Below are 46,925 nucleotides of genomic sequence, written 5' to 3' on the forward strand. Positions count from 1 at the left end.
CAAGGGCGCCGAGGGCGGCCACTCCATCAACAACTCGCTGGCCACCCTGCGCGCCCTGCACACCCTCGGGGTGCGCTACATGACGCTCACGCACAACGAGAACAACGACTGGGCGGACTCGGCGACCGACGCGCCCCGGCACGGCGGACTCACCGGCTTCGGCCGTGAGGTCGTCCGCGAGATGAACCGCGTCGGCATGATGGTGGACCTCTCGCACGTGGCCCCCACGACCATGCGGGACGCGTTCGACACCAGTGGCGCGCCGGTGATCTTCTCGCACTCCTCGTCGCGCGCGGTCTGCGACCACCCGCGCAACATCCCGGACGACGTCCTGGAGCGGCTGCCCGGCAACGGCGGTGTGGCGATGGTGACCTTCGTGCCGAAGTTCATCCTGCCCGCGGCCGTCGAGTGGACCGCCCGCGCCGACGAGAACATGCGGGCGCACGGGCTGCACCCGCTGACCACGACGCCGGAGGCGATGGAGGTGCACCGCGCCTTCGAGGCGGCGAACCCGCGCCCGGTCGCGACCGTGGCCACCGTCGCCGACCACCTCGACCGGATGCGGGAGATCGCGGGCGTCGACCACATCGGCATCGGCGGCGACTTCGACGGCACCGCGTTCACCCCCGACGGCCTCGACGACGTCTCCGGGTACCCGAACCTGATCGCGGAGCTCCTCGTCCGCGGCTGGTCGAAGGCCGACCTGGCCAAGCTGACCTGGTCCAACGCGGTGCGAGTGCTGCGGGACGTGGAGGCGGTGGCGCGCGAGCAGCAGGCGCTGCGCGGTGCGTCGATCGCGACGATCGCCCCCCGGGAGCTGTGACCGCCGCCGGGTGCACGGGATGTGACGACACGTCAGCAGGGGCTCCGCCGTCGGCGGGGCCCCTGTCGGCGTCCGCCGCCCGGTCCGGGTGCCCGCTCCGCGCCCGGTCCGGGTGCCCGCTGGCCCGTCGCCCGGACGGCCTAGCCCGGCGCGCCGCCGCCGGGGGCCGGTGGCACGGTGGCGGTACTGCCTCAGTAGTACGGAGTTGAGTCACCCATGGCAGATCTGCTGGACGATCCCACCACCACGACGTTCACCGTCGCCCACGCCGCGGCGGCGGGCGACACCGATCCCCCCGAACATCCCCGGCCCCTCGACGAGTCGACCCGAGCCCGCGCCCTGCTGGCGGCGCAGCCGGTCGTCGAGGGGCACACGGACCCGCCCCGCACCCTCGATCCCGACCCGGAGGACCTGCCGCCGCCGCGGGCCGCCGAGGCGGGCGCGCAGCTCTGGTCGCTGCGCGTGGAAGCCGACGAAGGAGTCCTCGGCACCCTGCGCCGCATCGACGCGGTCCGTGCCGTGGTCGCGGCCTGTCCCGAGGACCTGCGGCTCGCGCACACCACCGCCGAGATGGCCGACGCCCGCAACCGCGGGCGGGTGGCCGTGGTCCTCGGCCCGGTGAGCTGGGCGGCGGTCGGCGGTTCGGCGGCCACCCTCCGGGCGTACCACGCGCTCGGGGTCAGGACGGTCGAGCTCACCCGGTACGACCGGTTCGCCCGCGAGGCGGTCCGCGAGATGAACCGGCTGGGCCTCACCGTCGACCTCGCGGGCGCCGACCCGGACACCGTCCGGCAGACCCTCGCGGTGAGCCGGGCCCCGGTCCTGCTCGGCCGCGCGGAGCCGGACTCCGTGCCGGACGACGTGCTGCGGCTGCTCGGCGAGAAGGCCGGGGTGTGCCTGGTGCGGGTCGGCACCGACCCGGCCGCCACGGCCGACGCGCTGGACCGGGCGCACGCCCTCGCGGGCCCGCGCTCGATCGGCCTCTCGCACCCCGCGGACCCGGCCACCGGCTATGTCCCGCTCGTGGCGGAGCTGCTGCGCCGCGGCTGGCAGGCGCAGGACCTGGTCGGCCTGGCGCACGGCAACGTCACCCGGGTGCTGCGGGAGACGGAGTTCCGGGCGAGAGCGACGCGCCTGAGAGCCGGGTAGCCGGGTAGCCGGCTCACGAAACGGGCCAGGGCCCGTGCCCGTACTTTCGTACGAGCACGGGCCCTGGCCCGGTTCCGGTTCTGGCCCGATTCCGGTCCGGTCCGTCAGGCGCGCGGGCGGCCCATCGCCCGGTACGTCCAGCCGGCCTGCCGCCAGCGGGCCGGGTCGAGCGCGTTGCGGCCGTCCAGGATGACCGGGGCGGAGACGACCCCGGCCAGCTCGGCCGGGTCGAGCGCGTCCCGGAACTCGCGCCACTCGGTCAGGTGCAGCACCACGTCGGCACCGCGCACCGCGTCGAGCGCGGTCGGCGCGTAGCCGAGGGTCGGGAAGAGACGGCGGGCGTTGTCCATGCCCTTGGGGTCGTAGACGGTGACCTGGCCGCCCTGGAGGTGGATCTGGCCCGCCACGTTCAGCGCGGGGGAGTCCCGGACGTCGTCCGAGTCGGGCTTGAAGGTCGCGCCGAGCACGGCGACCCGCTTGCCGAGGAATCCGCCGCCCAGCGCCTCGCGGGCCATCTCGACCATGGAGGCGCGGCGCCGCATGTTGATCGAGTCGATCTCGCGCAGGAAGGTCAGCGCCTGGTCGGCGCCCAGCTCACCGGCGCGCGCCATGAAGGCCCGGATGTCCTTCGGCAGACAGCCGCCGCCGAAGCCGATCCCGGCCCGCAGGAACTTGGCGCCGATCCGGTCGTCGTGCCCGATCGCCTCGGCGAGCTTGGCCACGTCACCGCCGGCCGCCTCGCAGACCTCCGCCATCGCGTTGATGAAGGAGATCTTGGTGGCCAGGAAGGAGTTCGCGGAGGTCTTCACCAGCTCGGCGGTCGGGAAGTCGGTCACCACGAACGGCGACCCCTCCGCCGTCGGCACCGCGTACACCTCGCGCAGCAGCTTCTCGGCCCGCTCACCGCGCCCGTCCCCGGCGACACCGACGACGATCCGGTCCGGGTGCAGGGTGTCCTTCACGGCGAAGCCCTCGCGCAGGAACTCCGGGTTCCAGGCCAGGTCGACGCCCTCCGGCAGCACCCCGGCGAGCCGCTCGGCCGAGCCGACCGGCACGGTCGACTTGCCGACGACCAGGGCCCCGTCCCGTACGACGGCGGCGAGCGAACCGAAGGCGGCGTCGACGTAGCTCATGTCGCAGGCGTACTCGCCGTGCTTCTGCGGAGTGTTCACACACACGAAGTGCACATCACCGAAGGCGCCGACCTCCTCCCAGGAGGAGGTGAACCGCAGCCGCCCACTGGACCCCTCGATCCCCACCACATGCCGGGCCAGCAGCTCCTCAAGACCCGGCTCGTACATCGGGACCCGCCCGGCGGACAGCAGCGCGATCTTCTCGGGCACGACGTCGAGCCCGAGCACCTCGAACCCGAGCTCCGCCATGGCCGCGGCGTGGGTGGCTCCGAGGTAGCCGGTGCCGATCACGGTGATCTTCAGGGCCATGCGGTCTCCAGTGAGGAGTCGAGGTCGGGCGAGTGCCTGCCCGAGCATAGTCGGGCCCCGTCAAGGGCCTGGTCCGCGCCCGATACGGGCCGTGGGAACCATCGCCGGTATACAGATGATGTCCACAGGGCTGCTGGCAACGAAACGATTCAGATGTAACGTGGTGCGGCCGGTGAGACTCATGTGCTTTCTGTGAAGAGAGCAGACCGGCGGGGACGACAGACCACACATCGCGCGGGGGACGTGCGGGTGACCGCCCGGCCGCAGCGCCGGTGCCCGCCCGCACACCGTCTCGGACCGCCTGCCTCGGCCGACGGTGAGCGCGGCCGAGCGAGTTAGCAGAGGCATCAGCACGTGACCCACGTACACCGCACCACCGACACCGTCGCGCTGCCCGGATCCTGGGCCGCCACCCCGCTGACCGTCGTCATGCCGACCTACAACGAGGCGGGCAACATCGCGGGCATGGCCGAGTCGCTCCTCGGCCTCGAGATACCCGGGCTGCGCCTGCTCGTGGTCGACGACTCCTCCCCGGACGGCACCGGCCGGATCGCCGAGGAACTCGCGAAGACCCGCCTCGCCGCCGACGGCACCCCCCGGATGACGGTGCTGCACCGCACCTCCAAGGACGGCCTCGGCCGCGCCTACGCGGCGGGCATGAGCCGCGCCGTCGAGGACGGCGCCCACTACGTGCTGCAGATGGACGCGGACGGCTCGCACCCCGCCGACAAGATCGCCGAGATGCTCGGCGTCGCCCTGTCCACCGGCGCAGGTCTCGTCGTCGGCAGCCGCTATGTGCCCGGCGGCACCCTCTCCGACGCGTGGGGCGCCCACCGCAAGCTGCTCTCGCGCTGGGCCAACGCCTACGCGAGCACCATCCTCGGCACCCGGGTCCGTGACATCACCGGCGGATTCAACCTCTGGAGCGCGGACGCCCTGCGCGCCATCGACCTGGCCTCCGTCGGCAGCGCGGGCTACAGCTTCCAGGTCGAGATGAAGTACGCCGCCCTGCGCCGCGGCTTCCCCGTCATGGAGGTCCCGATCCACTTCGAGGACCGCACCGTCGGCGAGTCGAAGATGAACCTCGCCGTCCAGCTCGAGTCCATCGCCATGCCGTGGAAGCTCCGCGCGCGCTCCTCCGGCCGTCGCTGACCACGCCGGAGCCGCACCCAGATGTCTCGCGCACTCGACGACATACCCGTCGCCGCCGCCCGCTCCGGCCGGGGCCGCCGCGCCCGCCGCGCTCCGCGCCGCGGTCCGCTCGTCGCCGCCCCGCTGACCACCGCCCTCAACGGGGCGGTGCTGCTGGTCACCGGCGCGTTCGTCTTCATGATCGTCCGGCTGCCCTGGCTCGGTGACCTCGGCGTGCACGCCGCGACGATCGAGCGGCTCCGGCACGACCTCACCGATCCCGGCAACCCGATGGTCGACTCCCCGACGCAGAGTCCGTACTACTCGCCGTGGACCGTCTTCCTCGCCCTGCTCGCCAAGGTCACCGGCCTCGGCACCTTCGACGTCCTGCGGGTCGCCGCGGCGATCGGCTTCGTCCTGCTGCTCAGCGGCGTGTGGCACTTCGTCCGCACCCTCACCCCGAACCCCGGCGCACCCCCGCTGGCCGTGCTCTGCCTGCTCTTCCTGTGGGGCCGCGAGCTGATGGTGTGGAGCGGCTTCCTCGGCTTCACCTCGCTCTCCCTGAACATCTCGTACCCGAGCACCTTCGCCACGGGCCTCGGCTTCCACTTCCTCGCCCTCCTCGCGAAGGCCCTGCACCGGCCCACCCAGGGATGGACGCGCCACATCGCGCTGGGCCTGATGTGGGCGGTCATGACGCTCAGCCACCAGTTCTCCGGCGTCGTCTTCACCTTCGGCGCGCTCGGGGTCCTCGCCTCCGTGCGGACCCGGCCGTCCGGCGCCCTCTGGCTGCGTCTCGGCGCCGGACTGGCCACCGGTCTGCTGGTGCTCGCCGTCTGGCCGTACTACTCGTTCTTCGGCCTCTTCGGCGTGGGCGGCCTCGAGTCCATCCACCGCGACCTGTACAGCCGTTCGCTGCTGCGCTTCACGCTGCTCCCGGTCGGTGTCCTCGCCCTGGCGCTGCGGCTGCGGCGCAACCGGCGCGACCCGCTGGTGATCTGGTTCCTGCTCGGGCTGCTGACGGTCGGCGCGGGCGCGCTCCTCGACAAGTGGTCCCTCGGCCGGGCCGAACCCGCCATGGTCATCCCCGCCCAGCTCGCCGCCGCCATCTGCGCGGTGGAAGGCGGCAAACGGCTGTTCCGGGCCGTGTTCAGCACCGTGCTCGCGGTCGCCCTCGTCGTCGGCTGCTGGGCACAGAAGGACGCGCTCGGCTTCGTACTGCGCGAGGACGCCCTGCCCGACACGGTCACCGAGGGGGCCGTGAACGCCAGGACGTCGTACGAGTGGGTCACCCCGTACACCTCGTACGGCGATGTGTTCATGACCGGCGAGTGGACGGCGCAGAAGGTCCCCGCCTACGGCGGCTACACCGTCATCCCGGGCTACCCGGACTTCTTCCTGCCCGACGAGCGGCAGCGCCGGGCCGACACCGAGCGCTACTTCGCCCGCACCACCCCACGTGAGGAACGCCTGGCGATCCTGCGCAAGTACCACGTCACGTGGGTGCTGCAATGGCGCGACGAAGGCGGCCTGTCCGGCAAGGACCCGGCCCTGCGCTTCGTGAAGAAGGGCCCCAACGCGCAGTTCCTCTACCGCGTCGTCGGCTGACCGGGGGCCGGCCCGGGCACGGCCCCCGGTCCCGGTGCGTCAGCCCTGGACCTTCTGGCCCTCCGGGACCTGGTAGCAGCCCGAGGTGAGGAAGAAGTTCAGGTTCGGCTTCTTGTCCTTGGCGAAGTAGGCGATCTTGACGCCGACCTTCTTCTCGTCGTTGTCCGCGACCAGCGTGAGGTTCTGGTTCTTGCTGGCGTCGGGTCCGAACTCGACGACCTTCCAGCCGTGCTTCGGCATCTCCTCCTTGAGCCGCTCGAGCACCCCTTCGAGCTGCTCGGGCTTCGCGGGCTCGAAGGTCCAGGGGTGGATGACCGTGAAGAACTTCTCCGGGTCCTTGCCCCCGCACCCGGCGACCGCACCGGCCCGGGTCGTGCTGGAGGTGCCCTTCAGGCCGACCAGGTCGTAGAGCTCGCTGGAGACCTTCTCCGCCGCGTCGGCGGCTTCGTTCGTGCTGGCGGTCCCCGCGGACTTGGGGGTGTCGTCGGAGTCCTTGCTCATGCTGCATCCCGTGAGGGTCGAAAGGGCGAGGGACAGGAGGAGCGCGGACGCGCCCACCTTGATCTTCATCTAGCGCACTCCTGGCGTGGGGTTCGGCGGCGGCTTCAGGGGGGCGTCGTCACCCTTGCCCGCGACGACCAGGCCCTGGTTGCGAAGGCTCTCGGTGCCTTCCTTCCAGTAGTCGCTGTGGCCTTCGGTGTCCGTCGTCAGCTGGTTGGCGCCGAAGCGCTCGTCGCTCGGGATCGTGAACGGGCCGTCCCAGTCGGTGCCGCCGTGGCCGAAGCGGCCGATGTCCGGGACGAAGTCCCCGTCGGCCTCCTGATTCCACACGTGCCCCTTGGGGACGTCCATCTGCTCCGCCTTCGGCACCTGCACACCCGGGCTGCCCGCGAGGATCACGTCGTCCGCGTTCAGGGTGCCCTGGCGGGCCGCCGAGCCGATCAGGGTGGTGCCGTACGAGTGGCCGATCGCCGTCCGGTGCGGATCGGTGTCCACCGTACGCGAGGCGTCCAGGCCGTTCAGGAACTGGTTGTAGGCCGGGGCGCCGTCGTTGGCGTAGTGGCTGAAGGGCGAGTCCTTCACGATGTCCTGCGGGGCGTCGTAGCCGAGCCAGGTGATCGTGGAGACCGAGCCGTTCTTCTGGCCGTCCGCCACCCGCCAGACGTTCTCCATGCGGGAGATGTCCCCGCTGATCCCGCTCAGGTTCGACGTCGTCCCCGGCACGTACACCGCCTGGTGGTCCGCCGTGTCCGGGTTGCCGTTCGCGACGATCGCCCGGCCGTTGCCCTCCGCCCTGAAGCCGAGCAGATACGCCTCCGGCAGCCCGCGCTCGCCGGTCCTGTCGAAGCGCGCCTGGATGGCGTCCATGCCCTTCAGGCCCTTCTCCAGCTCCCGGTAGCGGTCGCCGTACTGCCGGTTCCACGCCATCCACTCGTCGGTGTGCACCTTCGCCGGGTACATGCCGGCCGTGATCCACGTCCACTCGTTGGCGGGCGGCTTCGGCATGCCGTTCAGCTCGGTCCGGTACGAGCCGGTCTTCTCCGCCAGCACCACCCGGTTCGCCTCGTCCCGCACCGGCGACGGCAGGCCGTCGAGCGCGCCGACGGCCTCCGGGCGCATCGCCAGCCACGCCTCCTGCTGCTCGGGCGTGAGGTTCTTCCACCAGTTGGCGTTGTCCTGCGGGCTGCCGTTCTTCGGCGGCTGCGGGGTCGAGTTCAGGTACGTCTCGCCCGCCTCCCGCACCCCACCGGTGTCCGACTGCGCGTCCGCCCAGTCCCGGTCCGACACCTTCAGGTCGTCGTCCGCCTTCAACGCCCGCAGCTTCGGCGCCCACTTGGCGTCGGCGTCCGCACCCTCCTTCAGGGCGTCCGCGATCCGGTTCGCGTACCCGACGGCCTTGCCGTAGTTCGGGTTCGGATGGATGTTGATGGCCTGCCGCTCGATGTTGTCCGACAGCTCGGTGCCCCCGGCGCTGCCGGTCACCGTGCCGCCGTCGGCGGGCTTCTCGGCCCCCGGCTTCGCACCCGCAGGGAACGACACCGAGCCGTCCTGGTTCACCTTGCAGCCGTCGCCCTCGGCGTCCGCGATCGCCGCGACCAGGTGCTGCCGGGCCGCCCCCATGTCGAAGGCGAAACCATTCAGCGCCGTGCTCACCAGATCGCACTCGGTCTGCGCGTAGTGGAAGTTCTTGGCCAGCTCCTTGAGCTCGTCGAGCGCCGCCTTCGCCGCCACGCCCTCCAGCTCGGCGCGGATCCCCGCGGAGATCCGCTGCTCCACCGCGGCCATGGACGTGTCGGCCATGTCGCCGACGGCCCGGTAGCCGTCCGCGGCCTCCTCGTACTCGGCCTGCTTGAAGTTCTTCAGAGTCGCGAGATCCATGGCCGCCGTCACTTCCCGCCGACGGCGTCGGTGTCCGCGTACTTCTTCGTGTGCGCGTCGATCTCCGCGCGCAGCGCCTCGTCCGACTTCGCCAGATCGTTGCCGGACTGCTTGAGCATCCCGCCCAGCCCCGTGCAGCGCGCGCTCACGTCACCCACGTACTTCTTCCAGGAGTCGTACAGCTCCTTGGCCGCCGCCCCGCTCTGCAGCCCCGCGGCGTCGAGCCCGGCCTGCGCCGAATCGAGCTTCCCGAGCGCCGTGGTGATGCCCTCCTTCAGACCGCTGACGTCGTCGCCGGCCTTCACCCAGGCCCGCTTGTCCGTCTTCAGGTCCTCCGAATAGCCACCGCCCGAGTCCGGCGCCGCCACCTGGTTCAGGCGCATCGACGACTCCTGGCGCGCCGCCGCCTCGCTCTTCAGCTGCTCCCATTCGTCCCACGGCATCCGTGAAACCTCCCCGTTCTCCCCGTTCTCCCCGTGAGCCGTCATGATGTCCGGCGCGGCGACGCGAATGCAAACGTCCGGCGCCCCCAATCGGGCGCCGGACGGACGGAGATGAGCGGGTACGCCGAGGATGCGGCGAGGGTACGGCGAGGGGGGTACGGGTCAGCGGTTCGCGGTGACCGTGACCGGCTCGTCGTTCTGGATCTCCTTGACCAGCTGCTTCACCTTCGGCATGTCCCACCGGAGCGAGTTCTGCGGGGCGGTGCCGCTGATCGGCATGTTCATCGACTTGCCGTCGCCGCCGCTGATGCCCTTCATCGCGAAGAACATCTTGCCCAGGTCGTAGAGCGACATGTCCTTGTCCACGATCAGCGTGTCCAGGCCCGCGCCGAGCGTCGGGTAGAGCGCGAACGGGTTGAGGATCGTGCCCGGCGTCGCCGCCTGGCTGGCCAGCGCCGACAGGAACTTCTGCTGGTTCTTGGTGCGCTGCAGGTCGGACTCGGCGAACGCGTAGCGGGTGCGCACGAACGCGAGCGCCTGCTCGCCGTTCAGGGTCTGGGTGCCGGCCTGGAAGTCGGCGCCGGACTTCTTGTCCTTGAAGCCCTTCTCGATGTTCAGCTCGACCCCGCCGAGCGCGTCGACGATGTTCGCGAATCCGGCGAAGCCGATCTCCGCGTAGTGGTCGATGCGCAGACCGGTGTTGAACTCCACGGTACGGACGAGGAGTTCGGGGCCGTCCAGGGCGTAGGCCGCGTTCAGCTTGGAGCCGCCGCGCGGGCCGTACTTCTTGCCGGACTCCGAACCCACGAAGGACGGGATCGACACCCAGGAGTCACGCGGCAGCGAGACCATCGTGTTCCCGCTGGAGCAGGCCGCGAGGATCATCATCGAGTCGGTCCGCTTGCCCTCGGCGGAACCCGTGTGCAGCTTCTTCTTCTCCTCGGCGGACATGCCCTCACGGCTGTCGGAGCCGACGATCAGGTAGGTCGTGCAGTCGCCCTCGGCGGGCCGCTCGATCACCTTGGAGAGATCGACCTCGTTGCGCATCTGGGAGCTGGCCCAGGCGTAGGTGCCGACGCTCCAGCCGACCAGGACGACCGCGAGCACGATCGAACCGATCTTGATCCGGCGTCTCCAGTCGGGCGCCGGACGCCCTCCGGCCGGCCGCGGCGCGTACTGCGGCGGTACGGTGCCCCCGCTCCGGCCGCCGCCCCCGTGCCCGCCCTGCGGGCCGCCGTAGACCTGGCCGTCGCTGTAACCGGAGTCGTAGCCGCTGCCCTGGGCCTGCGTGAAGTTCGGGTTGTAGCCCTGGCCCTGGTCGTACCCCTGGTCGTACCCCTGGCCCTGGCCCTGCCCGTACCGGCCCTGCCCCTGGTCGTAGCCCTGGCCGCCGTACTGGCCCTGGCTCTGCCCCTGGCCGTACCGCGGCTGCCGCCCGCCGCCCTGCTGGTAGGGCTGCTGCGGCTGCTGCGGGGGGACCTGCGGGCGCTGCACGTGGCGCATCCGGCGAGGTCCCTCGGGCTGGGCGTCGGGCCAGTCATTCATACGGACCAGTCTGCCGTCCGGCGCGACCGCGCCGACAGGCCGGGTGGGGAATCGGGGCGGCGCTGTTGCGAAGCTGATGCAAACCGGACCGCGTCGCGACCGCCCGCGAGGCCGGGCATAAGGTAGAGGGCATGACAGATCAGGGCGACATCCCGGGCAAGCCGATCGCGGCCTCCCGCACCACGCTCAGCCACATCATGACCAGCCACGACACCAACCTCCTGGGCACCGTGCACGGCGGCGTGATCATGAAGCTGGTGGACGACGCGGCCGGTGCGGTCGCCGGACGGCACTCGGGCGGGCCCGCTGTCACCGCGTCCATGGACGAGATGGCGTTCCTCGAACCCGTCAGGGTCGGCGACCTCGTCCATGTGAAGGCCCAGGTCAACTGGACCGGCCGGTCCTCCATGGAGGTCGGCGTACGGGTCCTGGCCGAGCGCTGGAACGAGTCCACGCCCGCCACCCAGGTCGGCTCCGCCTACCTCGTCTTCGCCGCCGTCGACGGCGACGGCAGGCCCCGCCCCGTCCCGCCGGTCATACCCGAGACCGAGCAGGACAAGCGGCGCAACCAGGAGGCCCAGATCCGCCGCACCCACCGGCTCGCCCGCCGCCGCGCCATCAAGGAACTGCGCGAGCAGCGCGCCGCCGACGGTTACGAGGACTGACCCGGGCCCCGCCCGGCCTGGGCCGCCTCACCGGCTCACGGACACACCACCTGGTCCCCCCGCAGCGCCTCGAACTGCCCGGTCTGCCGTTCCCGCTCCCGTACCGGCGTCACCGCCCGGTAGTCCCCGCCCACCGTCACCCGCAAGGTGCCGCCCTGCCCCGGTGCCTGCCGCAGCTCCGCGCCCGGCAGGGCCGCCGCCAGGGACTTCGCCGAGCGGTCCCAGCGCGGGTCGTACGTGATCAGGGTGCGGGCGTGCTCCTTGCCGCCGGCCGCCGTGCGCGGCTGCTGGGTGGTGGCGAAGCCGGTCGCGCGCAGCGCCGCGTCGACCCGGCCGCCGAGCCCGTCCGTGCGGGTCCCGTTGTAGACCTGCACCCGGACCGTCTTCGGCGCCACGTCCACGTCCACCGGCTGCGGCCCCTTCGCCCGCGCGGTCCGCTCCGGCGACAGCGGGCGGTCGTCGCGCAGCGACTGGAACAGCTTCTGCGCCTTCGGCGCGTCCCACTTCACCGTCGAGCCGATCCCCTTCACCGGGAAGCTCATGTCGCCGATCGGCACCGACACGAACTCCGACGACGCGGGCGTGAAGCCGTGCATCGCCTTCGCCAGCGCCAGCATCTGGTCGGTGCCGAAGCCCTGGTCGGCCCGGACCGAGCTCAGCATCGTCGAGGCCACCTCCCGGAACCGCACCGGGTTGAGCAGCACCCCGCCCTCCGAGAGCCGGTCGATCAGCGCCGCCAGGAACTTCTGCTGGCGCTGCATCCGGCCGATGTCGGCGGCCCCGTCGACATGGCGGGAGCGCACGTACTGGAGCGCCTGCCCGCCGTCCAGATCGTGCGGCCCGGCGGGCAGGTCGAGCCCGGTGTACGAGTCCTTCAGGGGCTTCGCGGTGCAGATCCGCACCCCGCCGACCGCGTCCACCGTCTTCATGAAGCTGGTGAAGTCGACCTCCAGATAGTGGTCGATCTTCACCCCGGTCATCGACTCGACGGTCCGCACGGTCAGCGACGGCCCGCCCTCCGCGTAGGCGGCGTTCAGCTTCACCGGGTGGGCGTGGTGGTGCCGCCCGGTGGTGAGGTCGGTGTGCTCGGGCATCTCGGCGTACGAGTCGCGCGGCAGCGACACCACACTGGCCCGCTCCCGGTCCTCCGACACGTGCACCAGCATCACCGTGTCGGTGCAGTGGCAGGGCGCGCCGCCGAGCCGGTACTTGCGGCGCTCCTCCTGGCTGATCCGGTCCCGGCCGTCGGTGCCGACGACCAGGAGGTTCATGCCGTGCCCGGCCTGCGGGCGGTTCTTCATGTCCTTGAACGGGTCGATCCGGTCGATCCCGGTGTCCAGGCTGGTCACGACCGCGTGCCCGACACCCCCCGCGGCGAGCACCACCACGGACAGCGAGGTCGCCATCCGCATCCCCCACCGCGGCCGTCTGGGGCGGCGTCGCCTGCGGGCCGGTACGGGGCGGGCGGCGGGCCGGGGAGGACGGGGCGTGCGGGGCGGCGTGGGCACCGGGGGACACCTCCGCTGGTACGACAGGGGGACCGTGAGCACGGTAGGCCCATACGATCAGCGCCACCCCGAGGCGACCCGGCGGCACGCGCCCGGTTCCCCCGTCCGGGGTAACGTGGGCGGATCATGAACCCCCGTCCCGCCGTCTCCGTGATCATGCCGGTCCTCAATGAGGAAAGGTATCTGCGCACGTCCGTCCGCCACATCCTGGAGCAGGAGTACGACGGCGAGATGGAGGTCGTCATCGCGCTCGGCCCCTCCACCGACCGCACCGACGAGATCGCCGCCGAGCTGGTCCGCGAGACGGCGGCCGACCCGCGCGCCCGGGTCCGCACCGTGCCCAACCCGACGGGCCGCACCCCGGCCGCCCTGAACGCGGCGATCGCGGCCTCCCATCACCCGATCGTGGTGCGCGTCGACGGCCACGGGATGCTGTCGCCGGACTACATCGCCACCGCCGTCCGGCTCCTTGCCGAGACCGGCGCGCAGAACGTCGGCGGCGTCATGCACGCCGAGGGCGAGAACGCCTGGGAGGAGGCCGTCGCCGCCGCGATGACCTCCCGGATCGGCGTCGGCGGCGCGGCCTTCCACACCGGCGGCACCGCGGGCCCGGCCGACACCGTCTACCTCGGGGTGTTCCGGCGCGAGGCGCTGGAGCGGCAGGGCGGCTACAACGTCGAGTTCGTCCGCGCCCAGGACTGGGAGCTGAACTTCCGGATCCGTGCGGCGGGCGGCCTGATCTGGTTCTCGCCGGAGCTGCGGGTCCGGTACCGGCCGCGGCCCTCGGTGCGCGCGCTGGCGAAGCAGTACAAGGACTACGGCCGCTGGCGGCACGTGGTGGCCCGCTACCACCGGGGCTCGATCAACCTCCGCTACCTCGCCCCGCCGGCCGCCGTCTGCGCGCTCGCCGCGGGCCTGGTGGTGGGCGTGACGCTCACCCCGCTGGGCCTCGTGGTCCCGGCCGGCTATCTCGCGGCGATCGTCGCGGGCTCGGTCCCGGCGGGCAAGGGGCTGCCCCTGAAGGCACGGGTCAGGATCCCGGTCGCCCTCGCGACCATGCACCTCTGCTGGGGCTTCGGCTTCCTCACCAGCCCGCGCGCGCTCGCCCGCCAGGTGATCGCGAGCAGGCGCCCGGCGGTGCGCGGCGCCGACGAACCGGTCTGACCCGGGGCTCACGGAACGCAGGCCCGGGGCCCAGGGAATCCAGGCACGAGGCCCACGGGACCCATGGATGAGGGCCGGACCCCTTTCCGGGGTCCGGCCCTCATCCATTCATCCGTCGCCGACCGCGCAGGTCGGTTCAGGTCGGCTCAGCTCGGCTCAGTTCAGCTCTTGCCGTTCCAGGCGTACACCGAGTACACGTCCATGCAGGACGTCTTGTCGTCGGCGCCCTCCGGCAGGTCACCGGCCGCCACCTGCGGCTTCTTGTAGGTCTCGCCCTCGCGCCAGTCGGCGCCCACGACCAGGGTGAGTGCCTCCGCCTTGGCGTCCGCGTGCACGGCCGAGTCCGGCAGCCCGAGCGCGTGCGCCACGGACAGGGCGTTGGCCTTGCCCTGGTCGCCCGCGTCCTTCGGGTAGAGCACCGCGGTGTCCTTGCGCGGCTGCGCCTGCTGGGAGTGGTCGGCGCGGGTGAAGCCCTTGCCGCGCAGCTCCTTGGACAGCGTCCCGGCCCGGCCGGGGACGGCCGCCTGCTGGTCGCTGCCGGTGCCGTTGACCACGGTGACCGCGAGGGACCCGGGCGACTCGGCGGTGGCGGCGGGCTTCGCGGACGCGGTCGGCTTGGGCTTCGGCTTGGCCTCGCCGCCGTTCTTGTCGAGCGCCACGTCGTCGCGGAGCATCGACCACATCTTGTCGGCGGCCGACGGGACCAGCTGCAGCCACGCCTTCGGGTTGCCCGGGTACTCGGTGGTCGGCACGGTCGCCGTGGTCAGCCGGTCCAGCTTCACGTTCTTCATCTGCATCGACAGGTCGAAGAGCTTCTTCACCGACTTGATCTCGTCCGAGACGAACAGCGCCGAGGTGGCGGTCTCCGCCAAGCCCGTCAGACGGCCGGTGTCGCTCCAGGCGTCCTGCTCCTGGAGCTTCTTCATCATGCCGTTCATGTACATGTGCTGGGCCTTGGCACGGTTCTGGTCGCTGCCGAACGCGTGCCGGGTGCGCAGCCACTGCAGCGCCTGCTCGCCCTTGACCTCGGTGGTGCCCTTCGGCAGCTTCAGACCGGAGCCGCCGTGCTGGCTGGCGGTGGAGCGGTCCCACACACCGGTCTTGACGCAGACCGGGACGCCGCCGATCTCGTCGGCCATCGCCACCACACCGGCGAAGTCGATCATCATCCAGTGGTCGATGTAGACGCCGGTCAGCTTCTCCCAGGTGGTGAGGGTGCAGCCGGGGCCGCCGCGGCTCAGCGACTCGTTGATCGGCCGGTCGGTGGTGGCCGGGTAGGTCTTGCCGTCCGTGTCGGTGCACTTCGGGATCGGTACGACGGTGTCGCGGGGCACCGAGATGATCGAGGCGTTCTTCCGGTCCGCCGAGACGTGGAACAGCATCTGCACATCGGCGAGCGGCTTGCGGTCGCGCTCGTTCTTGCCGCCGCCGAGGGCGACGTTCTTGGCGTCGGCCCGGCTGTCGGAGCCGATCATCAGGATGTTGATCGGGGTGTCGCCGAGCGCGTTGGGCGTCGCCTTCTTCACCCCGCTGTCGCCGCCGGCGCGGCTGCCGCCGCGCAGGTTGTTGTTGAGGTGCTGGTAGTACAGGTATCCGGCGCCGGCCGTGCCGAGTATCAGCACCGACAGCGCGATGGACACCCAGCGCAGTATTCGGCGCTTGCCGGACCCGGCGGGCTTGCGGGCCCGGCGCCGTGGTCCGCCGCGCCGGTGACCGCTGCCGCCGCCCGCGCCCGCACCGGAGGTGCGCGGCGCGGCGTCGCCGCCGTCGTGGCCCTCGGGTGCGGTGGCCCCGGCGGCCGGACCGGCCTCGGCGCCGCCGTCGGCACGCCTGCTCCGGGGCACGCCGGTGCGCGGCCCCGCGTCCTGCGCGGCACCCGCGTCCGGTCCGGCCGCCGGGGCCGCCCCCTCCTCGTACAGGGTCTCGTCCCAGCCGAAGTCGCGGGCGTGCGGGTCGCGTTTCCGCGGCCCCTCCCGTCGCACGCTGCTCTGTCCCACCCCAGGTCTCCTCGTTCGCTCAGCCGCGCGTCAAGTCCGGTCGGTGCCGGGTCACTTGGCGCACACCTGCTTGTCTGCCGTCTGCGCACCTTCCGGGGCCTTCGCCGGACCGGTGAGGGGCACCCCCGCCCCCTTGTAGTCGGCGCCGAGCACGAGCGTCATCGGCTCGCGTTCGGCGGCGTCCTGCGTGCCCGGCTTGAGAGCCGTGGCGGGCAGGCCCATCAGGTCCGCGAGCTTGCGGGCCTGGTCGGCCTGGTTCGGTGCGTACGTGAGTGTGGTCTTCGCCGCCTTCTGCGGGGCGTTGCTCTTGTTCGTCGACCGGGTCACGCCGTGCTCGTTCTGCAGCCAGTTGATGGTGGACTGCGCCGCGCCCTGCAGGCCGCTGCCGTTGAAGACGTCGACCCGCACCTCGCGGGCGGTGGAGCGGGCGCCCACCAGGAGCTTGGCCTGGGCCTGCGCCTGGGCGTTCTTGGCGTCCTGCTCCTTCTTCTTCACCTCGGTCAGCGACGTGTCGGACTGCATCATCGAGAACAGCCGGGGCGCCTTCTCCGGGTCGGGGACGACCGTGATGGGGCGCGGTTCCGACGGGTTGTCGATGACCGGCATCGTGGTGAAGGTGATGTTCTTGGTGTCGATCTTCGCCAGCTCGCCCGCCAGGGACTGGAGCTTGGTGATGCTTCCTATCCCGGTGTCGACGGTGAGCGCCTTGGTGGCGACGTCCGCCAGGCCGTACAGCTTGGTCGGCGAGGTCAGCGTGTCGTCCGACTTCATCTGCCGGATCATCGAGCTGAGGAACTGCTGCTGGACCTTGATCCGGTCCAGGTCGCTCTCGTTGCCGAAGCTGTGCCGGGTGCGGACGAAGGCGAGTGCCTGCTCGCCCTGGATGGTGGACTCGCCGATCGGCAGCTTGAGGTGCGACTTGGGGTCGTCCACCGGCTTGGCCAGGCAGACCTTCACGCCGCCGACGGCCGTCGTCATCTCCTTCACGGCGTTGAAGTCCGCCATCATGAAGTGGTCGACGGTGAGCCCGGTGAGCTCCTTGACCGTCCGCATGGTGCAGCCGGGGTCGCGGTCGGACTGGCCGAGGCTCACGTTGAAGCGCACGTCCGTCTGACCGGGGATCTTCTTGACGCCGCCGCCGGGCTGCTTGGTCTCGCACTCGGGGATGTCGGTGACCAGGTCGCGGGGGATGGACATCGCCGTGGCGTTCGTCCGGTCCTTGGCGACGTGGAAGAGGATCGTGGTGTCGGCGTGGCCGGGGCTGTTCTTGTCGCCGTAGCCGCCGTTGCCCTCGCCGGTCCGCTTGTCGGTGCCGATCAGCAGGATGTTGAAGGCGGCGTCCTTCTTGAAGCCGCCGGTGCTGCCGCCCGCCACGTCGATGGTGTTGATGTTGTTGTCGAAGTGCTTGTAGAGCGCGTAGACGCCCACGGCGCCGCCGACGAGCACGAACGCCATGGTGCCGCCGGTCCACATCAGGACCTTCTTCTTGCGCGACTTCTCCGGGCGGCGCTTGCGGCGGCTCGTGCCGGGCCGCTGGTCGCCGGTCTCGGGCGCGCGGCGACGGCGCTGGCCGGGGACGGGCGGCGCGGTCTCGGTGAGCCGGCCCTCGGGGCCGCGCGGGGCGTACGGGCCGGGTGCCTCGCCGGCATCCCGGGCATCACGCATACCCCGTGCGTCTCGTGCGTCCCGTGCGTCACGCGGATCGCGGGAATCGCGCGGGTCGCGGGCATCACGGGAGTCGCGGGGAGCGGGTGCTCCGGGGCGCGCCGGACGGCCGCCGGGCGCGGCGGGGTGCGTGCGCGGGTGGGACGGGGCGGCGGCGCCGCCCTGCGGCGACTGCCCAGCGGAGCGGTCCAGTCGCAGCTCGTAGTGGCCCGTCTGCGGGTTGAGCACCCACTGGTCGGCGGGGTCGATCTCGTCCGCCCGTCCACGGCTGTGCGCGTCCACGGTTACTTGAGTCCTCCGTCGGTGCCACGCGAGGCGCCTCCCCCACGGGCGCTCGGTCGTTCGGTCCATCGAGTGCGCGACCACGCGGTCTGGTGCACCGGATCGCGTCACACTATCCGCCCAGTTCAGCGTGGGGCGACGTCCGTGACAAATTCCACGCCCCTTACAACCGGGCAATTTGCCCAAACCTCATCCAGTGGCGCCTGTCCCTTGGCTCCGGCTTTACGAACCGGGTCACATCGGTCACCCGCCCTTCGCCCACCCTTCACCTGCCCCGCTCACCGACAGGCCCCCTCGGCGGCGTTGCGTCCAGCGAAGGACGGCGTGGCGGACCCGCTCGGTTCCGGCCCGTTGCGGTCGGGTTCGCCGCTGCCGCCCGGGTGGATGGTGACCGGCTGGTCGGCGCGGAGCCGCGCGAACAGCTGGTCGGCGGCGGGTTGCACCAGTTCGTCCCGGTTCGCGTTGTACGAGTACGGTCGCCGCGGCACCGTCAGGAACTGCACCTTGTCGGTCGGGACCGCCCGCATCGACCGGGCCAGGTCGTACAGGTCGCGGAGCGAGTCGAGACCGGGGTCGGTGGTGATCGACTTCGTGGCCGCGTCCAGGACCGGATAGAGCTTCGTCGGGTTGAGCAGCACCCCGTCGCTCTGCACCTTGTTGACGAGCGCGCCGAGGAACTGCTGCTGCCGGTCCATCCGCTCGGTGTCGCTGCCGTTCCCGATCGACTTGCGGGCCCGTACGAAACCGAGCGCCTGCTCGCCGTGGAGGATCTGGCGGCCCGCCGGGAGCTTGAGATGGGCGGCCTTGTCGTCGATCGGCTCCTTGAGGCAGATCTCCACCCCGTCCACGGCGTCGACCATCTTCTTGAAGCCGCGGAAGTCGATGACCATGTGGTGGTCGACCCGGATCTTGGTCAGTTTCTCCACGGTCCGGATGGTGCAGGCGGTGCCGCCGAACTCGAACGCCCAGTTGAACTGCGCGAACTGCTCGGCGGTGCGGGACTTGTCGGCCTTGGCGCAGCTCGGGATGGTCACCATCAGGTCGCGCGGGATGGAGACCGCGGTCGCGCTGCGCCCGTTGGCCGCGATGTGCAGCAGGATCGTGGTGTCGGACCGCTGGGTGCCCTCGTCCTGTCCGTACTTGCCGTTCCCGGCGCCGGCCCGGGTGTCCGAGCCGATCAGCAGGATGTTGCGGGCCGCGTTCACGGCGGGGGAGGGGCGCTCGCTCTCGTACTTGCGCAGCTCGGCCTCGGCGGTGGTGTCGGTGGTGATGTTGCCGTCCAGCTTCCGGTAGACCCACCACCCGGCCCCGGCCGCGATCAGCACGACGACGGCCGCGGCCAGCGCCGCCCACCGCAGCCAGTGCCGCCGCTTCCGGCCGGTCCCCGTCCCGGTGCCGGTGCCGGACCCGGTTCCCTCGGCGCCGGAGTCGGTCCCGGTGTCGGCCCCAGTGCCGGACCCGGTTCCCTCGGTCCCGGAGTCGGCGCCGGACGCGGGATCGGACTCGGGGGGCGGCGTCTGGGCGCTGTCCGTCACGTGGGATCCGTCCTCGCTGGCGTCGATGGCTTCGCTGGCGTCTGCGGGCGCCGGGGGCCGTCGCCGAAGTAGACGGCCGATCCCGGCGCTTGGTTGTGCGGAAGGCATCGGATACCCCCCGGCCGATCATGACCCGACCGGGCGGCGGGGACGCGGGTACGCGGCGCGTCGATGGGCCGTACGGGTGGCCGGGGCGCGCGGGGGAGGGCGGGGGAGGGCGGAGACGGGGTGCGGGGGCGTGCGGACCCGCCCGGGCCCGGGTGCGTGCCCGGGCCCGGTGAGGTCGGAGGGGAAGGGGCCGGTGGGCCGGTTGGCCCGAAGGCCAGCGGGGTCAGCGGGCCAACGGGGTCAGCGGGGTCAGCGGGCCAGCGGGGTCAGTGGGGTCAGCGGGGTCAGTCGGTCAGGGAGACCGTCACCCGCTCGCTCTCGACCCGCTTCGCCAGCCCGTCCTCACCCAGCTGGTCCAGATTCCGGCACAGCACCACGGACCCGCCGGTGGCCAGCGGCGCGTAGAGCCCGGCGGCGAGCCCGGACCAGCTGTCGTACGGACGTCCCGAGAGCAGCCGCCCGCCGGGCGCGAGGCCCAGCGCGTCCGCGTCCGCACGGGCGCGCTCGACGAGCTGGGTGCCCGTCAGTTCCGTACCGTCGACGACGAGGGCGGGCGCGTCGGGATCGACCGGTACGAACGGGGCGAAGCGGTCGCCCTGGCTCGGCACCTCCACCGCGTAGTCCGCGTACCCGGCGGGCGGCGCGGGGAAGCGGCGGCCCAGCGGGGCGAGGGAGAGCGCGATCCGGTCTCCCGGGCAGGCGAGGCCCGCCGCCAGGCCCTCGGGCCCGGCCACCACGTAGTCGGCGTCGGCCGGGTCGCCGCCCAGCTCGACGGTCACCCCGACGGAGGAGCAGGCGAGCAGCCACACCGCGGTCTGCCAGTGCGCGGGAAGCAGCAGCGCGAGCCGGTCGCCCGGGGCGGCGGACAGTTCGCCCTGGAGCAGATTGGCGGTCTTGGCCACCCAATTGGCGAAGGTGGCCACCGACAATTCCACGCGTTCACCGGTGGCGTCGTCGTAGAAAGTGACCAAGGGGCGGGCCGGGTCCGCGGCGAGCGCGGATCGCAGCAGGTCGGCGGGGGTGCGGTCGCTGGCGTTCACGCGGGCAAGGGTACGCGGGGCGCCGCGCGCGGTCCGCCGTACCGGTGATGCCGTCCACCGGTCGGCCCGACGGTCCGTCAGTTTCCGGGCCCGTTCCCGCCGCGCGGAACACCGGCGGGGTGCGGACGATCACCGTATGCGTGCCTCACTCGCTTCCTCGATCGCCGTCACGTGCGCGGCGGCACTCGCCCTGCCGCTCACCTTCGCGCCCCCGGTCGGAGCCGCGGCGGACCCGGCGCGTGGCGCCCAGGGCGTCCGCGCCGCCGAGGTGGCCGGCTCGACCCAGTCGCTGCCGCTCGAACCCCTGACCGCCGCGGCCCCGCCACGGGGCCGCGCGCCCGACCGCCGCGCGGCGGAGCCGTCCGGGGATCCGTCGGGCGAGCAGGGGCTCGGCCGACGGACCGTCAGACCCTTCTCGCTGGTCGGCGTGGTCTGGGACGACGTGCGCACCGCGCTGCACGGCACGGTCCAGGTCCGTACCCGGGCGCGGACGGACGGCGTCTGGTCGCCGTGGCAGGACGTGGAGACCCACAACGACGAGCACGGCGCCGATCCGGCCACCGCGGAGGGCCACGGCGGCGCACTGCGGGGCGCGACGGCGCCGCTGTGGGTGGGGGACTCGGACGGTGTGGAGGTACGGGTACGGCCCGAGGCCCCGCCCGAGGAGACCGCGCCGGACGCGTCCGCCCCGCGCGGGCACGGCAGCGCGGTGCCGGGGCGCCGCACTCCGGCCGGGCTCCCGCAGGACCTCCCGGAGGACCTCTCGCAGGACCTTCCGGAGGAGCTTCCGAAGGGGCTGCGCCTGGAGCTGGTTGACCCGGGCACCGCGCCCGGTGAGTCCCCGGACGGTGAGGGAGAAGAGGAGGGAGCGGCGGAGGAAGCGGCGGAGGCGGCCGCGGCGAGCGTGAACGCGCAGCTCGCGCCGCCCGGCGCGACGGCCATCCCGGCGCTGACCCAGGCGCAGACGATCGCGGAGGCGGGCGTCGAGACGGGCGTCGAGGCGGGTGTCGAATCGGACGGTGGTGCGACGGCGGCGGGTCCGGTGACGCGGGTGGCCGCCGCGGCGAAGCCGTACATCGGGGCCCGTCCGAAGATCATCACCCGCAAGGGCTGGGGCGCGGACGAGCGGATGCGGGAGAAGGGCTTCGTCTACACGAAGACGATCAAGGCGGTGTTCGTGCACCACAGCGCGACCGGCAACCGCTACACCTGCCGGCAGGCGCCCGCGGTGCTGCGCGGCATCTACCGCTACCACGTGAAGAGCAGCGGGTGGCGGGACTTCGGCTACAACTTCGCCGTCGACAAGTGCGGAAACATCTACGAGGGCCGGGCGGGCGGGGTGGCCAAGCCGGTGCTCGGCGCGCACACCCTGGGCTTCAACCAGAACAGCATGGGGGTCGCGGTCCTCGGGACGTACGGCGGTTCCGCCCCGCCCGCGGCGGCGGTGACGGCGATCGCACGGCTGAGTGCGTGGAAGCTGGGGCTGCACGGGGTGAATCCGAAGGCGAAGACGTATCTCACATCCGGTGGCGGAAACCGATACAAAAAAGGCAGATCGGTCAGGTTCCATGTCATCGCGGGCCACCGCGACGGTTTCGCGACGGAGTGCCCGGGCGGGCGCCTGTACGGGAAGCTCGGCACCGCGCGGTCGGCGTCGGCGAAGTACCAGGGCAGGCGCTGACGGGGTGCCGGGCCGGGTGGCCGGTCGCGCGGCCCGGTGGGCGGCCGGGTGGAGCGGACTCAACCTCTGCATAAACTGACCGGTCATATCGTACGGACGGCCGAAAGCGGCGCCCCGGACGATGAGACCGGACCCGAACAGGAAGCAGAGACGACAGGTGACCGAAGCGATTCTTCTGGTCGGGGGCAAAGGCACCCGGCTGCGTCCCCTGACGGTCAACACGCCCAAGCCGATGGTCCCGGCGGCGGGGGTCCCCTTCCTGACGCACCAGCTGGCCCGGGCCAGGGCGGCCGGGGTGGACCACATCGTGCTGGCCACCTCGTACCTGGCGGAGGTCTTCGAGCCGTACTTCGGCGACGGCTCGGCGCTCGGTCTGAGCATCGAGTACGTGACGGAGGAGGAGCCGCTGGGCACCGGCGGCGCCATCCGCAACGCCGCCTCCCACCTGAGCGCGGACCCGGACGCCCCGGTCCTGATCTTCAACGGCGACATCCTCACCGGCCTGGACATCCGGGCGCTGCTCGCCACCCACGAGTCCTCCGGCGCGGACGTCTCGCTGCACCTGACCCGGGTCGAGGACCCGCGGGCGTTCGGCCTGGTGCCGACCGACGCGACCGGGCGGGTCACGGCCTTCCTGGAGAAGCCGCAGACGCCGGAGGAGATCGTCACCGACCAGATCAACGCGGGCGCGTACGTCTTCCGGCGCTCGGTGATCGACACGATCCCGGCCGGGCGGCCGGTGTCCGTGGAGCGCGAGACCTTCCCCGGCCTGCTGGCCTCGGGCGCGCACCTGCAGGGCATGGTCGACTCCACCTACTGGCTCGACCTCGGCACCCCGCAGGCGTTCGTCCGCGGCTCCGCCGACCTGGTCCTCGGCCGCGCCCCGTCCCCGGCCGTCCCGGGCCGCTGCGGCGACCGCCTGGTCCTCGACGGCGCCCAGGTAGCCCCCGACGCGAAGCTCACCGGCGGCACGGTGGTCGGCGCGGGCGCGGTGGTGGGCCCCGGCGCCCGCGTGAACGGCTCCACGATCCACGCCGACGCGGTGGTGGAGGCGGGCGCCGTCATCACCGACTCCCTGATCGGCGCGGGCGCCCACATCGGCGCGCGCACGGTCCTGACGGACGCGGTCATCGGCGACGGAGCCCACATCGGAGCGGACAACGAACTCCGCGCGGGCGTCCGCGTCTGGTGCGACACCCACCTCCCCGCCTCGGCGATCCGCTTCTCCAGCGACCAGTAGGGCCCCGCGGCGTCACCCCGCCGCGCCCCGTCGTCCTCTCGCGGGCTGCGCCCGCGCCGGGTGGCCGGGGCTGGGCCTCGTCGCCGTCCCGTGGTGGGCTGGGCCCGCGCCTCGTCGTCCCGTGGTGGGCATTCGTCCCGCTGGGGCGGGACGGGTGGGCACACGGGACGGCGCCCTTTGCGGGCGCCTGCGCTCCCTGTTCCTGCGGCACCCTGACGGACCCGTCACGGAACAGGGCGGTACGCCACAGGGCCCTGGCCCAAGCCCCAAGCTCCCGCTCCCGCTCCCGCCCCCGCTCCCGCGCCCGCCAGGGCAACGCGCCCACCCCGCTACGCTCGAACCATGGCCGGCCGCTTCACCCCCCGCACCCGCACCCCCAACCCCACCACCCGCACCACCGTGCGCGGCGGCGACGTCCACGTACCCCAGGCCCGCACCCTCGCCCCCACCCCCGCCGCAGGCACGGGCACAGGCACAGGCACAGGCACAGGCACGGACATCGACCTCGGCCTCACCCTCGGCCCCCTCCGCCGAGGCCCCGCCGACCCCACCTTCCGGGCCACGCCCGACGGCTCGGTCTGGCGGGCCAGCCGGACGCCCGCGGGGCCGGGGACGCTCCGGGTGCGGGCCCGCCGCGGGGAGGGCGGGGTCGACGCCGAGGCGTGGGGGCCGGGGGCCGACTGGCTGCTCGACCGGCTCCCGGCACTGCTCGGCGCGGACGACGACCCCACCGCCTTCGTCCCCCGCCACAAACTCCTCGCGCTCACCCACCGCGCCCGCCCCGGCCTCCGCCTCACCCGCACCGGCCTGGTCCTGGAGTCGCTGATCCCGACCGTCCTGGAGCAGAAGGTCACCACGACCGAGGCGTACGCGTCGTGGCGCAGGCTCGTCCGGACGTACGGCGAACCCGCGCCCGGGCCGGTCCCTGAGGGCCTGTACGTGATGCCGGAGGCCCGTACCTGGGCCACCATCCCGTCCTGGGAGTGGCACCGGGCGAACGTCGACGGCAAGCGCTCCGCGGCGATCGTGCGCGCCGCGCGGGTCGCCCCGCGCATGGAGGAGGCCGCGGACATGACCCCGGCGGCGGCCCGCGAACGGCTGGAACTGATCCCGGGCATCGGCCCGTGGACCTCGGCGGAGACGGTCCAGCGCAGCAACGGCGCGCCGGACGAGGTCACCACCGGGGACCTCCACCTGCCGGGCATCGTCGGCTGGGCGCTCGCGGGCGACCGTACGGCCGACGACGCGGCGATGCTGGAACTGCTCGCGCCCTACGAGGGGCAGCGCCACCGGGCGGCCCGGCTGATCCTCCTCAGCGGCCGGGTGCCACCCCGCCGCGCACCCCGGATGACCCCGGGCGACATCACGGGCCTGTAGCCCCGAGCCACACCGAGGACCTCAGCCCCGAAGGCGGCTCCTCACCGCACCGCCACGAACCCGTCGACCCCCCGCTCCGCCCGCTCCTTCGGCGCCCCCGCCGCCCGCCCCACCGCGACCGCGCCCATCGGGTCCCAGTCGGCCGGCAGGTCGAGCACCTCGCGCACCACGTCACGGCAGAACATCGTCGAGGACACCCACGCCGAGCCCAGCCGCTCACCCGCGAGCGCCACCAGCAGGTTCTGCACACCGGCGCCCGCCGCGACCACGAACATCTCGCGCTCGGCGGCGTCCCTGCGCGGGTCGCCGTAGTGGTGGGCGCCGTCCATGACCAGGCACGGGACGATCAGGTACGGCGCGTTGCGCAGCACGTCGCCGCGCCGCACCCGCTTGGCGATCGACTCCTCCGACCGGCCGTCGGCCCGCAGGTCCGCGATCCACGCGTCCCGCATCGCGTCGAGCAGCCGCACGCGCGCGTCCGGGGACTCCAGGAGCACGAACCGCCACGGCGTCGTGTGGTGCGGGGCGGGCGCCGTGACGGCGGCGGCGACGGCACGCCGTACCGCCCCGGGATCGACCGGGTCGTCGGTGAACTCCCGTACGGTGCGCCGCAGCTTCACCGCTTCGCGCACCGCCTCCGAGGTGCCGAGCCGGAACATGTCGTCGGCCGGGTTCCGCACAAGGGCCGCCGCGCCGGGCTCCCACGCGTGGCCCACCAGGTGCGCGAGGCCGCGCACGACCGCCACCGGCATGCCGGTGGCCTTGCCCTTCACCAGGTCACCGGCGGCGGCGAGTTCGTCGGCGGTGGCGACGATCGTCACGTTGAGGTCGTTGCCGTGGGAGTCGGTGCCGCCCCGCAGGTCGTCGAGGACGCGCACGCCCGCCGCGCCGATGGCCACGTCGGTGAGGCCGGAACGCCACGGCCGCCCGAAGGTGTCGGTGATGACGACGCCGACGTCCACGCCGAGCGCCTCGCGCAGCCCGACGCGGATCCTGCGGGCCGACTCGTCGGGGTCGACGGGCAGCAACAGCACGGTCCCGGCGGGAGTGTTGGAGGCGTCGACCCCGGCGGCGGCCATCACGAGGCCCTGCCGGTTCTCGACGATGCGGAGGGTGCCGCGGCGCGCCACCACCCGTACCGTCTCGGCGTCGATGGCCGCCTCACGGTCGTCGGCGGCGACGATCCGGCCCTCGGCCTTGCTCACGATCTTGGAGGTGACGAGGAGGACGTCGCCGTCCCGGAGTCCCGGGTGGGCGGCGGCGATGAGCTTCGCCAGATCGTCCCCGGCCGCGACCTCGGGCAGCCCGGGCACGGCCCACACCTCGTACCGCGCCTCCGCGACCGCCGCGGCGGTGGACCAGTCGTCCCCGCCCCGGAACCCGCCCCCGGGCTCGGAACCGGCCCCAGCCCCGTCGCCCGCCCCGCCCCCGGACTCCGCCCGCCCCGTCACGCGCCCGCCCCGCCCTCGGAGGTGTCGGCGTCGGTGTCCGCCGCCCGGACCTCCTCGGCCAGCGTCAGCGCCTCCCGGGCCATCGCCGCCGTGGTGTCCAGGTCCGTCATCATCAGCGGCACCGCGCGGCAGCGGATGCCCGCCGTCTCGACGTCGGCGACCGTGCCCGCGTCGACGGTGTCGACCAGCCAGCCGTCGAGCAGCCCGGCGCCGTAGTGCGCGGCGACCGCGGCCGCCGTCGCCTCGACGCCGACCGCCGCCAGGACCTTGTCGGCCATGCCGCGGACCGGCGCGTCGCCGACGATGGGGGAGAGGCCGACGACCGGCGCGGCCGCCGAGGCGACGGCCTCGCGGATGCCGGGCACGGCCAGGATGGTGCCGACCGACACGACCGGGTTGGACGGCGGGAAGAGGATGAGGTCGGCCTCGGCGATGGCCTCCAGGACGCCGGGCGCGGGCTTCGCCTGCTCGGCGCCGACCGGCACGACGGCCTTGGCGTCCACGGCGGCGCGCAGCTTCACCCAGTACTCCTGGAAGTGCACCGCGCGCTGCTCGCCGTCGTCGGTCTCGATCGCCACATGCGTCTCGATCCGGTCGTCGGACATCGGCAGCAGCCGTACGCCCGGCCGCCACCGGGCGCACAGCGCCTCGGTGACGGCGCTCAGCGGATAACCGGCGCCCAGCATCTGGGTGCGGACGATGTGCGTCGCGAAGTCGCGGTCGCCGAGCCCGAACCACTCGGGCCCGACCCCGTACGCCGCGAGTTCCTCCTTGACGGTGAAGGACTCGTCCTCACGGCCCCAGCCCTGCTCCTCGTTGATGCCACCGCCGAGGGTGTACATCACGGTGTCGAGGTCGGGGCAGACCTTGAGCCCGAACAGATGGATGTCGTCACCGGTGTTGCCGATGACCGTGATCTCCGCGTCCGGAGCCGCCCGCTTGAGGCCGCGAAGGAAACGGGCACCACCGATGCCACCGGCCAGAACCACAATGCGCATGCGGTGCAGTGTGTCAGGAGGGTACGACTCCACGGACGCCCGGGGCGGCGGTCGCCGCCGACAGCCAGGCGCCGCGCACCGACTCGTGCATCGGCATCTCCGTCAGGCCCGGGTAGTAGATGTGCAGGCTGACCGCGGGCTCCAGGGAGTCGTTGACGACCTCGTGCACGTGCCCGGGGGCGAACACCCGCTGCGAGCCCGGGGCGAGGGTGCGCACACCCCGGTCCGTACGCTCCGTCAGCTCGCCCGCGAGCACGGTGAGGACACCGGACGACGGGCCGTGGTCGTGGCGTCCGCTGCCCTGGCCGGGGAGCCAGGAGAGCAGCCACACCTCGTAGCCGGGGCCGGTGCGCAGCCGGTGGTACCAGCGGGTGGTGGCGTCGTACGCGATGTGTCGGGTCCAGCCGTCGCGGTCGGCGGCGATCTCGCGGGCGAGACCGGCGAACTCGGCGACGGTGGCGGGGTGCTCGCGGGCGGGCTGGAGGAGGTGCGGGACCTCAAGGATGTCGCCGGCGATCTGAAGGTCGCTGTCCATGTTCATGGGATGCGGTGGTTCCTCGGCTGAGTGCGGGGTGTCGCTGAACGGGGAGGGGTGCCGCTGGGAGGGGCGGCGGAGCCTCGGCCGTGGGCGGGGCCGGGCGGTGGGGAGCCGGAGCGCGAAGAAGAAGGCGCGTCTCAACAGCTGGGACAGCAACAGCAACAGCGGTCCTGGACAGCGCGGCGGAACCCACGGGCGTGGGTCGCGGTGAGCGCTGAGATCGCTGGCATGTCACCAAAGTGGCGGGAGAGACACCCGACTGTCAACCCAATGCCCGATTTGGGGGCAATGTTTCACCTCATCCGGTTACAGTGCGCGGAGAAAGGTTTGTGCAGCGCGTGACCAGGAGACATGGCGCAACATCCGGGGCCGCGCGTGCGGTGCGGCTTCGGACGGCCCCGGACGACCCCGGAGGGTTCCGGGCGGCTCCGTGGCCGGGCTTCGCGATCGGGCTCCGTGACCGGACTGTGATCCGGATCGCTTCCTCGGCCGGACCGCAACAAGATCCATCTCCGGAACGTCCTCCTCTGTGAGGCGAGCCAGGCCGGTGGCATGTGTCAGGGTTTTTGGTGATTTGAACACTTTCCGCATAGGCTTGGTTCCGCAGAGTGAATACGGGGCCCAATAGCAGATCTCGGCTTGACTCGCACAAAGCACGAACTTGTAATTTCACTCGTGTCGTTCGGCCGGGAATCGGCGGCGGCAGCATCGCGGGGACGCAAAAAAGACGGACGAGGGGCGCACATGACCGAGTTGTTCCAGGAACTGCTGGTCGAGGACGCGGAAGAGGAACTCGGCTGGCAGGAGCGCGCACTGTGCGCCCAGACCGACCCCGAGTCGTTCTTCCCGGAGAAGGGCGGCTCGACGCGCGAGGCCAAGAAGGTCTGCCTCGCCTGCGAAGTGCGCTCCGAATGCCTCGAGTACGCGCTGCAGAACGATGAACGCTTCGGCATCTGGGGCGGTCTGTCGGAGCGCGAACGCCGCCGCCTCAAGAAGGCCGCCGTCTGACGCTCGGCCCACCCGGGCCGGGCGGCCCCCCGGGCCGGGCTCCTGGGCCGGGCCCCCAGGCCCGACCTCCTGGTCAGGCCCCGGGCCGTTCTCCACAACCCCACACGAACAACCCCACACGAACGGGTACGCGCCGCCGCACCCGTGCCCGGCCCACGAACGGTCCGCACCCTGTGCTTGTCCACAGGCGGCGGACCGTCGCCGTGCCAGCCGTTAGTGTGGGCCTCCGTCCGAGACGCCTCCACGCCCCTCGCGGGCGACCCCCGGCCGGAGGGGCCGCAGCTCGATGTCCTCAACTCCTGAGTTTCCCAGGCACGTCGTCACCGCCGTGCTCGTCGCCCACGACGGCGCCCGCTGGCTGCCCGACGCCCTCGCCGGGCTGCTCGCCCAGGAGCGTCCCGTCCAGAACGTCATCGCCGCCGACACCGGCAGCGCCGACGACTCCGCCCGGCTGCTCGCCGACTCCCTCGGCCCCGACCGGGTCCTCCACCTCGCCCGCCGCACCGGCTTCGGCACCGCCGTCGAGGAGGCCGCGCGCACCGCGCCGGTCCTCGGCCCGGAGGAACTCCCGTACCTGAAGCGGCCCAGCGGCTGGGACCCGGTCACCCGCACCTGGCAGGACGACGCCTACGACCTGCCCGAACTCCCGCACGGGGAGCCCGTGCAGTGGCTCTGGCTGCTCCACGACGACTGCGCGCCCGACCCCGGCGCGCTCACCGAACTGCTGCGCGTCGCCGACTCCGACGAGGACGCCGCCGTCGTCGGCCCCAAGCTGCGCGGCTGGTACGACCGCAAGCAGCTGCTCGAAGCGGGCGTCTCCATCGCCCGCAGCGGCCGCCGCTGGACCGGCCTCGACCGCCGTGAGCAGGACCAGGGCCAGCACGACCAGGTCCGCTCCGTGCTCTCCGTGTCCAGCGCCGGCATGCTCGTCCGCCGCGACGTCTTCGAGGAGCTCGGCGGCTTCGACCGCCGACTGCCCCTGATGCGCGACGACGTCGACCTGTGCTGGCGCGCCCACGCCGCGGGACACCGGGTGCTCGTCGCCCCCGACGCCGTCCTGCGGCACGCCGAGGCCGCCGCCCGCGAACGCCGTACGGTCGACTGCGCGGGCCGCTCCGCCGCCAACCCGCACCGCGTCGACAAGGCCGGCGCCGTCTACACGCTGCTCGCCAACAGCCGCGGCCGCGCCCTGCCGTACATCCTCGTCCGGCTCGTCCTCGGCACCCTGCTGCGCGCCCTCGGCTACCTCGTCGGCAAGGCGCCGGGACAGGCCGTCGACGAGATCATGGGCCTGCTCGCCACCCTGCTGCGGCCCGAGAAGATCCTCGCCGCCCGCAAGCGGCGCGGACGCGGCACCGTCCCCGCGAGCGAACTGCGCCCGCTCTTCCCGCCGCCCGGCGCCACCGTCCGCGCCGCCGCCGAACAGCTCACCTCCCAGCTCGGCGGCGCCGACGCCGACAACGGCGGCTCCCGGCACGGCGTCGCCGAGTCGGGCCCCGGCGGCGACGACGCCGACTACCTGGAGATCGAGCAGTTCGCCCGGCTCAAGAAGATCGCCCGCAAACCCGGGCCGGTCCTCTTCGCGCTGCTCCTCGTCGTCTCCCTGGTCGCCTGCCGCAACCTGCTCGCCGGCGGCTCGCTCGCCGGCGGCGCCCTGCTGCCCGCGCCCGACACCGTCTCGGGGCTCTGGTCGCGGTACGCCGACAGCTGGCACGCCCTCGGCACCGGCGGCACCCAGACCGCCCCGCCCTACCTGGCCGTGCTCGCCGCGCTCTCCGCGCTGTTCCTCGGCTCGACCTCGTTCGCGCTGACCCTGCTGCTGGTCTGCTCGGTCCCGCTCGCCGGGTTCACCGCCTACTTCGCCTCCCGCGGCATCGTCGAATCCCGGCTGCTGCGCGCCTGGGCCGCCATCGCGTACGCCTTCCTGCCCGCCGTCACCGGCGCCCTCGCCACCGGCCGGGTCGGCACCGCCGTCCTCGCCGTGCTGCTGCCGCTGATCGCCCGCGCCGCCGTCGCCGCCCACGGCCTCGGCCGCGCCGAGCGCGGCAGCTGGCGCGCCACCTGGGCGTACACCTTCCTGCTCACCACCACGATGGCGTTCACCCCGGTCGTCTGGCCGCTCGCGGTCCTGCTCGGCCTCGGCGTGCTCGCCTTCCGGCGCGCCGACATCACCGCCTACGGACTGCGCTTCCTCGCCGCCGTCGGCACCCCGCTGCTCGTCCTCGCGCCCTGGTCGCTCACCCTCCTGACCAGCCCGTCCGCCTTCCTCCACGAGGCCGGACTCGACCTGCGCACGGGCACCGCGTCCGCCCTCGACCTGCTCGGCGCCAGCCCCGGCGGCCCCGGCACCGTCGGCGGCCTGTTCCTCATCGGCCTGGTGCTCGCCGCGCTCGGCGCGCTGCTGCGCGAGGAGCGCGCCCTCGCGGTCCGCGCCGCCTGGGCCGCCGCCCTCGCCGGACTCCTGCTCGCCGTCCTCGGCAACGGCGCGGGCGGCACCGGCTGGGCCGGCCCCGCCACCCTCGTCCACGGCGCCGCGCTGCTCGCCGCGGGCATGATCGGCGCCGAGGGCGGCCGCACCCGGGTCGCCGCGCACGGCTTCGGCTGGCGCCAGCCCGTCGCCGCGCTCATCGCCCTCGCCTGCGCGATCGGCCCGCTGGCCGCCGCGGCCGGCTGGATGCTCGGCGGCGCCGACGGCCCGCTGACCCGCCGCGACCCGGTCCAGGTGCCCGCGTTCGTCGCCGAGGAGAGCGGCACCCGCGACCAGGCCCGCACCCTCGTGCTCGGCGGCAGCTCGGCCGGCGAGGTCGCCTACACCCTGGTCCGCGGCTCCGGCGCCCGCCTCGGCGACGCCGAACTCACCGCGTCCGGCGGCAGCGACCCCCGGCTCGACGAGGTCGTCGCCCACCTGGTCGCGGGCTCCGGCGCCGACCAGACCCAGGAGCTCAGCGGCTTCGCCATCCGGTACGTGCTGGTCCGCGACGGCGCCCCGCGCGCCATGGGCCGCGTCCTCGACGCCACCCCCGGCCTCTCCCGGCTCAGCCAGCTCGACGGCAGCGCCCTGTGGCGGGTCGACCGCGAGGTCGCCCGCGTCATGATCGTCCCGAAGAACCCGGGCAGCGCCGCCTCCGGTACGGGGTCGGGCACCGCCTCCGGTACGGGGGCGGGCGCGGCGCCCGGCGCGGCCGACGGCACCCAGCCGGTCACCGTCGCCGCCGGACCCGTCGAGGCCCACACCGACATCCCGGCCGGACCCGCGGGCCGCGTGCTGCGGATCGCCGACCGCGCCGACGGCGGCTGGACCGCCACCCTCGGCGGCAAGGAGCTCACGCCCACCACCGTCGACGGCTGGGCCCAGGGCTTCGCCCTGCCCGCCGAAGGCGGCCGCCTCGACCTCACCTACCAGGAGCCGTTCACCCACAAGGTGTGGATCTGGGCCCAGGTCTTCCTCGCCGTCGTGCTGCTCGTCCTCGCCCTGCCCGGCCGCCGCCGCGACATCGACGACGACCTGCCCGACGAGGAGCTGGCCATCCCCGCCCAGGCCACCGCCGAGGGCGACGGCCGCCGCGCCCGCCGCCTGCGCGCCGCCGCCGAGGCGGAAGCGGAGACGGAGGCGGCCGAGGCAGCGGCGCCCGCGCCGCTGCCCGTGCCCGAGCAGCAGCAGCCAGAGTGGGACGACGCCCAGTACGCCGCCGCCCCGCAGCAGGCACAGCAGTCGCAGCAGCCGCAGCAGGCCCACGAGGCGGCCCAGCAGGGCTACTACCAGGACCCGCAGGGGTACCCGGAGACCTACCAGGACCCGTACGGGCAGCAGCAGCCGTACGACTACGACCCCTACGGGCAGCAGCCGCAGGCCGGGCAGCCGCAGACCTACGACCCGTACGCGCAGCCGCAGCAGGCCGCCCCGCAGGGCTACGACCAGAGCGGCTACGACCAGGCGGGCGGCCGGACCGGGTACGGCCAGGAGCAGTACGACCCGAACCCGTACGGCCAGAGCCAGTACGACCAGAACCAGTACGGGGAGCAGCCGTACGGGCAGCAGTACGCGGACCCGTACGGGGGCCAGTACGACGCCACCGCTCCGTACGACCCGAACAACCCGAACAACCCGGACGACCCGACCGGTTCAGGCGACCCGAACAACCCGGGCAACCCGAACCACCCGCACGACCCCTACGGATACGGGCAGCGGCAGCGTCCGGACGGGAGCAGCAACCAGTGAAGCTCAAGCGGACCACCCTCTCCCTGATCGCCGTCGCCACCGTCCTGGCCGCGGTCACCGGCGTCGCCGCGGTCACCGCCCCCGACGGCACCGCCGGTCCGGCCGCAGCCGCCCCGGCCCGGCTGCCCGTCGAGCGCTCCAGCCTGCTCTGCCCCGCGCCGAGCACCTCGGAGGTCGCGGAGACCGCGTACACCTCGTACACCCCCGACGGTTCGAGGACCGGGACCAAGGCCGGGACCGGGACCGGTGCCCGTACCGACGAGCAGAGCACCGCCAAGGCCGAGCTGCGGCCCGCGGGCACGGCCGCCACCCCCGGCGACACCCCGGCGAAGAAGCCCAAGCAGGCCAAGGCCCCCGCCACCGTCACCAAGCCCGGCACCCCGGTCGGCGCCGAGGCCGACGGGCCGTCCGTGCCCGCCCTGGTCGGCTCGGCGAACGGCGTGCTGGCCCCCGGCTGGACCGTCCAGCAGACCACCGTCGTCTCGGCGGGCGGCGCCCGCGGCCTGCTCGGCGTCAGCTGCACCCCGCCGGACACCGACTTCTGGTTCCCCGGCGCGTCCACCGCCAAGCACCGGCAGGACTACGTCCACCTCACCAACCCCGACGACACCGCCGCCGTCGCCGACATCGAGCTGTACGGCCCCGCCGGGGCACTCAAGTCGCAGCTCACCGAGGGCATCCCGGTCCCCGCGCACTCCAGCGTCCCGGTGCTGCTCTCCACCCTGACCAGCGAGGCCGCCCAGCAGGACCTGGCGGTCCATGTGTCCACCCGCAGCGGCCGGGTCGGCGCGGTCGTCGGCACCGCCGACGAACAGGCCGGCAGCGACTGGCTCCCGGCCTCCGCCGACCCGTCGGCGAACGTCGTGCTCCCCGGCATCCCCGCCGACGCCACCTCGGTCCGGCTCGTCGCGTACGCCCCGGGCGACGCCGACGCCGACCTCAAGGTCCAGCTCGTCACCCCGACCGGCGCGATCGTGCCGGCCGGGGCGGGCTCGGTGCACGTCAAGTCCGGCATGACGACCGCGGTCGACCTGCCCGACCTGACCCGCGGCGAGCCGGGCTCGCTGCGGCTGACCCCGTCCGACCCGAAGAAGCCGACGCCGGTCGTCGCCGCGCTGCGGGTGGTCCGGGGCAAGGGCGAGAAGCAGGAGGTCGCGTTCATCCCGGCGGCCCCCGCGATCGAGGGCCGCGCGACGGTCGCCGACAACCGCGCCAAGGGCACCGTCCTCGCCCTGACCGCCCCGGCGGGCGGCGCCGAGGTCCGGGTCACCGCCTCGGCGGGCACCCAGGGCGGCACCCCCGTCACCAAGACGGTCACCCTGAAGCCGGGCACCACGACCTCGATCCCGGCACCCGCCCCCGAGGGCCTCAAGGGCAGCTACGCGCTGACCGTCGAGCACGTCTCGGGCGGCCCGGTGCACGCGGCCCGGATGCTGGAGGTGCCGGACGACGGCATCCCGATGTTCACGATCCAGACGTTCGCGGACGACCGGGGCACGGTGCAGGTGCCGAAGGCGAAGCAGGACCTGCGGGTGCTGGACTAGGGCGGGCTTGGACCGGCCAGCGGCCGGGCCTGGACTGGGCTCAGCTCCGGTTCAGGCCCGGCCGAGGCCCGGCTGAGCTGCGGTTCAGGTCCGGGTCCAGGTCCGGGTCCGGGTTCAGGTCCGGGTTCGGGCCCGGCTCACTCCTGGCCGTACCGGGGGTCGACCGAATCGGGCGAGAGCCCGAGGAGCTCCGCCACCTGCTCGACGACCACCTCGTGGATGAGCAGCGCGCGCTCGTCACGGCTCTTGGTGCGGATCTCGACCGGGCGGCGGTAGACGACGACCCGGGCGGGCTCGTTCTTCTCCGCGGGGGTCGAGCCGCCGAGCGGCACCGTCTCGCCGGACACGGCGGGCGGCACCTCCATCACCATGAACTCGACGTCGGCCAGCTGCGGCCAGCGCCGCTCCAGGCGCTCCACCGAGTCCAGGACCAGATCGCGGAAGGTGTCCGCGCGGCTGGCGGACAGCGGGACCTGCGGCGGGGCCACCGGCCCCCGCATGCCGCGGCCGTGCCGGTCACGGCGGCGCACCCGTGGCGCCGGGCCCGCCATGCGGTCCGTGCCACCGACCCGGCCGCCGACCGTGCTGCCGTCCGTACCGCCGGGCCGACCGCTGTCCGTACCGCGGTCCGCGCCGCCGTCCGTACCGCCGTCCGTGCTGTGCGTGCTCTCCGTCACTGACGCAGCGTAACTCTCCCCGGTGTTCCCGTACCGGTCCTGCGGACCCCCGACCGTGGCGTGGGGCCGCCACCACTGTCGGAACCCGACCGTTCCGGCCGCTGGGCGGGCCGGTTCCGAGCCCACTCCGGATCGGCCATCTGGCCGTGACCGACCGGATCGCGTCGCATCCCTGTCCGGATCGCGCCCCGCCCGCTCCCGCCCGCCGCACCGCTCCCGCAGGTCGGAACGGGCGATCGGAAACGGTCCGTGGCGGACGTCACACCGCGACACGGTGGAGTGACCTGGGGGAGAGTCGTCGCGGCCCGCTCAAGAGTGCGGTACCGTCCAACGTCGTGAGCCCTGTACGTCGCTGTTCGCGCACCGCGTGCGGCCGCCCTGCCGTCGCGACACTGACGTACGTCTATGCCGACTCGACCGCGGTCCTCGGCCCGCTCGCCACCTACGCCGAGCCCCACTGCTACGACCTGTGCGCCGAGCACAGCGAGCGCCTCACCGCCCCGCGCGGGTGGGAGGTCGTGCGGCTCACCGACGGATCCGCCCCCTCCCGGCCCAGCGGCGACGACCTCGAAGCCCTCGCCAACGCGGTCCGCGAGGCGGCCCGCCCGCAGGAGCGCGCGGCCGAGGCGGGCGGCGGCAAACCCGGTGCGGGCGGCCGCGGCGGCGACCCCATGGAGGTCGGCCGACGCGGACACCTCAGGGTGCTCCGTTCCCCCGAAAACTGATCAAGGTCCCCTCCCGGGTAGTTTGGGCGTTCCGTACGCGCGCCGCATCGCGCGTCCGGTGTGCGGTTGCCGAGACTTCAGGAGGTTGATCCGTGGCTGCTGATCTGTCGCAGATCGTTAAGGCGTACGACGTGCGTGGCGTGGTGCCGGATCAGTGGGACGAGTCGCTGGCCGAGTTGTTCGGCGCGGCGTTCGTCGAGGTCGTGGCGGCCGACGCCATCGTCATCGGGCACGACATGCGCCCCTCGTCGCCGGGCCTGGCCGCCGCCTTCGCGCGCGGCGCCGCCCGCCTCGGCGCGGACGTCACCCTGATCGGGCTCTGCTCGACGGACCAGCTGTACTACGCGTCCGGCGCGCTGAACCTGCCGGGCGCGATGTTCACCGCCTCGCACAACCCGGCCCAGTACAACGGCATCAAGATGTGCCGCGCGGGCGCCGCCCCGGTCGGCCAGGACACCGGCCTCTCGCAGATCCGCGAGCTGGCCGAGCGCTGGCTGGACGAGGGCGCGCCGGAGCCGGCCGCGGGCACCGTCCCGGGCAGCGTGAGCGAGCGCGAGACCCTCGGCGACTACGCCGCCCACCTGCGTGGTCTCGTCGACCTGACGTCGATCCGGCCGCTGAAGGTCGTGGTGGACGCGGGCAACGGCATGGGCGGGCACACCGTCCCGACCGTGTTCGACGGGCTGCCGCTCGACGTCGTCCCGATGTACTTCGAGCTCGACGGCACCTTCCCGAACCACGAGGCCAACCCGCTCGACCCGAAGAACATCGTCGACCTCCAGGCGCGGGTCCGCGCCGAGGGCGCCGACCTCGGCATCGCGTTCGACGGCGACGCCGACCGCTGCTTCGTCGTCGACGAGAACGGCGACCCGGTCGCCCCGTCGGCGATCACGGCGCTGGTCGCGGCGCGCGAGCTGGCGAAGAACGGCGGCGCGGGCACGATCATCCACAACCTGATCACCTCGTGGTCGGTCCCGGAGGTCGTGCGCGAGCACGGCGGTACGCCGGTACGGACCCGGGTGGGCCACTCCTTCATCAAGGAGGAGATGGCGCGGACGGGCGCGATCTTCGGCGGCGAGCACTCGGCGCACTACTACTTCAAGGACTTCTGGAACGCGGACACCGGCATGCTGGCCGCGCTCCACGTCCTCGCCGCCCTCGGCGGCCAGGACGGCCCGCTGTCGGCCCTGGTCTCCTCGTACGACCGCTACGCCTCCTCCGGCGAGATCAACTCGACGGTCGCCGACCAGACCGCCCGCCTGGCGGCCGTCCGCGCGGCCTTCACCGACCGCGAGGGCGTCACCCTCGACACCCTCGACGGCCTCACCGCCACCGCCGCCGACTGGTGGTTCAACGTCCGCGCCTCCAACACGGAGCCCCTCCTCCGCCTGAACGTCGAGGCCCGCGACGAGGCCACGATGTCGAAGATCCGCGACGAGGCCCTGAGCCTGATCCGCGGCTAGCGGCTTACTGCGGGGCGCGAGCCCCGAGACTTTCCAGGGCTCCGCCTCCGATGGGGGCGGGGCCCTGTGTGCTGCTCGGGCGGGGGCGGGCCTCGTCAACCTGTTGCGGGCTGTTGCGGGTTGCGCGCCCTTCGCGGGCTGCGCCCGGCCCGGTGGGGCCCGCGCCTCGTCGTCCCTTTGCGGCCCGCGCCCGCGCCTGGCGGCTGGGGCCGCGCCTCGTCGTCCCGTGGTGATCTGCGCCCGCGCCGCGTGCCCGCGCCCGCGTGGCCGGGCCCGCGCCCCGTCGTCCCTTTGCGGGCTGCGCCCGCGCCGGGTGGCCGGGGCTGGGCCTCGTCGTCTTCCCGTGGTGGGCTGCGCCCGTGCCGCGTGCCCGTTCCGCGTGCCCGCGCCCGCGTGGCTGGGGCCGCGCCTCGTCGTCCCTTTGCGGGCTGCGCCCGCGCCTGGCGGCTGGGGCCGGGCCTCGTCGCCGTCCCGTGGTGGGCTGGGCCCGCGCCTCGTCGTCCCGTGGTGGGCATTCGTCCCGCTGGGGCGGGACGGGTGGGCACACGGGACGGCGCCCTTTGCGGGCGCCTCCGCTCCCTGTTCCTGCGGCACCCTGACGGACCCGTCACGGAACAGGGCGGTACGCCACAGGGCCCGGCCCAAGCCGCCCGCGCCGCCAGAGCGCGAACGCCCGGCCCGGCCCGGCCACGGCCACGGCCACGGCCACGGCCACGGCCACGGCCAAGCCCCCAAGCTCCCGCACCCGCTCCCACGCACGCCAGGGCAACCCCACCCCGCCCCCTCCCCGTCACCCCACCTCCCCCCACCCACCCCCTCCCCGCAACCCCCACCCCGCACCGTGTCCCCCGGCGCCCCGCACGTCGCACCGCTTCCTCGGACGCGCCGGGCACCGCCCCAGCGGTAGGCTGACGAGGCCCGAGACAGCCGTACGCGTACGACCGAACGTCCGAAGGGACCCGCCACATGCCGCTCGAAGCCGGCCTCCTGGAGATCCTGGCCTGCCCGGCCTGCCACGCCCCGCTGAACGACCGCACGGCGGAGGAGAACCCGGAGCTCGTCTGCACCTCCGCGGACTGCGGCCTCGCGTACCCGGTGCGCGACGGCATCCCGGTCCTGCTGGTCGACGAGGCCCGCCGCCCCGCGTAACGGGCCCGAGGCCGGAGCCGTACCCAGGGAAGCGGGCACGGCGGCGCGGGACCGGCCCCCGAGGCAGCCACCGGCCCAAGGCCCAAGGCCAAGGCCCAAGGCCCAAGGCCGAGGCCCAAGCCAAGGCCGAAGCCCAGGGGCATCCCCGGCCGTAGGCCCGCCCCACCCCCCACACACAGAGTCCACGCCAGCGCCCCGCACCCACCCCGGGGATGCCCCCGCCGGCCACCCCCGCCGGCCCGCTCCGACGACCGGAGGCCCGCCACATGCTCGACGAGACCCTCCTCGACGCACCGGACGCCCTCGCCCTCGCCGACCGCCGAGGTCTCCTCCGCGGCGCGGCGGAAGCGGGCGCGCGGGTACGTACCGCCGCCCGGCACGCCACCGAGGCGGGCATCACGGAGCTGCGCCCCGAGGGCCGCCCCCGCGCCGTCCTCGTCGCGGGCCCCGGCACCGCCGCCGCGGGCGTCGCCGACCTGGTGGGCGCCCTGGCGGGCGCGGCCGCCCCGGTGATCAGGCTGCAGCCGACCGGCGTCGCCGCCGCCGCGGGCGCGCTGCGCTGGACGCTGCCCGGCTGGGCGGGCTCGGTGGACCTGCTGCTCGTACCGACGACGGACGGTTCCGAGCCCGGCCTGGAACTCCTCGCCGAGCAGGCGTACCGGCGCGGTGTCACGGTCGTCGCCGTCGCCCCCAAGGACTCCCCGCTCGCCGAGGCGGTCAGCGGCTCGCGCGGCCTGTTCGTGCCGATGGCGACGACCCCGCACGAGACCGCCGAGGACTCCACGGACTCCCTCGCCGCCAGCCCCGGCGCCCTGTGGGCGCTGTTCACGCCGCTCCTCGCGCTGCTCGACCGGGTGGGTCTGGTGGAGGCGCCGCCGGAGGCGCTGGAGCAGGTCGCGGACCGGCTCGACCGTACGGCGGAGCGCTGCGGCCCGGCGATCGCCACGTACGGCAACCCGGCCAAGACGCTCGCCGCCGAGCTCGCCGACTCGCTCCCGCTGGTGTGGACCGAGGGCGAGGCCGCGGGCCCGGCGGGCCGCCGCTTCGCCGCCGTCCTCGCCGAGCTCTCCGGGCTGCCCGCGCTCGCCGCCGAACTCCCGGAGGCGCTGCCCGCGCACGGGATGCTGCTCGCGGGCGACTACGCGGCGGGCGCCGACCCCGACGACTTCTTCCGCGACCGCGTCGAGGAGCCGCAGGCGCTGCGCGCCCGCGTGGTGCTCCTGCGCGACCGCCCGGCCGAGGGCAACGCCCTGAGCGCGGCCCCCGCCGCCCGCGAACTCGCGCTCGGCCACGACACGGCGATCAGCGAACTCGAACCGGAGGAGGGCACCGCGCTGGAACGCCTCGCGGAACTCCTCGCCATGACCGACTTCGCCGCGGTGTACCTGTCCCTGGCAGCGGCGGCGACGCCACCGAGCTGACGTACGGGGCGGGGCGCGGCCACGTACCCGAGCGCCCCGCGCCGCCCTGCCCGAGCCGCAAGCCCCGCAGGGCCCAAGAAAACTCACCCCGCCCCCACACCCCGCCCCCACACCCCGCCCCCACACCCCGTATCTGCACCCCCGTATCCGTACTCCCGCCCCCACGTCCATCACCGCCCCGCACCGAAAGAGCTGGAAGCACCATGGACCGCCTCGTCAACACCGTCCGCCCGTACGCCTGGGGGTCCACGACGGCCATCCCCGAACTCCTCGGGGTCGCCCCGACCGGCGAACCGCAGGCCGAGATGTGGATGGGCGCCCACCCCGGCGCGCCGTCGCGGACCGCGCGCGGTCCGCTGAACGAGGTCGTCGACGCCGATCCCGTACGTGAGCTCGGTGCCGCGGCGGTCGACAAGTTCGGCCCGCGGCTGCCGTTCCTGCTCAAGGTCCTCGCCGCCGGTGCCCCGCTCTCCCTCCAGGTCCACCCCGACCTCGCGCAGGCCCGTGAGGGGTTCGCCGCCGAGGAGGCGGCGGGCGTCCCGATCGACGCGCCGCACCGCAACTACAAGGACGCCAACCACAAGCCCGAACTGATCTGCGCGCTCACGCCGTTCCACGGCCTGTGCGGGTTCCGGGACCCGATCGCCGCCGCCGACACGATGGCCGCGCTCGGCGTCGACTCGCTGAAGCCGTACGTGGACCTCCTCCACGCCCACCCGGCCGAGGCCGCGCTGCGCGAGGTGCTGACCGCGCTGCTCACCGCCGACCGCCGCGAGATGGCGCACACCGTCGCCGAGGCGGCGCAGGCCGCCGCCCGCCTGGGCGGCGAGTTCGCCACGTACGCGCAGATCGCCCACCACTACCCCGACGACCCCGGGGTACTCGCCGCGATGCTGCTCAACCAGGTCACCCTGCAACCCGGCGAGGCCCTCTACCTGGGCGCGGGCGTGCCGCACGCGTACCTCGACGGCCTCGGCGTCGAGATCATGGCCAACTCCGACAACGTGCTGCGCTGCGGTCTCACGCCCAAGCACGTCGACGTCCCGGAGCTCCTCCGCATCGTCCTGTTCGAGCCGATCGACCCGGGCGTGCTGCGCCCGGAGGCGTCCGCGTCGGGCGAGGAGGTCTACGACACCCCGATCGACGAGTTCCGGCTGTCCCGTTTCGTACGGCCCGAGGGCGCCGTGCCGACCGACGTCACCGCCGGCACCCCGCAGATCCTGCTCGCGGTGGCGGGCCACCCGGTCGTCGGTGCGGAAACCCTCGCTCCGGGCGAGTCCGTGTTCGTCCCGGCGGGCGAAACGACCGAACTGTCCGGTACGGGAACGGTCTTCCGTGCCACCGTGGTGGCCTGATGCAACAATGACCGGCCGACAGCAGGCAGTAGCCCCGCGTCACCGGTGAAGCAAGAGGCGGACGGTGACGCGCGGGGCACGCACCGACGAAGGGAACGAGTCAGACCATGAGCGCGTCAGGCGGAACCAAGGCGATCGTGGCGGCCCTCGCCGCCAATCTCGCGATCGCCGTAGCCAAGTTCGTGGCGTTCCTCTTCAGTGGTTCGTCCTCGATGCTCGCGGAGAGCGTCCACTCGCTCGCCGACTCCGGCAACCAGGGGCTGCTGCTGCTCGGCGGCAAGCGCGCCCAGCGCGAGGCCACCCCGCAGCACCCGTTCGGCTACGGCCGCGAGCGCTACATCTACGCCTTCCTCGTCTCCATCGTGCTCTTCTCCGTCGGTGGCATGTTCGCCATCTACGAGGGCTACGAGAAGATCAAGCACCCGCACGAGATCGAAGCCTGGTACTGGCCGGTCGGCGTCCTGCTCTTCGCGATCGTCGCGGAGTCGTTCTCCTTCCGCACCGCGATCAAGGAGTCGAACGAGCTGCGCGGCGGCCTCTCCTGGAAGGAGTTCGTGCGCCGCGCCAAGGCGCCCGAGCTGCCGGTGGTGCTCCTGGAGGACCTCGGCGCGCTCGTCGGTCTGGTGCTCGCGCTCGGCGGCGTCGGCCTGGCGCTGCTGACCGGCAACGGCGTCTGGGACGGCATCGGCACGCTCTGCATCGGCATCCTGCTGATCATCATCGCGATCATCCTCGCCGCCGAGACCAAGTCGCTGCTCCTGGGCGAGGCGGCCGGCATCGAGGACGTGCAGAAGATCGAGGCCGCGATCGTCGACGGCGAGTCGGTCACCCGCCTCATCCACATGCGTACGCTCCACCTCGGCCCGGAGGAGCTGCTCGTGGCGGCCAAGATCGAGGTCCAGCACGACGAGACGGCCACCGAGGTCGCCAACGCCATCAACGCGGCCGAGGAACGCATCCGCGCCGCCGTCCCGATCGCCCGGGTGATCTACCTGGAGCCCGACATCTACGTCGGCCCCAAGCCCACCGCCTGACGCCCGTCGCCTGACCCCACCGTCTGACCCCCACAGCTCGATCCGCCCGAGGGGCCCCGCACCTGCCACCCAGGTCCGGGGCCCTCGCGCGCGTACCGGCGTACCGGCGTACGGGCACACCGCCACGGCCGGGTCCCTTGCTCGGGGCAGCGGGGCACACAGGTCAGGCCCGCACCTTTCACCGGTGCGGGCCTGACCTGTGTGCCGGAGCGGGGCCGGAGCGCGGGCGGAGCGACAGCGGACGCGCCCCACCCGCCCCCTCGGCTAGCCGATCTCGCCGAGCAGCCGCAGGATCTCCGCCTCGTCGGCGGCGCCCTGCAGGCGCTCCCGGAACTGGGCGTCCATCAACTTCCGCGACAGCAACGCGAGGATCCGCAGGTGCTCGTCCCCGGCGGCCGCCTCCGGTACCGCGATCATGAAGATCAGACGGGCCTTGGTGCCGTCGAGCGAACCCCACTCCACGCCCTCGGGCGACCGGGCGAAGCCGACCACGGGCGCCGAGACGGCGTCCGTCTTGGCGTGCGGGATGGCGATCTCCTCGCCGAGCCCGGTGGTGCCCTGGGCCTCACGCGCGAAGGCGACCCGGACCAGCTCCTCGGTGTCGGTGACCTTCCCGGTGGTGGCGAGCAGCGCCGCCATCTCCCGGATCGCCCCGTCCTTGTGGTCGGCGACGAGCCGCGTCTTCACGGTCCGCGCGGTCAGATAGCCCGACAGCACCTCCCCGGGGTCCGCTCCGTCCGCCGGGGACGGGTCGGCCGGGCCGGTCGGGCCGGTCGGTACGGGGCCGGTCGCCGCGACCGAAGCGGTACGGGTACCCACGCCACCCGCACCGACGCCGGCGCCGCCGCCCGCACCGACGCCCGCGAGGGCGGGCTCGGGAACCCCGGCGGCGATCGCGTCGCCGCGCTGCCGCCGCTCACGGATGTCGATGAGCGCGTTGGTGGTGAGCGCGGTGACCACGGTGCCGATGGCGACCGCGAGGAAGAACATCGGCACACCGTCGACCGCGTTCAGCACGGCCACGATCGGACCGCCGTGCGGCACCGCGTCCGTGACCCCGGCCATACCGGCGATCGCACCGGCGACCGCGCCGCCCAGCATGTTCGCCGGGATCACCTGCGCGGGCCGGGCGGCCGCGAACGGGATCGCGCCCTCCGAGATGCCGAACATGCCCATGAAGAGCGAGGCCATGCCGGTCTCGCGCTCCTGCTCCGAGTACAGCTTGCGGCGCAGCAGCGTGGCCAGGCCCTGGCCGAGCGGCATCACGGGGATGGCCGCGGCGCACATGCCCATGACGTTCTGGTTGCCCGTCGCGATGAGACCCGCGCCGAACAGGAACGCCGTCTTGTTGACCGGGCCGCCCATGTCGAACGCGATCATCAGCCCGAGGATCGCGCCCAGCAGGATCGCGCTGGTGCCGTCCATGCTGCCGAGCCAGCTGGTCAGGTGCTCGAACACCCAGGAGATGGGTTGTCCGATGACGTAGATGAAGAACAGGCCGAGTGCCGTCGTCGCCACGATGGGGATCACGATGATCGGCATGATCGGCTGGACGAACTTCGGGACCTTGACCTTCTTGATCGCAAGGACCAGGTAGCCCGCGAGGAAACCGGTCACGATGGCGCCGATGAAGCCCGCGCCCGCCTCGGAGTTGTACAGCGAGCCGTCGTTGGCGATCCAGCCGCCGATCATGCCCGGCACGAGCGCGGGCCGGTCACCGATGGCGTACGCGATGTATCCGGACAGGATCGGCACCATCAGCTTGAAGCCGATGACACCGATGTTGTTGACGTCCATCCAGAAGGAGTCCTTCGGGATGACCAGACCCTCGGGCGTCGCGTGGCCGCCGATGGCGAGGGAGATCGCGATCAGCAGACCGCCGACGACGACGAACGGAATCATGTACGAGACACCGTTCATCAGTGCCTTGTACGCGACGCTCCGCTCCTTGCCGCCGCCACTGCCCCCGCTGCCGCCGGCTCCGGTGGCACCCGCACCGGCACCGCCGCCGCCCCCGTGCACCGGGGCGCCGGAAACCTGCTCGATCAGCTGCTCGGGACGCCGGATGCCCTCGGCCACCCCGACGACCAGGACCCGCTTGCCGACGAACCGGTCGAGATCCACGTCCTTGTCGGCCGCGATGATGATCCCGTCGGCGTGGTTGACATCGTTGTCAGTGAGGACGTTCTCGGCCCCGATCGAGCCCTGTGTCTCCACCTTCATGTCCACCCCGAGCGCCTCGGCGGCCTGCGCCAGCTTCTCGGCGGCCATGTAGGTGTGGGCGATCCCGGTCGGACACGCGGTGATCGCGAGCAGCCTCGGCCTGCGCTGCTCACCCGCCTGGCTGGTCACGAACTACTCCTCATCGGCTTCTCCTCCTGCTTGCCCCGGACGCCAACGCTCCGGTTTCCCCCGGCATCCTCTCCCACGCCCCTCCGGCGCCAAAAGTCCGTAAGGCCCTCAATCCAGGGGCCACACGACCCTTTTGCCACCCCCGTCCCAGCCGCCCCCACCCACCCTTACCCCCACCCACCCTTACCCCCACCCACCCTTACCCCTCCCTCCCCCCGGCGGTGAGACATGCACGGCCCACGCGTCACCGACCACCGTCACCCACCACCGTCACCCACCACCGTCACCCACCACCGCCACCGGCATCACCGGCCGCCGCCCCCTCTCGCCCCGCCCCAGCCCCCACCGTCCCCCTGCCCCGCCCCCGATTGAGCACGAAGCAACATCAGTTTCACTGTGGGCCGCTGCGCCGATCGGTGTAGATTCGTGACCAGCCAGACGTCGCTGCTGATGGCGGTCGGGCGGCACCCCGAGGGGGCCGTCCGAGGGAGAGAGGGCCTCCGACGACTGCACCGCGCGCCACGCGGGAGCACTCGGGCATTCGTATGCCCGCGTCCTGCCCAGCCGCGCTGCCAGGTGCCCACTCGACCCCTCGAACCCGATCCACGAGGAGCAGCTCCAGTCATGACGACTGTCGCCAAGCAGGACTTCAAGGTCGCCGACCTCTCCCTGGCCACCTTCGGCCGCAAGGAGATCACCCTCGCCGAGCACGAGATGCCCGGCCTGATGTCGATCCGCCGCGAGTACGCCGAGACGCAGCCGCTCGCCGGCGCCCGTATCACCGGCTCCCTGCACATGACCGTGCAGACCGCCGTCCTCATCGAGACCCTGGTCGCGCTCGGCGCCGAGGTCCGCTGGGCCTCCTGCAACATCTTCTCCACCCAGGACCACGCGGCCGCCGCCATCGCCGTCGGCCCGAACGGCACCCCCGAGAACCCCCAGGGTGTTCCGGTCTTCGCCTGGAAGGGCGAGACCCTCGAGGAGTACTGGTGGTGCACGGAGCAGGCCCTGACCTGGCCGAACACCCCCACCGGCGGCCCGAACATGATCCTCGACGACGGTGGCGACGCCACCCTCCTCGTCCACAAGGGCGTCGAGTTCGAGAAGGCCGGCTCCGCCCCGGACCCGTCCACCGCGGACTCCGAGGAGTACGGCTACATCCTCACCCTGCTGAACCGGACCCTCACCGAGGACCCGCAGAAGTGGACCCAGCTGGCGTCCGAGATCCGCGGTGTCACCGAGGAGACCACGACCGGTGTCCACCGCCTCTACGAGATGCAGCAGGCGGGCACGCTGCTGTTCCCGGCGATCAACGTGAACGACGCCGTGACGAAGTCGAAGTTCGACAACAAGTACGGTTGCCGTCACTCGCTGATCGACGGCATCAACCGTGCCACCGATGTCCTGATCGGCGGCAAGACGGCGGTCGTGTTCGGTTACGGCGACGTCGGCAAGGGCTGCGCGGAGTCCCTGCGGGGCCAGGGCGCGCGCGTGATCGTCACCGAGATCGACCCGATCTGCGCCCTCCAGGCCGCCATGGACGGCTACCAGGTCGCCACCCTCGACGACGTCGTCGAGACCGCCGACATCTTCATCACGACGACGGGCAACAAGGACATCATCATGGCGTCCGACATCGCCCGGATGAAGCACCAGGCGATCGTGGGCAACATCGGCCACTTCGACAACGAGATCGACATGGCCGGCCTGGCGCAGATCCCGGGCATCGTGAAGGACGAGGTCAAGCCCCAGGTCCACACCTGGACGTTCTCCGACGGCAAGGTCGTCATCGTGCTGTCCGAGGGCCGCCTGCTGAACCTCGGCAACGCGACCGGCCACCCCTCCTTCGTGATGTCGAACTCGTTCGCGGACCAGACGCTGGCCCAGATCGAGCTGTTCGCCAAGACGGCGGAGTACCCGGTCGGCGTCTACACGCTGCCGAAGCACCTGGACGAGAAGGTCGCCCGTCTCCACCTGGCCGCGCTCGGTGTGAAGCTGACGACCCTGCGCCCGGAGCAGGCCGCCTACATCGGCGTCCCGGTCGAGGGCCCGTTCAAGCCGGACCACTACCGCTACTGATCCGGCCCGGGGCACCGCCCCGGTGCGGTGTGGTGGGGGGGCGGCGGGCCCGGGCCGCCCCCCCCCCCCCCCCGGGCCCCCCCCCCCCGGGGCCCCCCCCCCCCCCCCCGGCCGCCGCATTCGCAAGGCG

Annotated in this window: 34 protein-coding genes (1 of these 34 running past the window's edge); 19 read left to right on the forward strand and 15 right to left on the reverse strand. The window is 73.2% G+C overall.

Going from position 1 to position 46,925, the window contains the following annotated elements; all coding sequences use genetic code 11:
• Both ACIPXM_RS17705 and ACIPXM_RS17710 read left to right on the forward strand, forming a co-directional pair.
• Positions 1 to 823 carry the 3' portion of a dipeptidase gene (locus ACIPXM_RS17705; protein WP_401656212.1) on the forward strand. It extends 380 nt beyond the left edge of the window, so only the last 823 of its 1,203 coding nucleotides appear in the window; its start codon lies beyond the left edge, outside the window; the stop codon is at positions 821 to 823.
• A 216-nt stretch (positions 824 to 1,039) separates the two neighbouring features.
• Positions 1,040 to 1,972 carry a membrane dipeptidase gene (locus tag ACIPXM_RS17710; RefSeq protein WP_401656103.1) on the forward strand — a complete coding sequence of 311 codons (933 nt, stop codon included), beginning with the start codon at positions 1,040 to 1,042 and terminating at the stop codon, positions 1,970 to 1,972.
• Positions 1,973 to 2,076: 104 nt separating this feature from the next.
• Here ACIPXM_RS17710 and ACIPXM_RS17715 read toward each other — a convergent pair whose 3' ends face one another.
• A complete protein-coding gene (locus tag ACIPXM_RS17715; RefSeq protein WP_401656105.1) occupies positions 2,077 to 3,414 on the reverse strand; it encodes a UDP-glucose dehydrogenase family protein in 1,338 nt (445 codons plus the stop codon).
• A gap of 429 nt (positions 3,415 to 3,843) precedes the next feature.
• Here ACIPXM_RS17715 and ACIPXM_RS17720 point away from each other — a divergent pair, with 429 nt between their 5' ends.
• Both ACIPXM_RS17720 and ACIPXM_RS17725 read left to right on the forward strand, forming a co-directional pair.
• A complete protein-coding gene (locus ACIPXM_RS17720) occupies positions 3,844 to 4,566 on the forward strand; it encodes a polyprenol monophosphomannose synthase (protein WP_401656213.1) in 723 nt (240 codons plus the stop codon).
• A 21-nt stretch (positions 4,567 to 4,587) separates the two neighbouring features.
• Positions 4,588 to 6,153: a hypothetical protein gene (locus tag ACIPXM_RS17725; RefSeq protein WP_401656107.1), complete on the forward strand. Its 1,566-nt coding sequence runs from the start codon at positions 4,588 to 4,590 to the stop codon at positions 6,151 to 6,153.
• Positions 6,154 to 6,192: 39 nt separating this feature from the next.
• Here the strand turns inward: ACIPXM_RS17725 and ACIPXM_RS17730 are convergent, their stop codons facing one another.
• From ACIPXM_RS17730 to ACIPXM_RS17745, 4 genes are all read right to left on the reverse strand, one after another.
• Positions 6,193 to 6,723: a hypothetical protein gene (locus ACIPXM_RS17730; RefSeq protein WP_401656109.1), complete on the reverse strand. Its 531-nt coding sequence runs from the start codon at positions 6,721 to 6,723 to the stop codon at positions 6,193 to 6,195.
• Complete coding sequence (locus tag ACIPXM_RS17735; protein WP_401656111.1) at positions 6,724 to 8,532, reverse strand: alpha/beta hydrolase; 1,809 nt, start codon at positions 8,530 to 8,532, stop codon at positions 6,724 to 6,726.
• A gap of 8 nt (positions 8,533 to 8,540) precedes the next feature.
• Positions 8,541 to 8,975: a hypothetical protein gene (locus ACIPXM_RS17740; protein ID WP_401656113.1), complete on the reverse strand. Its 435-nt coding sequence runs from the start codon at positions 8,973 to 8,975 to the stop codon at positions 8,541 to 8,543.
• Positions 8,976 to 9,137: 162 nt separating this feature from the next.
• Complete coding sequence (locus ACIPXM_RS17745; RefSeq protein WP_401656115.1) at positions 9,138 to 10,520, reverse strand: LCP family protein; 1,383 nt, start codon at positions 10,518 to 10,520, stop codon at positions 9,138 to 9,140.
• Positions 10,521 to 10,651: 131 nt separating this feature from the next.
• On the opposite strand from ACIPXM_RS17745, the gene ACIPXM_RS17750 reads away from it, so the two are divergent.
• Positions 10,652 to 11,185: an acyl-CoA thioesterase gene (locus ACIPXM_RS17750; protein WP_401656117.1), complete on the forward strand. Its 534-nt coding sequence runs from the start codon at positions 10,652 to 10,654 to the stop codon at positions 11,183 to 11,185.
• Between the two features lie 35 nt (positions 11,186 to 11,220).
• On the opposite strand, the gene ACIPXM_RS17755 is transcribed toward ACIPXM_RS17750, so the two are convergent.
• Positions 11,221 to 12,597 (reverse strand): LCP family protein, encoded by a 1,377-nt coding sequence (locus tag ACIPXM_RS17755; RefSeq protein ID WP_401656119.1) that lies wholly within the window; start codon positions 12,595 to 12,597, stop codon positions 11,221 to 11,223.
• A gap of 222 nt (positions 12,598 to 12,819) precedes the next feature.
• Between ACIPXM_RS17755 and ACIPXM_RS17760 the strand changes: the two genes are divergently transcribed.
• Positions 12,820 to 13,857 (forward strand): glycosyltransferase family 2 protein, encoded by a 1,038-nt coding sequence (locus ACIPXM_RS17760; RefSeq protein WP_401656121.1) that lies wholly within the window; start codon positions 12,820 to 12,822, stop codon positions 13,855 to 13,857.
• A 161-nt stretch (positions 13,858 to 14,018) separates the two neighbouring features.
• Here ACIPXM_RS17760 and ACIPXM_RS17765 read toward each other — a convergent pair whose 3' ends face one another.
• The 4 genes from ACIPXM_RS17765 to ACIPXM_RS17780 all read right to left on the reverse strand — a co-directional run bounded on the left by ACIPXM_RS17765 (position 14,019) and on the right by ACIPXM_RS17780 (position 20,484).
• Entirely contained in the window at positions 14,019 to 15,854 is a 1,836-nt protein-coding gene (locus tag ACIPXM_RS17765) for an LCP family protein (protein ID WP_401656123.1), read from the reverse strand.
• Between the two features lie 51 nt (positions 15,855 to 15,905).
• Entirely contained in the window at positions 15,906 to 17,801 is a 1,896-nt protein-coding gene (locus tag ACIPXM_RS17770) for an LCP family protein (protein ID WP_401656125.1), read from the reverse strand.
• A gap of 278 nt (positions 17,802 to 18,079) precedes the next feature.
• Entirely contained in the window at positions 18,080 to 19,336 is a 1,257-nt protein-coding gene (locus ACIPXM_RS17775) for an LCP family protein (RefSeq protein WP_401656128.1), read from the reverse strand.
• A 392-nt stretch (positions 19,337 to 19,728) separates the two neighbouring features.
• Entirely contained in the window at positions 19,729 to 20,484 is a 756-nt protein-coding gene (locus ACIPXM_RS17780; protein WP_401656130.1) for a TIGR03089 family protein, read from the reverse strand.
• A 136-nt stretch (positions 20,485 to 20,620) separates the two neighbouring features.
• Here ACIPXM_RS17780 and ACIPXM_RS17785 point away from each other — a divergent pair, with 136 nt between their 5' ends.
• The 3 genes from ACIPXM_RS17785 to ACIPXM_RS17795 all read left to right on the forward strand — a co-directional run bounded on the left by ACIPXM_RS17785 (position 20,621) and on the right by ACIPXM_RS17795 (position 24,782).
• Complete coding sequence (locus ACIPXM_RS17785; protein ID WP_401656132.1) at positions 20,621 to 22,165, forward strand: N-acetylmuramoyl-L-alanine amidase; 1,545 nt, start codon at positions 20,621 to 20,623, stop codon at positions 22,163 to 22,165.
• Positions 22,166 to 22,286: 121 nt separating this feature from the next.
• Positions 22,287 to 23,405 carry a sugar phosphate nucleotidyltransferase gene (locus ACIPXM_RS17790; RefSeq protein WP_401656134.1) on the forward strand — a complete coding sequence of 373 codons (1,119 nt, stop codon included), beginning with the start codon at positions 22,287 to 22,289 and terminating at the stop codon, positions 23,403 to 23,405.
• A 342-nt stretch (positions 23,406 to 23,747) separates the two neighbouring features.
• A complete protein-coding gene (locus ACIPXM_RS17795) occupies positions 23,748 to 24,782 on the forward strand; it encodes a DNA-3-methyladenine glycosylase family protein (RefSeq protein ID WP_401656136.1) in 1,035 nt (344 codons plus the stop codon).
• A gap of 41 nt (positions 24,783 to 24,823) precedes the next feature.
• Here the strand turns inward: ACIPXM_RS17795 and ACIPXM_RS17800 are convergent, their stop codons facing one another.
• Genes ACIPXM_RS17800 through ACIPXM_RS17810 form a run of 3 tightly spaced genes read right to left on the reverse strand, consistent with a single transcriptional unit; the run spans position 24,824 to position 27,772 of the window.
• The gene (locus ACIPXM_RS17800) at positions 24,824 to 26,233 is read right to left on the reverse strand and encodes a coenzyme F420-0:L-glutamate ligase (protein ID WP_401656138.1); all 1,410 of its coding nucleotides are present in this window, start codon (positions 26,231 to 26,233) and stop codon (positions 24,824 to 24,826) included.
• On the reverse strand, positions 26,230 to 27,231 hold the full coding sequence (cofD, locus tag ACIPXM_RS17805; RefSeq protein WP_401656140.1) for a 2-phospho-L-lactate transferase: 1,002 nt from the start codon (positions 27,229 to 27,231) through the stop codon (positions 26,230 to 26,232). Before cofD ends, ACIPXM_RS17800 begins: the two co-directional genes overlap by 4 nt.
• A 13-nt stretch (positions 27,232 to 27,244) precedes the next feature.
• A complete protein-coding gene (locus tag ACIPXM_RS17810) occupies positions 27,245 to 27,772 on the reverse strand; it encodes a cysteine dioxygenase (protein ID WP_401656142.1) in 528 nt (175 codons plus the stop codon).
• 741 nt (positions 27,773 to 28,513) lie between these two features.
• Between ACIPXM_RS17810 and ACIPXM_RS17815 the strand changes: the two genes are divergently transcribed.
• The 3 genes from ACIPXM_RS17815 to ACIPXM_RS17825 all read left to right on the forward strand — a co-directional run bounded on the left by ACIPXM_RS17815 (position 28,514) and on the right by ACIPXM_RS17825 (position 34,540).
• Positions 28,514 to 28,777 carry a WhiB family transcriptional regulator gene (locus ACIPXM_RS17815; protein ID WP_401656144.1) on the forward strand — a complete coding sequence of 88 codons (264 nt, stop codon included), beginning with the start codon at positions 28,514 to 28,516 and terminating at the stop codon, positions 28,775 to 28,777.
• 286 nt (positions 28,778 to 29,063) lie between these two features.
• On the forward strand, positions 29,064 to 32,996 hold the full coding sequence (locus tag ACIPXM_RS17820; protein WP_401656146.1) for a glycosyltransferase family 2 protein: 3,933 nt from the start codon (positions 29,064 to 29,066) through the stop codon (positions 32,994 to 32,996).
• Complete coding sequence (locus ACIPXM_RS17825; protein ID WP_401656148.1) at positions 32,993 to 34,540, forward strand: DUF5719 family protein; 1,548 nt, start codon at positions 32,993 to 32,995, stop codon at positions 34,538 to 34,540. The genes ACIPXM_RS17820 and ACIPXM_RS17825 overlap by 4 nt, the downstream gene beginning before the upstream one ends.
• Positions 34,541 to 34,677: 137 nt before the next feature.
• On the opposite strand, the gene ACIPXM_RS17830 is transcribed toward ACIPXM_RS17825, so the two are convergent.
• Entirely contained in the window at positions 34,678 to 35,091 is a 414-nt protein-coding gene (locus ACIPXM_RS17830) for a metallopeptidase family protein (protein ID WP_401656215.1), read from the reverse strand.
• Positions 35,092 to 35,501: 410 nt separating this feature from the next.
• Between ACIPXM_RS17830 and ACIPXM_RS17835 the strand changes: the two genes are divergently transcribed.
• The 6 genes from ACIPXM_RS17835 to ACIPXM_RS17860 all read left to right on the forward strand — a co-directional run bounded on the left by ACIPXM_RS17835 (position 35,502) and on the right by ACIPXM_RS17860 (position 42,364).
• Positions 35,502 to 35,942, forward strand: a complete 441-nt coding sequence (locus tag ACIPXM_RS17835; RefSeq protein ID WP_401656217.1) for a DUF3499 domain-containing protein — start codon at positions 35,502 to 35,504, stop codon at positions 35,940 to 35,942.
• 92 nt (positions 35,943 to 36,034) lie between these two features.
• Positions 36,035 to 37,405: a phosphomannomutase/phosphoglucomutase gene (locus ACIPXM_RS17840; protein WP_401656150.1), complete on the forward strand. Its 1,371-nt coding sequence runs from the start codon at positions 36,035 to 36,037 to the stop codon at positions 37,403 to 37,405.
• Positions 37,406 to 38,371: 966 nt separating this feature from the next.
• Positions 38,372 to 38,554: a Trm112 family protein gene (locus tag ACIPXM_RS17845; protein WP_401656152.1), complete on the forward strand. Its 183-nt coding sequence runs from the start codon at positions 38,372 to 38,374 to the stop codon at positions 38,552 to 38,554.
• A 266-nt stretch (positions 38,555 to 38,820) separates the two neighbouring features.
• A complete protein-coding gene (locus ACIPXM_RS17850) occupies positions 38,821 to 39,975 on the forward strand; it encodes an SIS domain-containing protein (RefSeq protein ID WP_401656154.1) in 1,155 nt (384 codons plus the stop codon).
• Between the two features lie 203 nt (positions 39,976 to 40,178).
• Complete coding sequence (manA, locus tag ACIPXM_RS17855) at positions 40,179 to 41,330, forward strand: mannose-6-phosphate isomerase, class I (RefSeq protein ID WP_401656156.1); 1,152 nt, start codon at positions 40,179 to 40,181, stop codon at positions 41,328 to 41,330.
• Positions 41,331 to 41,437: 107 nt separating this feature from the next.
• A complete protein-coding gene (locus ACIPXM_RS17860) occupies positions 41,438 to 42,364 on the forward strand; it encodes a cation diffusion facilitator family transporter (RefSeq protein ID WP_401656158.1) in 927 nt (308 codons plus the stop codon).
• Between the two features lie 264 nt (positions 42,365 to 42,628).
• Here ACIPXM_RS17860 and ACIPXM_RS17865 read toward each other — a convergent pair whose 3' ends face one another.
• Entirely contained in the window at positions 42,629 to 44,635 is a 2,007-nt protein-coding gene (locus ACIPXM_RS17865; RefSeq protein WP_401656219.1) for a fructose-specific PTS transporter subunit EIIC, read from the reverse strand.
• A gap of 705 nt (positions 44,636 to 45,340) precedes the next feature.
• Between ACIPXM_RS17865 and ahcY the strand changes: the two genes are divergently transcribed.
• Complete coding sequence (ahcY, locus tag ACIPXM_RS17870) at positions 45,341 to 46,795, forward strand: adenosylhomocysteinase (protein ID WP_401656160.1); 1,455 nt, start codon at positions 45,341 to 45,343, stop codon at positions 46,793 to 46,795.
• The last annotated feature ends 130 nt before the right edge of the window (positions 46,796 to 46,925 follow it).

The organism is Streptomyces sp. NPDC090025, assembly GCF_044748125.1.
Lineage (GTDB): Bacteria > Actinomycetota > Actinomycetes > Streptomycetales > Streptomycetaceae > Streptomyces.

Coding starts and splice junctions, on each gene's coding strand:
- ACIPXM_RS17715 (WP_401656105.1), bottom strand. CDS start 3,414: ATGGCCCTGAAGATCACCGTGATCGGCACCGGCTACCTCGGAGCCACC.
- ACIPXM_RS17815 (WP_401656144.1), top strand. CDS start 28,514: ATGACCGAGTTGTTCCAGGAACTGCTGGTCGAGGACGCGGAAGAGGAA.
- ACIPXM_RS17740 (WP_401656113.1), bottom strand. CDS start 8,975: ATGCCGTGGGACGAATGGGAGCAGCTGAAGAGCGAGGCGGCGGCGCGC.
- ACIPXM_RS17845 (WP_401656152.1), top strand. CDS start 38,372: ATGCCGCTCGAAGCCGGCCTCCTGGAGATCCTGGCCTGCCCGGCCTGC.
- ACIPXM_RS17750 (WP_401656117.1), top strand. CDS start 10,652: ATGACAGATCAGGGCGACATCCCGGGCAAGCCGATCGCGGCCTCCCGC.
- ACIPXM_RS17795 (WP_401656136.1), top strand. CDS start 23,748: ATGGCCGGCCGCTTCACCCCCCGCACCCGCACCCCCAACCCCACCACC.
- ACIPXM_RS17720 (WP_401656213.1), top strand. CDS start 3,844: ATGCCGACCTACAACGAGGCGGGCAACATCGCGGGCATGGCCGAGTCG.
- ACIPXM_RS17730 (WP_401656109.1), bottom strand. CDS start 6,723: ATGAAGATCAAGGTGGGCGCGTCCGCGCTCCTCCTGTCCCTCGCCCTT.
- ACIPXM_RS17745 (WP_401656115.1), bottom strand. CDS start 10,520: ATGAATGACTGGCCCGACGCCCAGCCCGAGGGACCTCGCCGGATGCGC.
- ACIPXM_RS17820 (WP_401656146.1), top strand. CDS start 29,064: ATGTCCTCAACTCCTGAGTTTCCCAGGCACGTCGTCACCGCCGTGCTC.
- ACIPXM_RS17850 (WP_401656154.1), top strand. CDS start 38,821: ATGCTCGACGAGACCCTCCTCGACGCACCGGACGCCCTCGCCCTCGCC.
- ACIPXM_RS17865 (WP_401656219.1), bottom strand. CDS start 44,635: ATGGCCGCCGAGAAGCTGGCGCAGGCCGCCGAGGCGCTCGGGGTGGAC.
- ACIPXM_RS17860 (WP_401656158.1), top strand. CDS start 41,438: ATGAGCGCGTCAGGCGGAACCAAGGCGATCGTGGCGGCCCTCGCCGCC.
- ACIPXM_RS17785 (WP_401656132.1), top strand. CDS start 20,621: ATGCGTGCCTCACTCGCTTCCTCGATCGCCGTCACGTGCGCGGCGGCA.
- ACIPXM_RS17725 (WP_401656107.1), top strand. CDS start 4,588: ATGTCTCGCGCACTCGACGACATACCCGTCGCCGCCGCCCGCTCCGGC.
- ACIPXM_RS17810 (WP_401656142.1), bottom strand. CDS start 27,772: ATGAACATGGACAGCGACCTTCAGATCGCCGGCGACATCCTTGAGGTC.
- ACIPXM_RS17710 (WP_401656103.1), top strand. CDS start 1,040: ATGGCAGATCTGCTGGACGATCCCACCACCACGACGTTCACCGTCGCC.
- ACIPXM_RS17755 (WP_401656119.1), bottom strand. CDS start 12,597: ATGCGGATGGCGACCTCGCTGTCCGTGGTGGTGCTCGCCGCGGGGGGT.
- ahcY (WP_401656160.1), top strand. CDS start 45,341: ATGACGACTGTCGCCAAGCAGGACTTCAAGGTCGCCGACCTCTCCCTG.
- ACIPXM_RS17735 (WP_401656111.1), bottom strand. CDS start 8,532: ATGGATCTCGCGACTCTGAAGAACTTCAAGCAGGCCGAGTACGAGGAG.
- cofD (WP_401656140.1), bottom strand. CDS start 27,231: ATGCGCATTGTGGTTCTGGCCGGTGGCATCGGTGGTGCCCGTTTCCTT.
- manA (WP_401656156.1), top strand. CDS start 40,179: ATGGACCGCCTCGTCAACACCGTCCGCCCGTACGCCTGGGGGTCCACG.
- ACIPXM_RS17830 (WP_401656215.1), bottom strand. CDS start 35,091: ATGGCGGGCCCGGCGCCACGGGTGCGCCGCCGTGACCGGCACGGCCGC.
- ACIPXM_RS17760 (WP_401656121.1), top strand. CDS start 12,820: ATGAACCCCCGTCCCGCCGTCTCCGTGATCATGCCGGTCCTCAATGAG.
- ACIPXM_RS17790 (WP_401656134.1), top strand. CDS start 22,287: ATGAGACCGGACCCGAACAGGAAGCAGAGACGACAGGTGACCGAAGCG.